At 70.8% G+C, this 56,107-nt stretch carries 52 protein-coding genes and 1 pseudogene (2 of these 53 cut by a window edge); 29 read left to right on the top strand and 24 right to left on the bottom strand.

From position 1 onward, the window contains the following. Nucleotides 1-1,012, bottom strand: the 5' portion of a protein-coding gene (gene ychF, locus ACIBCU_RS09555; protein WP_362943301.1) for a redox-regulated ATPase YchF. 77 nt of this gene lie to the left of the window's left edge; only the first 1,012 of its 1,089 coding nucleotides appear in the window; the start codon lies at nucleotides 1,010-1,012; its stop codon lies beyond the left edge, outside the window. Nucleotides 1,013-1,241: 229 nt separating this feature from the next. Here ychF and ACIBCU_RS09550 point away from each other — a divergent pair, with 229 nt between their 5' ends. Continuing rightward, nucleotides 1,242-1,850, top strand: a complete 609-nt coding sequence (locus ACIBCU_RS09550) for a DUF6542 domain-containing protein (protein ID WP_399230393.1) — start codon at nucleotides 1,242-1,244, stop codon at nucleotides 1,848-1,850. 3 nt (nucleotides 1,851-1,853) lie between these two features. Here ACIBCU_RS09550 and ppgK read toward each other — a convergent pair whose 3' ends face one another. Then, nucleotides 1,854-2,591, bottom strand: a complete 738-nt coding sequence (gene ppgK / locus ACIBCU_RS09545) for a polyphosphate--glucose phosphotransferase (RefSeq protein ID WP_362943295.1) — start codon at nucleotides 2,589-2,591, stop codon at nucleotides 1,854-1,856. An 80-nt stretch (nucleotides 2,592-2,671) separates the two neighbouring features. Beyond that, the gene (locus ACIBCU_RS09540) at nucleotides 2,672-3,661 is read right to left on the bottom strand and encodes a 4-hydroxy-3-methylbut-2-enyl diphosphate reductase (protein WP_362943293.1); all 990 of its coding nucleotides are present in this window, start codon (nucleotides 3,659-3,661) and stop codon (nucleotides 2,672-2,674) included. Between the two features lie 77 nt (nucleotides 3,662-3,738). On the opposite strand from ACIBCU_RS09540, the gene ACIBCU_RS09535 reads away from it, so the two are divergent. The 4 genes from ACIBCU_RS09535 to ACIBCU_RS09520 all read left to right on the top strand — a co-directional run bounded on the left by ACIBCU_RS09535 (nucleotide 3,739) and on the right by ACIBCU_RS09520 (nucleotide 7,410). After that, nucleotides 3,739-5,082, top strand: a complete 1,344-nt coding sequence (locus ACIBCU_RS09535) for an APC family permease (protein ID WP_399230390.1) — start codon at nucleotides 3,739-3,741, stop codon at nucleotides 5,080-5,082. Nucleotides 5,083-5,112: 30 nt separating this feature from the next. Beyond that, nucleotides 5,113-6,324 (top strand): exodeoxyribonuclease VII large subunit, encoded by a 1,212-nt coding sequence (gene xseA / locus ACIBCU_RS09530; protein WP_399230387.1) that lies wholly within the window; start codon nucleotides 5,113-5,115, stop codon nucleotides 6,322-6,324. 95 nt (nucleotides 6,325-6,419) lie between these two features. Continuing rightward, nucleotides 6,420-6,674 carry an exodeoxyribonuclease VII small subunit gene (locus ACIBCU_RS09525; protein ID WP_399230385.1) on the top strand — a complete coding sequence of 85 codons (255 nt, stop codon included), beginning with the start codon at nucleotides 6,420-6,422 and terminating at the stop codon, nucleotides 6,672-6,674. Nucleotides 6,675-6,819: 145 nt separating this feature from the next. Next, a complete protein-coding gene (locus ACIBCU_RS09520) occupies nucleotides 6,820-7,410 on the top strand; it encodes a malonic semialdehyde reductase (protein WP_362943282.1) in 591 nt (196 codons plus the stop codon). A gap of 91 nt (nucleotides 7,411-7,501) precedes the next feature. On the opposite strand, the gene ACIBCU_RS09515 is transcribed toward ACIBCU_RS09520, so the two are convergent. Then, nucleotides 7,502-8,047, bottom strand: coding sequence for a DUF4245 domain-containing protein (locus ACIBCU_RS09515; RefSeq protein WP_362943704.1), 546 nt, complete (start codon nucleotides 8,045-8,047; stop codon nucleotides 7,502-7,504). 144 nt (nucleotides 8,048-8,191) lie between these two features. Here ACIBCU_RS09515 and glpX point away from each other — a divergent pair, with 144 nt between their 5' ends. Further along, nucleotides 8,192-9,223, top strand: a complete 1,032-nt coding sequence (glpX, locus tag ACIBCU_RS09510) for a class II fructose-bisphosphatase (protein WP_362943707.1) — start codon at nucleotides 8,192-8,194, stop codon at nucleotides 9,221-9,223. A gap of 62 nt (nucleotides 9,224-9,285) precedes the next feature. On the opposite strand, the gene ACIBCU_RS09505 is transcribed toward glpX, so the two are convergent. Further along, a complete protein-coding gene (locus tag ACIBCU_RS09505) occupies nucleotides 9,286-9,651 on the bottom strand; it encodes a WhiB family transcriptional regulator (protein ID WP_362938007.1) in 366 nt (121 codons plus the stop codon). A 168-nt stretch (nucleotides 9,652-9,819) separates the two neighbouring features. After that, entirely contained in the window at nucleotides 9,820-10,491 is a 672-nt protein-coding gene (locus ACIBCU_RS09500) for a DUF1707 domain-containing protein (protein ID WP_362938010.1), read from the bottom strand. Between the two features lie 205 nt (nucleotides 10,492-10,696). Here ACIBCU_RS09500 and ACIBCU_RS09495 point away from each other — a divergent pair, with 205 nt between their 5' ends. The 4 genes from ACIBCU_RS09495 to ACIBCU_RS09480 all read left to right on the top strand — a co-directional run bounded on the left by ACIBCU_RS09495 (nucleotide 10,697) and on the right by ACIBCU_RS09480 (nucleotide 17,045). Beyond that, nucleotides 10,697-12,361: a fumarate hydratase gene (locus ACIBCU_RS09495; RefSeq protein ID WP_362938013.1), complete on the top strand. Its 1,665-nt coding sequence runs from the start codon at nucleotides 10,697-10,699 to the stop codon at nucleotides 12,359-12,361. A 190-nt stretch (nucleotides 12,362-12,551) separates the two neighbouring features. Further along, entirely contained in the window at nucleotides 12,552-13,955 is a 1,404-nt protein-coding gene (locus ACIBCU_RS09490) for a class II fumarate hydratase (RefSeq protein WP_362938016.1), read from the top strand. 46 nt (nucleotides 13,956-14,001) lie between these two features. Then, entirely contained in the window at nucleotides 14,002-14,721 is a 720-nt protein-coding gene (locus ACIBCU_RS09485) for a DUF402 domain-containing protein (RefSeq protein WP_362938019.1), read from the top strand. Nucleotides 14,722-15,101: 380 nt separating this feature from the next. Further along, nucleotides 15,102-17,045, top strand: a complete 1,944-nt coding sequence (locus tag ACIBCU_RS09480) for a SpoIIE family protein phosphatase (RefSeq protein WP_399230379.1) — start codon at nucleotides 15,102-15,104, stop codon at nucleotides 17,043-17,045. Nucleotides 17,046-17,162: 117 nt separating this feature from the next. Here ACIBCU_RS09480 and ACIBCU_RS09475 read toward each other — a convergent pair whose 3' ends face one another. Next, a complete protein-coding gene (locus tag ACIBCU_RS09475; protein WP_399230377.1) occupies nucleotides 17,163-19,394 on the bottom strand; it encodes a transglycosylase domain-containing protein in 2,232 nt (743 codons plus the stop codon). A 222-nt stretch (nucleotides 19,395-19,616) separates the two neighbouring features. Here ACIBCU_RS09475 and ACIBCU_RS09470 point away from each other — a divergent pair, with 222 nt between their 5' ends. From ACIBCU_RS09470 to ACIBCU_RS09450, 5 genes are all read left to right on the top strand, one after another. Then, complete coding sequence (locus ACIBCU_RS09470; protein WP_362938028.1) at nucleotides 19,617-20,588, top strand: SPFH domain-containing protein; 972 nt, start codon at nucleotides 19,617-19,619, stop codon at nucleotides 20,586-20,588. Continuing rightward, nucleotides 20,585-20,854 carry a hypothetical protein gene (locus ACIBCU_RS09465; RefSeq protein ID WP_399230375.1) on the top strand — a complete coding sequence of 90 codons (270 nt, stop codon included), beginning with the start codon at nucleotides 20,585-20,587 and terminating at the stop codon, nucleotides 20,852-20,854. Before ACIBCU_RS09470 ends, ACIBCU_RS09465 begins: the two co-directional genes overlap by 4 nt. 163 nt (nucleotides 20,855-21,017) lie before the next feature. After that, on the top strand, nucleotides 21,018-21,542 hold the full coding sequence (locus ACIBCU_RS09460) for a PadR family transcriptional regulator (RefSeq protein WP_362938034.1): 525 nt from the start codon (nucleotides 21,018-21,020) through the stop codon (nucleotides 21,540-21,542). After that, the gene (locus ACIBCU_RS09455) at nucleotides 21,539-22,225 is read left to right on the top strand and encodes an ABC transporter ATP-binding protein (RefSeq protein ID WP_362938037.1); all 687 of its coding nucleotides are present in this window, start codon (nucleotides 21,539-21,541) and stop codon (nucleotides 22,223-22,225) included. Before ACIBCU_RS09460 ends, ACIBCU_RS09455 begins: the two co-directional genes overlap by 4 nt. Beyond that, a complete protein-coding gene (locus ACIBCU_RS09450) occupies nucleotides 22,222-24,558 on the top strand; it encodes an ABC transporter permease (protein WP_399230372.1) in 2,337 nt (778 codons plus the stop codon). Before ACIBCU_RS09455 ends, ACIBCU_RS09450 begins: the two co-directional genes overlap by 4 nt. Nucleotides 24,559-24,589: 31 nt before the next feature. On the opposite strand, the gene ACIBCU_RS09445 is transcribed toward ACIBCU_RS09450, so the two are convergent. After that, nucleotides 24,590-25,549, bottom strand: coding sequence for a LysR substrate-binding domain-containing protein (locus tag ACIBCU_RS09445; RefSeq protein WP_362938043.1), 960 nt, complete (start codon nucleotides 25,547-25,549; stop codon nucleotides 24,590-24,592). A gap of 216 nt (nucleotides 25,550-25,765) precedes the next feature. On the opposite strand from ACIBCU_RS09445, the gene ACIBCU_RS09440 reads away from it, so the two are divergent. The 3 genes from ACIBCU_RS09440 (at nucleotide 25,766) to ACIBCU_RS09430 (ending at nucleotide 28,576) form a co-directional block, all read left to right on the top strand. Continuing rightward, nucleotides 25,766-27,286: a recombinase family protein gene (locus tag ACIBCU_RS09440; RefSeq protein WP_399230370.1), complete on the top strand. Its 1,521-nt coding sequence runs from the start codon at nucleotides 25,766-25,768 to the stop codon at nucleotides 27,284-27,286. A 192-nt stretch (nucleotides 27,287-27,478) separates the two neighbouring features. Then, the gene (locus ACIBCU_RS09435; RefSeq protein ID WP_362938049.1) at nucleotides 27,479-28,030 is read left to right on the top strand and encodes a peroxiredoxin; all 552 of its coding nucleotides are present in this window, start codon (nucleotides 27,479-27,481) and stop codon (nucleotides 28,028-28,030) included. Between the two features lie 12 nt (nucleotides 28,031-28,042). After that, complete coding sequence (locus ACIBCU_RS09430) at nucleotides 28,043-28,576, top strand: alkyl hydroperoxide reductase (RefSeq protein WP_362938052.1); 534 nt, start codon at nucleotides 28,043-28,045, stop codon at nucleotides 28,574-28,576. Between the two features lie 58 nt (nucleotides 28,577-28,634). Here the strand turns inward: ACIBCU_RS09430 and ACIBCU_RS09425 are convergent, their stop codons facing one another. The 4 genes from ACIBCU_RS09425 to ACIBCU_RS09410 form a co-directional block, all read right to left on the bottom strand. Beyond that, a complete protein-coding gene (locus ACIBCU_RS09425; protein WP_399230367.1) occupies nucleotides 28,635-30,026 on the bottom strand; it encodes an AI-2E family transporter in 1,392 nt (463 codons plus the stop codon). A gap of 133 nt (nucleotides 30,027-30,159) precedes the next feature. Continuing rightward, on the bottom strand, nucleotides 30,160-30,861 hold the full coding sequence (locus tag ACIBCU_RS09420) for a lytic transglycosylase domain-containing protein (protein ID WP_362938057.1): 702 nt from the start codon (nucleotides 30,859-30,861) through the stop codon (nucleotides 30,160-30,162). A 389-nt stretch (nucleotides 30,862-31,250) separates the two neighbouring features. Then, a complete protein-coding gene (locus ACIBCU_RS09415) occupies nucleotides 31,251-32,573 on the bottom strand; it encodes a PhoH family protein (RefSeq protein ID WP_362938060.1) in 1,323 nt (440 codons plus the stop codon). A 332-nt stretch (nucleotides 32,574-32,905) separates the two neighbouring features. Further along, entirely contained in the window at nucleotides 32,906-33,667 is a 762-nt protein-coding gene (locus ACIBCU_RS09410; RefSeq protein ID WP_250288137.1) for an isoprenyl transferase, read from the bottom strand. 207 nt (nucleotides 33,668-33,874) lie between these two features. On the opposite strand from ACIBCU_RS09410, the gene mgrA reads away from it, so the two are divergent. Both mgrA and ACIBCU_RS09400 read left to right on the top strand, forming a co-directional pair. Next, on the top strand, nucleotides 33,875-34,912 hold the full coding sequence (mgrA, locus tag ACIBCU_RS09405) for an L-glyceraldehyde 3-phosphate reductase (RefSeq protein WP_399230363.1): 1,038 nt from the start codon (nucleotides 33,875-33,877) through the stop codon (nucleotides 34,910-34,912). A 320-nt stretch (nucleotides 34,913-35,232) separates the two neighbouring features. Further along, nucleotides 35,233-36,411: a winged helix DNA-binding domain-containing protein gene (locus ACIBCU_RS09400; protein ID WP_399230360.1), complete on the top strand. Its 1,179-nt coding sequence runs from the start codon at nucleotides 35,233-35,235 to the stop codon at nucleotides 36,409-36,411. Nucleotides 36,412-36,423: 12 nt separating this feature from the next. On the opposite strand, the gene ACIBCU_RS09395 is transcribed toward ACIBCU_RS09400, so the two are convergent. From ACIBCU_RS09395 to ACIBCU_RS09385, 3 genes are all read right to left on the bottom strand, one after another. Then, nucleotides 36,424-36,879, bottom strand: coding sequence for a hypothetical protein (locus ACIBCU_RS09395; protein WP_399230358.1), 456 nt, complete (start codon nucleotides 36,877-36,879; stop codon nucleotides 36,424-36,426). Nucleotides 36,880-36,982: 103 nt separating this feature from the next. Next, the gene (locus tag ACIBCU_RS09390) at nucleotides 36,983-37,801 is read right to left on the bottom strand and encodes a methyltransferase domain-containing protein (RefSeq protein ID WP_399230356.1); all 819 of its coding nucleotides are present in this window, start codon (nucleotides 37,799-37,801) and stop codon (nucleotides 36,983-36,985) included. A gap of 90 nt (nucleotides 37,802-37,891) precedes the next feature. After that, nucleotides 37,892-38,683: a prepilin peptidase gene (locus ACIBCU_RS09385; protein WP_399230354.1), complete on the bottom strand. Its 792-nt coding sequence runs from the start codon at nucleotides 38,681-38,683 to the stop codon at nucleotides 37,892-37,894. A gap of 104 nt (nucleotides 38,684-38,787) precedes the next feature. Between ACIBCU_RS09385 and ACIBCU_RS09380 the strand changes: the two genes are divergently transcribed. Further along, nucleotides 38,788-39,177: a DUF192 domain-containing protein gene (locus tag ACIBCU_RS09380; RefSeq protein WP_362938076.1), complete on the top strand. Its 390-nt coding sequence runs from the start codon at nucleotides 38,788-38,790 to the stop codon at nucleotides 39,175-39,177. Here the strand turns inward: ACIBCU_RS09380 and ACIBCU_RS09375 are convergent. The 5 genes from ACIBCU_RS09375 to ACIBCU_RS09355 all read right to left on the bottom strand — a co-directional run bounded on the left by ACIBCU_RS09375 (nucleotide 39,149) and on the right by ACIBCU_RS09355 (nucleotide 44,045). Beyond that, nucleotides 39,149-39,916 carry a hypothetical protein gene (locus tag ACIBCU_RS09375; RefSeq protein ID WP_399230352.1) on the bottom strand — a complete coding sequence of 256 codons (768 nt, stop codon included), beginning with the start codon at nucleotides 39,914-39,916 and terminating at the stop codon, nucleotides 39,149-39,151. The two genes, ACIBCU_RS09380 and ACIBCU_RS09375, sit on opposite strands and share 29 nt — an antisense overlap. 83 nt (nucleotides 39,917-39,999) lie before the next feature. After that, entirely contained in the window at nucleotides 40,000-41,187 is a 1,188-nt protein-coding gene (locus tag ACIBCU_RS09370) for a hypothetical protein (RefSeq protein ID WP_399230350.1), read from the bottom strand. 343 nt (nucleotides 41,188-41,530) lie between these two features. Continuing rightward, on the bottom strand, nucleotides 41,531-41,920 hold the full coding sequence (locus ACIBCU_RS09365; RefSeq protein WP_399230349.1) for a hypothetical protein: 390 nt from the start codon (nucleotides 41,918-41,920) through the stop codon (nucleotides 41,531-41,533). A gap of 120 nt (nucleotides 41,921-42,040) precedes the next feature. Next, a complete protein-coding gene (locus ACIBCU_RS09360) occupies nucleotides 42,041-42,562 on the bottom strand; it encodes a hypothetical protein (RefSeq protein WP_399230347.1) in 522 nt (173 codons plus the stop codon). Beyond that, nucleotides 42,552-44,045 (bottom strand): Hint domain-containing protein, encoded by a 1,494-nt coding sequence (locus ACIBCU_RS09355; protein WP_399230345.1) that lies wholly within the window; start codon nucleotides 44,043-44,045, stop codon nucleotides 42,552-42,554. The genes ACIBCU_RS09360 and ACIBCU_RS09355 overlap by 11 nt, the downstream gene beginning before the upstream one ends. Before the next feature lie 223 nt (nucleotides 44,046-44,268). Here ACIBCU_RS09355 and ACIBCU_RS09350 point away from each other — a divergent pair, with 223 nt between their 5' ends. The 3 genes from ACIBCU_RS09350 (at nucleotide 44,269) to ACIBCU_RS09340 (ending at nucleotide 48,237) form a co-directional block, all read left to right on the top strand. After that, nucleotides 44,269-45,525, top strand: a complete 1,257-nt coding sequence (locus ACIBCU_RS09350) for a benzoate/H(+) symporter BenE family transporter (protein ID WP_399230343.1) — start codon at nucleotides 44,269-44,271, stop codon at nucleotides 45,523-45,525. Nucleotides 45,526-45,742: 217 nt separating this feature from the next. Then, entirely contained in the window at nucleotides 45,743-47,638 is a 1,896-nt protein-coding gene (locus ACIBCU_RS09345) for a hypothetical protein (RefSeq protein WP_399230341.1), read from the top strand. Nucleotides 47,639-47,655: 17 nt separating this feature from the next. Beyond that, entirely contained in the window at nucleotides 47,656-48,237 is a 582-nt protein-coding gene (locus ACIBCU_RS09340; protein ID WP_362938099.1) for a hypothetical protein, read from the top strand. Nucleotides 48,238-48,273: 36 nt separating this feature from the next. Here the strand turns inward: ACIBCU_RS09340 and ACIBCU_RS09335 are convergent, their stop codons facing one another. The 3 genes and pseudogenes from ACIBCU_RS09335 to ACIBCU_RS09325 form a co-directional block, all read right to left on the bottom strand. Continuing rightward, nucleotides 48,274-48,708: a VOC family protein gene (locus ACIBCU_RS09335; protein WP_362938102.1), complete on the bottom strand. Its 435-nt coding sequence runs from the start codon at nucleotides 48,706-48,708 to the stop codon at nucleotides 48,274-48,276. 85 nt (nucleotides 48,709-48,793) lie between these two features. Next, nucleotides 48,794-49,495 (bottom strand): annotated as a pseudogene (locus ACIBCU_RS09330) (2-phosphosulfolactate phosphatase). Nucleotides 49,496-49,642: 147 nt separating this feature from the next. Continuing rightward, entirely contained in the window at nucleotides 49,643-50,596 is a 954-nt protein-coding gene (locus ACIBCU_RS09325; RefSeq protein WP_362938108.1) for a LysR family transcriptional regulator, read from the bottom strand. A gap of 167 nt (nucleotides 50,597-50,763) precedes the next feature. Between ACIBCU_RS09325 and ACIBCU_RS09320 the strand changes: the two genes are divergently transcribed. From ACIBCU_RS09320 to ACIBCU_RS09305, 4 genes are all read left to right on the top strand, one after another. Further along, entirely contained in the window at nucleotides 50,764-51,888 is a 1,125-nt protein-coding gene (locus ACIBCU_RS09320) for a PrpF domain-containing protein (RefSeq protein ID WP_362938111.1), read from the top strand. 100 nt (nucleotides 51,889-51,988) lie between these two features. Continuing rightward, the gene (locus tag ACIBCU_RS09315; protein WP_399230337.1) at nucleotides 51,989-53,245 is read left to right on the top strand and encodes an SLC13 family permease; all 1,257 of its coding nucleotides are present in this window, start codon (nucleotides 51,989-51,991) and stop codon (nucleotides 53,243-53,245) included. A gap of 307 nt (nucleotides 53,246-53,552) precedes the next feature. Then, on the top strand, nucleotides 53,553-54,473 hold the full coding sequence (locus ACIBCU_RS09310) for an endonuclease domain-containing protein (protein ID WP_399230335.1): 921 nt from the start codon (nucleotides 53,553-53,555) through the stop codon (nucleotides 54,471-54,473). A 157-nt stretch (nucleotides 54,474-54,630) separates the two neighbouring features. Next, nucleotides 54,631-54,801 (top strand): S1 RNA-binding domain-containing protein, encoded by a 171-nt coding sequence (locus tag ACIBCU_RS09305; RefSeq protein ID WP_399230333.1) that lies wholly within the window; start codon nucleotides 54,631-54,633, stop codon nucleotides 54,799-54,801. Nucleotides 54,802-54,833: 32 nt separating this feature from the next. On the opposite strand, the gene ACIBCU_RS09300 is transcribed toward ACIBCU_RS09305, so the two are convergent. After that, a complete protein-coding gene (locus ACIBCU_RS09300; RefSeq protein ID WP_399230331.1) occupies nucleotides 54,834-55,295 on the bottom strand; it encodes an ATP-binding protein in 462 nt (153 codons plus the stop codon). Between the two features lie 310 nt (nucleotides 55,296-55,605). On the opposite strand from ACIBCU_RS09300, the gene ACIBCU_RS09295 reads away from it, so the two are divergent. Further along, nucleotides 55,606-56,107: the 5' portion of a helix-turn-helix domain-containing protein gene (locus tag ACIBCU_RS09295; protein ID WP_399230329.1), read on the top strand. Its footprint extends 350 nt past the window's final position; only the first 502 of its 852 coding nucleotides appear in the window; its start codon is at nucleotides 55,606-55,608; its stop codon lies off the right edge, out of view.

The raw sequence follows: 56,107 nt of genomic DNA, 5'->3' as shown, positions 1-56,107 counted from the left end.
TGGCACGGGCCTCCGCGACCGAGCCCGTCTCGACGAGGTCCTCGAAGGAGACGATCTCCGCCTTGATGAAGCCCTTCTGGAAGTCGGTGTGGATCACACCGGCCGCCTCCGGAGCCGTCGCGCCCTTCTTGATCGTCCAGGCGCGGGCTTCCTTCGGGCCTGCCGTGAGGTAGGTCTGGAGGCCCAGGGTGTCGAAGCCGACGCGGCCGAGGGTGGCCAGGCCGGGCTCCTCCTGGCCCATGGACTGGAGGAGTTCGAGGGCCTCGTCGTCGTCGAGCTCGATCAGCTCGGACTCGATCTTGGCGTTGAGGAAGATGGCCTCCGCCGGGGCGACCAGGGCGCGCTGCTCGTTCTTGAAGTCCTCGTCGACGAGCTCGTCCTCGTCGACGTTGAACACGTACAGGAAGGGCTTCGTCGTGAGCAGGTGCAGCTCGTGGAGCAGGCGGCCCTTCTCGGTGCCGGCCGTGATGCCCTGGGAGAAGAGCGTGTCGCCCGCCTCGAGGATCTTCTGGGCCTCCTCGACGGCGGCGAGGACCGCGACCTTGTCCTTCTGGAGGCGGGCCTCCTTAGTCAGGCGCGGGACAGCCTTCTCGACGGACTGGAGGTCGGCGAGGATCAGCTCGGTGTTGATCGTCTCGATGTCGTCCTTGGGCGAGACCTTGCCGTCGACGTGGACGACGTTCTCGTCCTTGAAGGCGCGGATGACCTGGCAGATCGCATCGGACTCGCGGATGTTCGCGAGGAACTTGTTGCCCAGGCCCTCGCCCTCGCTCGCACCCCGCACGATGCCCGCGATGTCGACGAAGTCGACCGTGGCGGGGAGCAGCTTCTGCGAGCTGAAGATCTCGGCGAGCTTGTTCAGGCGCGGGTCGGGGACGCCCACGACGCCGACGTTCGGCTCGATGGTGGCGAACGGGTAGTTGGCCGCCAGCACGTCGTTCTTGGTCAGGGCGTTGAAAAGGGTCGACTTGCCGACATTCGGCAGGCCGACGATTCCGATCGTGAGCGACACTTTGGCGACTTCCTGAAGTGAGGAGAGGGGCTGTGCGGGCGGGCCGGGGGTGGACCGATTCTCCAGTTTACGGGCGGGGCCGGTCGGCCCGTCACGGGTGCGGGGACGGAGGCCGGCCGGGGGCCGAACGGGCCTGTTTCGGCCGTGCGGTATCGAACGCAACGCCAAGGTCACCCAAAGCGCGTGTCCAACGCCCGAAAGAGTGCACCCGGCGTCCTAGGTTGTCGGGGTGGAGCAGCACAGGACACGCACCCAGCGCACCCAGCCCCCGCAGGGCAGGCCCGCACCGCCCGGCGGCCTCGGCGAGGCCACGGGTGCGGCCGGCTATCCGGTGGCGGTGGCGGTCGCCCCGGCGCCGTCGGCCGGCCCGGGTCCCGGGCCCCGGCGCGGGGCCCCGCCCGTGGTCCTGGCGCTGCGCAGATTCCCCAACCCCCGGCTGACCGGTATCGGCGCCGGCCTCTTCGCGGCCCTGGCGATGTTCCTGCTGGCCTGCGTGGACCGACTGCTCTTCGGCGGTTCGGAGCTCGTGTACGGGCTGCTCTTCCTGCCCGTCAGCGCCCTGACCGCCCTCTGGGTGCGGCCCGCCGACCTGGTGACCGCCCCGATCATCGTGCCCATCGCCTTCGCGGTCGGCGTGATCCCCGTCGCCGGGGGCACGGGCGGCTTCGGCGGGCAGGCGATGGCCGTCGTGACCGCGCTCGCCGTCCAGGCGGGCTGGCTGTACGGGGGCACGCTCATCGCGGGTCTCATCGCCTCCGTACGGAAGATCCGGCAGATGCGGGAGCGGCAGCGGCACCTGGTCAGGGCCGACCGGGCCGCCCGCCGCCCCCGCGCATAGAAGCTACTTGCCCGCGGCCGCCATGGCCGCACCGACGATGCCCGCGTTGTTCTGCAGCTGGGCCGGGACCATCTCGGCCCGTACGTGTTCGATGAGCGGCAGGAATTTCTCCGCCTTGCGGCTGACGCCCCCGCCGATGATGAAGAGCTCGGGCGAGAACAGCATCTCCACGTGGGCCAGGTACTTCTGCACCCGGTGCGCCCAGTGCTGCCAGCTGAGGTCCTCGTCCTCCTTGGCCTTCGTGGAGGCGCGCTTCTCCGCGTCGTGGCCGTGCAGCTCCAGGTGGCCGAGCTCCGTGTTGGGGACGAGCTGCCCGTCGGTGAAGACCGCGCTGCCGATGCCCGTGCCGAGGGTCAGCATGATGACCGTGCCCTTGCGGTCGCGGCCCGCCCCGAAGGTCATCTCGGCGACACCGGCCGCGTCGGCGTCGTTGAGGATCGTGACGGACTGCCCGATACGGTCACTGAGCAGCGCCCGGGCGTCCATGTCGATCCAGCCCTTGTCGACGTTGGCCGCGGTCCTGGTGATGCCGCCGGTGACGACTCCGGGGAACGTGATGCCGACCGGCCCCTGCCAGTCGAAATGGCCGACGACCTCGGCCACCCCGTCGGCCACGCTCTCGGGCGTGGCCGGGTGAGGTGTCAGTACCTTGTGGCGCTCCTGCGCCAGCTCTCCGCGGTCCAGGTCCACGGGCGCACCCTTGATCCCCGAACCGCCGATATCCACACCGAAGATCTCCATGTGATCCACGGTACGGGCAGGTGGCGAGGATCACTCCCCGGAGGGGCGATCCGGCGGGTGCACCCGGGGCGCCCGGCCGGTCACTCCGCGGAGAGCGCGGCGGCCTCGGCCCGCAGGTCGCGCCGGAGCTCCTTGGGCAGCGAGAAGGTGATCGACTCGTCGGCCGTCTTCACCGTCTCGACGTCCGCGTAACCCCGCTCGCCCAGCCACTCCAGCACGCCGTCGACGAGGACGTCGGGCACCGAGGCGCCGGAGGTGAGCCCGACGGTGGTGACACCCTCCAGCCACGCCTCGTCGATCTCGGCGGCGAAGTCCACGAGGTGGGCGGCGGGCGCGCCGGCGTCCAGGGCGACCTCGACCATGCGGATCGAGTTGGAGGAGTTCTTCGAGCCGACGACGATGACCAGCTCGGCGTCCTCGGCCAGCTTCTTCACCGCGATCTGACGGTTCTGCGTGGCGTAGCAGATGTCGTCGCTCGGCGGGGAGAGGAGGTTCGGGAACTTCTGCTTGAGCGCGCCGACGGTCTCCATCGTCTCGTCGACGGAGAGCGTGGTCTGGGAGAGCCAGACGACCTTCGACTCGTCGCGGACCTCGACGTTCGCCACGTCGTCGGGGCCGTCGACCAGCGTGATGTGGTCGGGGGCCTCGCCGCTCGTTCCGATGACTTCCTCGTGGCCCTCGTGGCCGATCAGGAGGATGTCGTAGTCCTCCTGGGCGTAGCGGACGGCTTCCTTGTGGACCTTGGTGACCAGCGGGCAGGTCGCGTCGATCGTGGCGAGCTTGCGCTCGGCGGCCTCGGCGTGGACGGTCGGGGCGACCCCGTGCGCGGAGAACATCACGATGGAGCCCTCGGGCACCTCCGCGGTCACGTCGACGAAGATCGCGCCCTTCTTCTCGAGGGTCTGCACGACGTACTTGTTGTGCACGATCTCGTGACGGACGTAGACCGGGGCACCGTACTGCTCCAGTGCTTTCTCGACGGCGATCACGGCGCGGTCCACGCCCGCGCAGTAGCCACGGGGCGCTGCGAGCAGGACACGGCGGGCAGGAGAAGCAGTCATGCGTCCCATCGTAAGGCCGTACCGAACAGGCGCCGGGCCGGTGGGGTCGCGAGACTGATGCGTACGCAACCAGCGACGGAGGGTTCATGGCGGGGAGCAGCACGGAAGAGGGAAAGCTGCGGCGGACACTCGGGTTCCGGGACCTGGTGGTCTACGGGCTGCTGTTCATCGCGCCCATGGCCCCGGTCGGAGTCTTCGGCACGCTGGACGCCAAGTCCGACGGGGCCGTGGCGCTGGTGTATCTCGTGGCGACCGTGGTGATGGCCTTCACCGCGTTCAGCTACGCCCAGATGGTCCGTGTGGCCCCGCTCGCCGGGTCCGTCTTCGCGTACGCCCGAAAGGGCCTCGGGGAGGGGCCGGGGTTCATCGCCGGCTGGATGGCGATGCTCGACTACCTGCTCATCCCGGCCGTCGCCTATCTCTTCTCCGGGATCGCGATGAACGCGCTGGTTCCCGAGGTGTCGCGGTGGGTGTGGACGGCGATCGCGGTCGTGGTGACGACGCTGCTCAACCTCTGGGGCGTACGGGCGGCGGCCCGGGTGGGCTTCGCGGTGCTCGCCATGGAGATCGTGGTGCTGCTGGTGTTCGTGGTGTCGGCGGTGGTGGTGCTGGCCAGGGACGGGGCGCAGCGGGGCTGGCTGTCACCGCTCACCGGGGACACCGGTTTCTCGATGACGGCGGTACTGGGGGCGGTCTCCGTCGCGGTGCTGTCCTACCTGGGGTTCGACGCGATCGCCTCGTTCGCGGAGGAGGTGACGGGGGGTTCGGCGAAGGTGGCGCGGGCGGTGCTGTTCTGCCTGGTGCTCGCCGGGGCGCTGTTCGTGGTCCAGTCGTATCTGGCGGCGCTGCTGGAACCGGTGAGCTCGGCGGAGCTGGCGGCGGATCCGGTGAGGCGGGGGTCCGCGTTCTACGACGCGGTGGACGCCTCGGTCGGCTCCTGGCTGCACGATCTGGTGGCCGTCAGCAAGGCGATCGGCGCGGCTTTCGCGGCGCTGGCGGGGCAGGCGGCGGCCGGCCGGCTGGTGTTCGCGATGGGGCGGGAGGACCGGCTGCCGTCGTTCCTGTCCCGGGTCGACAGCCGGTCCGGGGTGCCGCGTGTCGCGATCGCGTGCGCAGCGGTCGTGACGCTGGTGGCGGCGGTGTGGGCGGCCCGGCGCGACGACGGCCTCGATCACCTGGTGTCGGTCGTGAACGTGGGCGCGCTCACCGCGTTCGTGCTGCTGCACGCGTCGGTGGTCGGCTGGTTCGCCGTACGCCGAATGGAGGGGCCGCCGAGCTGGTGGCGCCACATCGTGGTGCCGGTGGTGGGCGCGGGGGTTCTGGTCGCGGTGATCCTGGAGGCGACGACGAGCGCCCAGCTGGTGGGGCTGTGCTGGCTGGGGATCGGACTGGTGGTGCTCGCGGTGCAGTGGGGGCGGCGGGCTGCCTGATTGTCCGTACCGGCCGATACGCTCGCCCGTATGGCTCTCACTACGTCCCCGGAAGCCCCGCTGCCCGTCGGCGACGTGTCCCGGCTGATCGGCGGCTGGATCGACCGGCTCGGTGCGGTCTGGGTCGAGGGGCAGATCACCCAGCTGTCACGCCGGCCCGGTGCCGGGGTGGTGTTCCTGACGCTGCGTGACCCCTCCCACGACATCTCGGTGAGCGTGACCTGCTTCCGGCAGGTCTTCGACCGGATCGCCGATGTGGTGACGGAGGGCGCGCGGGTGGTCGTCCTCGCCAAGCCCGAGTGGTACGCCCCGCGCGGGCAGCTGTCCCTGCGGGCCACGGAGATACGGCCGGTGGGCATCGGCGAGCTGCTGGTGCGGCTGGAGCAGCTGAAGAAGTCGCTGGCCGCCGAGGGGCTCTTCGCCCTGGACCGGAAGAAGCCGCTGCCCTTCCTGCCGCAGCTGATCGGCCTGGTCTCGGGACGGGCGTCGGCGGCTGAACGCGATGTGCTGGAGAACGCCAGGCGGCGCTGGCCGGCGGTGCGCTTCGAGGTGCGCAACACCGCTGTACAGGGTGTGCACGCCGTGAATCAGGTGGTCCAGGCGGTCCAGGAGCTGGACGGGCTGCCCGAGGTCGACGTGATCGTGGTCGCCCGTGGCGGCGGCAGCGTCGAGGACCTGCTGCCGTTCTCCGACGAGGCGCTGATCCGCGCGGTGGCCGCGTGCCGCACCCCGGTGGTCTCCGCCATCGGGCACGAACCGGACTCGCCCCTGCTCGACCTGGTGGCCGATCTGCGGGCGTCGACGCCGACGGACGCGGCGAAGAAGGTCGTGCCGGACGTGGGTGAGGAGCTCGACCGCGTCCAGCAGCTCCGGGACCGGGCGCTGCGGACCGTCCGGGGGCTGATCGACCGGGAGGAGCGGGGGCTGGCGCATGCGCTGGGCAGGCCCTCCATGGAGCGGCCGCAGCGGATGGTGGACGAGCGGGAAGCGGAGGTCGACGCCTTGGTGGGGCGGAGCCGCAGAGTCCTCGGGCACCTGCTGGACCGCGCCGACTCGGAGCTCGCGCACACCCGGGCCCGGGTCGTGGCGCTCTCGCCGGCGGCGACGCTGGAGCGGGGATACGCGGTGCTGCAGCGGCCGGACGGCCATGTGGTGCGCTCCCCCGCGGACGCCGGGGCGCCGGGCGAGGAGCTGCGGGCGCGGGTCTCCGAGGGCGAGTTCACCGTACGGGTCGCGGAGTGACGACCTGACCCGCGATCGGCCGCGACGCCGCTGACCATCACCGGTGAGGTCGTAAGCGGCCGGGTTTGTCCGACCCCGCGCATAGGGTGGTCGGCATGACGGACGACGGGACGACGACGGCTGCCGCGACGGGCACGCTCGGGTACGAGCAGGCGCGGGACGAGATGATCGAGGTCGTACGCCGCCTGGAGGCGGGCGGCACGACGCTGGAGGAGTCGCTGGCGCTGTGGGAGCGCGGTGAGGAGCTGGCGAAGGTGTGCCGGCACTGGCTGGAGGGTGCGCGGGCCCGGCTGGACGCGGCGCTGGCACGCCCCGAGGAACCCTCGGAGGCCGGCGGCGACGCGGAGTAGGGAGTTCCGGAGGCGCTTCCGGGCGGCTTCGGGGGCCGGTTGTGCGGTGGATCACTCCGGGACAGATTTAGTTGAAGTTTAATCTATCCCTCGGTTACGGTGCTTGTACCGCTTGATCCGTACCGCCCGGAAGGTAACGCTTCAGATGTCCCTCGTTCTTGACCCCGCCGCCCAGGACCTCCTCTTCCGCGAGGCCCGCACTGCCAACACGTTCACCGACGAGCCGGTGACCGACGAGCAGGTCCAGGCGATCTACGACCTGGTCAAGTACGGCCCCACGGCCTTCAACCAGTCGCCGCTGCGCGTCGTCCTGGTCCGCACGCCGGAGGGCCGCGAGCGCCTCGTGAAGCACATGGCCGAGGGCAACCAGCCGAAGACCTCCGCCGCCCCGCTGGTCGCGCTGCTCGTCGCGGACCACGAGTTCCACGAGGAACTCCCGGCGCTCCTGCCGCACTTCCCGCAGGCCAAGGACGCGTTCTTCTCCGAGCGCCCGGTCCGCGAGCAGTCGGCCGCGCTCAACGCCACGCTGCAGGCCGCCTACTTCATCATCGGCGTCCGCGCCGCCGGCCTGGCCGCCGGCCCGATGACCGGCTTCGACGCCGCGGGCATCGAGAAGGAGTTCCTGGACGGTGACCACAAGCTGATCATGGCCGTCAACATCGGCAAGCCGGGCGAGGACGCCTGGTTCCCGCGTCTGCCGCGCCTGTCCTACGACGAGGTCATCACGACCGTCTGATCCCCTTCCCGGGAGGCGGCCGCCTCCCGGGACCAGCGGAAGAGCCCCACGACGCCGAGCGTCGTGGGGCTCTTCCGGTGGTACGGGGCCGTCAGGAAGCGGAGGGAGCGGCCGAGGGGGCAGCCGTCTTCAGCGCGGCGGCCATCTCCGCCAGCCGGTCCGCGGGGGCCGAGCCGGTGACCACCGTCGTCACGCCCTCGGCGTGCAGCACCAGCGCGTCGTACTTCGGCCCGTTCCAGATCTCCCAGTCCCGGCCCGAGACCTCGCGCGTGCGGCCGGTGTTCCTGGCGTCCCGGCTGACCTCGGGGACGTACTTCTTCGCCGGGGTCGTCGACTGCTCGACGGCCACGTACCTCTCGTCCGGGTCGAGGAAGCCGAGGTGCCATCCCGAGCCGTTCTGCCCCTCGTACGAGACGGAGGTCGGCTTCCAGCCTTCGGGCAGCCCCGCCGGGGCGGCCACGGGGTACGGCGCGGCGCGACGGGCCGTCGCGAGCTCGACCCGGTAGTCGACCGCCTTGATGGGGTCGGCCTTGTCGTCGTGCGGGATGAAGATGTAGACGACGCCCGCCACTGCGGTGATCACGAGCATCGACAGGATCATGTCCCGGACGGTCTGCTTGCCTCGCTTGCTTGCCACGTAGTCAATGGTGGCATGGGCCACCGGACGTCCGGCCAGCGGGCACCCGCTCATACGTGACCCGCTCTGCTCATTTTATCGACCTACCGATAGAGTCACAGCACCCTCTTTTCCGGTCGTCGTCGTACAGAAAGGTGCGCTCCGATGTCCGAGCATCATCTGCCGTCCCAGCTCGAGGTCTCCCCCGAGGCCCCCGACCGCAACCTGGCCCTGGAGTTGGTGCGGGTCACCGAGGCCGCCGCCATGGCCGCCGGGCGCTGGGTCGGCCGCGGCGACAAGATCGGCGCCGACGGCGCCGCAGTCAAAGCCATGCGCACGCTCGTCTCCACGGTGTCGATGAACGGCATCGTCGTCATCGGTGAGGGCGAGAAGGACGAAGCGCCCATGCTGTTCAACGGCGAGCGCGTCGGCGACGGCACCGGAGCCGAGGTCGACATCGCCGTCGACCCGATCGACGGCACCACGCTCAACGCGAAGGGCATGCCCAACGCGATCGCCGTCCTGGCCGCCGCGGACCACGGCGCGATGTTCGACCCGTCCGCCGTCTTCTACATGGACAAGCTGGTCACCGGTCCCGAGGCCGCCGACTTCGTCGACATCAACGCCCCCGTGTCCGTGAACATCCGGCGCGTCGCGAAGGCCAAGAGCTCCTCCCCGGAGGACGTCACCGTCGTCATCCTGGACCGGCCCCGGCACGAGAACGTCGTCAGGGAGATCCGGGAGACCGGCGCCCGGATCAAGTTCATCTCCGACGGCGACGTCGCCGGGTCGATCATGGCGGCCCGCGAGGGGACCGGTGTCGACCTGCTCATGGGCATCGGCGGCACGCCTGAGGGCATCATCTCGGCCTGCGCCATAAAGTGCCTCGGCGGTGTCATCCAGGGCAAGCTCTGGCCCAAGGACGAGGCCGAGCGGCAGCGGGCGCTGGACGCCGGCCACGACCTGGACCGCGTCCTGTCGACGGACGACCTCGTCAGCGGGGACAACGTCTTCTTCGTCGCCACCGGGATCACCGACGGCGAACTCCTGCGCGGTGTGCGGTACCGCGCGGAGACGGCGAGCACGGAGTCCCTGGTGATGCGGTCCAAGTCGGGCACGATCCGCAGGATCGACTCGACGCACCGGCTGTCGAAGCTGCGCGCCTACAGCGCGATCGACTTCGACCGCGCCAAGTAGTCCCGGCGCGCACGGATGTGGGGCCGCCCGGCCGGGCGGCCCCACATCCGTGCGCGCGGAAGTCAGCCGGCTATGCGTCCCGTCGGGGCCGCGGCCTTGAGCTCCATGTCGCGCCTGCGGCGCCGGGCGAGCGCCACGCGGCGTTCGGCGGCGGTGAGGCCGCCCCACACCCCGTAGGGCTCGGGCTGTATGAGCGCGTGCTCCCGGCACTCCACCATCACCGGGCACCTCGCACAGACCTGTTTCGCGGCCTCCTCACGGGCGAGCCGCGCAGCGGTCGGCTCCTTCGACGGGGCGAAGAACAGCCCGGCTTCGTCCCGGCGGCACACAGCCTCCGAGTGCCAGGGCCCCGCCTGGTCCTCCCGCGCGGGTGTGCGCTGGGACGGCATGGCGGCGACCTGCAGGGGCTGATGCGGCATGTGCAGCACGGTCCACTCCTGACGACGGCTTCGGCTTCGGCTCGTGAGCGAGAGGCGATGCAGCACTCCCTACCCGCTGTACGCACGCCTATGCACTGAGTGGCGCCGCCTTCCGGCCCCCGCGGCGCCGTCACGGCGCCCGCTGGCCGGAATGCGCGGTGGACCGGCCGTGCGCCCTCAGTGGCCGAGGTGTTTGCGCAACTGGCTGTGGAGGTTGGCGATGAGCTTGCCACGCTTGGGCTTCGCCTCGACGTTTCCGAATACGGAATAGCCGTTCACGACGACCACCGGTGCCTCGGGGTCGGCGGATTCCAGTGTGTCGACCTCGAAATTGCCGAAAATGCCCGTTCCGCTGCCGCGCAGCGAGATGTTCTCGGGGACCTTGATCTCGACACTGCCGAAGACGGACGTCGCGTTGATGACCGTCAGACGCTGGCCGAACAGCGCCTCCGTCAGGTCGATCTCCACGCTGCCGAAGAGCGAGAAGGCGTTCGTGCGCCCGCCGACGCGCCAACGGCCCCTGCGGGTGGAGCTGCTGAAGACCGCCACCAGGTTCTCGGCGGGCCCGGTCGCCGCCTCGGGGCCGTAACCGTAGGGCGAGGCGGCCGGGCGGGCGGCGCCGCCCGCTGCCGGGAGGTCCTGGACCAGCGGATCGAGCTCGCCGACGGTCTTGGCCCGGTAGACCAGGTCGACCCGCTCGGCGTGCTCCTCGGCCGTCAGCCGGCCCTCGGCCATGGCGTCCCGCAGGATGTCCGCGATCCGGTCGCGGTCCGCGTCGGACGCGCGGATTCCGGCGGGCGCGGGACCGGCCGGAGCGACGGGCTGCTGAGGCTGCTTCTCGAGGTCCACCGGGACAGCGTACCGAAACGCGATAGATCGCGACAGCACCTCTCCGGCCCCGCACTGAATCCGCCGTGTGGGAATCCGCCGTGCGGGAGCAAGCGTTCCGGGGTGAGCCTTACCTCACAGGCTCGGCGCGTCGGAGGCGTTCTACCCTGGTGGATGCGCTGCCCAAGGGTGGTCAGCCGCTGTCGCCGAGTGAGGAATGGCCGTAATGCCAGAGTTTGCGTACTCCGATCTGCTCCCCCTGGGAGAGGACACCACGCCGTACCGGCTGGTGACCGCCGACGGCGTCTCGACCTTCGAGGCCGACGGCCGTACGTTCCTCAAGGTGGCTCCGGAGGCCCTGCGCACCCTCGCGGCCGAGGCCATGCACGACATCTCGCACTATCTGCGCCCCGCCCACCTGGCGCAGCTGCGCCGCATCGTGGACGACCCCGAGGCGTCGTCCAACGACAAGTTCGTCGCGCTGGACCTCCTGAAGAACGCGAACATCGCCGCCGCGGGCGTCCTGCCGATGTGCCAGGACACCGGTACGGCGATCGTCATGGGCAAGCGCGGGCAGAACGTCCTGACCGAGGGCGGTGACGAGGAAGCCCTGTCGCACGGCATCTTCGACGCGTACACCGAGCTCAACCTGCGCTACTCGCAGATGGCCCCGCTGACCATGTGGGACGAGAAGAACACCGGCTCGAACCTCCCGGCCCAGATCGAGCTGTACGCGACGGACGGCGGCGCGTACAAGTTCCTCTTCATGGCGAAGGGCGGCGGCTCGGCCAACAAGTCGTTCCTCTTCCAGGAGACCAAGGCGGTCCTCAACGAGGCCTCCATGATGAAGTTCCTGGAGGAGAAGATCCGCTCCCTGGGGACGGCGGCCTGCCCGCCGTACCACCTGGCGATCGTCGTCGGCGGCACGTCGGCGGAGTTCGCGCTGAAGACCGCGAAGTACGCCTCCGCGCACTACCTCGACGAGCTGCCCGCCGAGGGCTCCCCGACCGGCCACGGCTTCCGGGACAAGGAGCTGGAGGAGAAGGTCTTCGAGCTGACGCAGAAGATCGGCATCGGCGCGCAGTTCGGCGGGAAGTACTTCTGCCACGACGTGCGCGTGGTCCGCCTCCCCCGTCACGGCGCCTCGCTGCCCGTCGCCATCGCCGTGTCGTGCTCGGCCGACCGCCAGGCCACCGCGAAGATCACCGCCGAGGGCGTCTTCCTGGAGCAGCTGGAGAAGGACCCGGCGCGCTTCCTCCCGGACACCACGGACGAGCACCTGGACGAGTCCGACGTGGTGCAGATCGACCTGAACCAGCCGATGGACGACATCCTCGCCGAGCTGACCAAGTACCCGGTCAAGACCAGGCTCTCGCTGACGGGCCCGCTGGTCGTGGCGCGCGACATCGCGCACGCCAAGATCAAGGAGCGGCTCGACGCCGGCGAGGAGATGCCGCAGTACCTCAAGGACCACCCGGTCTACTACGCGGGCCCCGCGAAGACCCCCGAGGGCTACGCCTCCGGCTCCTTCGGCCCGACGACGGCCGGCCGCATGGACAGCTACGTCGCGCAGTTCCAGGCGGCGGGCGGCTCCAAGGTGATGCTCGCCAAGGGCAACCGCTCCAAGCAGGTCACGGACGCCTGTGACGCGCACGGCGGCTTCTACCTCGGCTCGATCGGCGGCCCCGCCGCGCGCCTCGCGCAGGACTGCATCAAGAAGGTCGAGGTCGTCGAGTACGAGGAGCTCGGCATGGAGGCGGTGTGGCGCATCGAGGTCGAGGACTTCCCCGCGTTCATCGTGGTCGACGACAAGGGCAACGACTTCTTCACCGAGCCCGCCCCGGCCCCGACCTTCACCAGCATCCCGGTCCGCGGCCCCGGCCTCGGCTGACCGCACACCCCGCCGAAGGGGCGCCCCCGCCACCGGGTGCGCCCCTTCGGCATGTGCGGGTGCTCCGCCGGCGGGCCCGGTGGACGCGTGAACGTCGCGGCGGGGCGTGATCCGTCCGGCGGTCCGGGGCAGGAGTAGCGGAATACGGCGGGCGCCGACCGCGCTCGTTCCTGCAGGAGGTAACAACACCATGGGCGAACCGGCCGAGGACACGCAGTACCGCGTCGAGCACGACTCGATGGGCGAGGTGAAGGTGCCCGCCCACGCGAAGTGGCGGGCACAGACACAGCGCGCGGTGGAGAACTTCCCCATCTCCGGGCAGCGGCTGGAGCGGGCCCACATCGAGGCCCTGGCCAGGATCAAGGCCGCGGCGGCCAAGGTCAACGCCGAGCTGAAGGTGCTGGATCCTGACATCGCGGACGCGATCCAGGAGGCCGCCGAGGAGGTGGTGGCGGGACGCTGGGACGAGCACTTCCCCATCGACGTGTTCCAGACGGGTTCCGGCACGTCGTCCAACATGAACACCAACGAGGTCGTGGCCACGCTCGCCACGGAGCGGCTCGGGCGTGAGGTCCACCCCAACGACCACGTCAACGCGTCCCAGTCGTCGAACGACGTGTTCCCGTCGTCGATCCACATCGCCGCGACCGCCGCCGTCACCGCCGACCTGATCCCGGCGCTCGAACACCTGGCCACCGCCCTGGAGCGGAAATCGGCCGAATTCTCGGAGGTCGTGAAGTCGGGCCGTACGCATCTGATGGACGCCACCCCCGTCACCCTGGGGCAGGAGTTCGGCGGCTACGCGGCGCAGATCCGTTACGGCGTCGAGCGCCTGCGGGCCTCGCTGCCCCGCCTCGCCGAACTCCCCCTGGGCGGCACGGCGGTGGGCACGGGGATCAACACCCCGCCCGGCTTCTCCGCCGCGGTGATCGCGGAGGTCGCCCGCACGACGGGGCTGCCGCTCACCGAGGCCCGCAACCACTTCGAGGCGCAGGGCGCCAGGGACGGGCTCGTCGAGACGTCGGGCCAGCTCCGCACGATCGGCGTGTCGCTCACCAAGATCTCCAACGACCTCCGCTGGATGGCCTCCGGGCCCCGGACCGGGCTGGCCGAGATCAACCTGCCCGACCTGCAGCCGGGCTCGTCGATCATGCCGGGGAAGGTCAATCCGGTCATCCCGGAGGCCGTGCTGATGGTCGCGGCCCAGGTGACGGGCAACGACGCCACGGTCGCCGCGGCGGGAGCGGCCGGCAACTTCGAGCTCAACGTCATGCTGCCGGTCATCGCGAAGAACCTCCTGGAGTCCGTACGGCTCCTCGCCAACGCCTCCCGGCTGCTCGCCGACCGCACGGTCGACGGCATCACGGCGAACGTGGAGCGGGCCCGGCAGTACGCGGAGTCCTCGCCCTCGGTCGTGACCCCGCTGAACAAGTACATCGGCTACGAGCAGGCGGCGAAGGTCGCCAAGAAGTCCCTGGCCGACGGCACGACGATCCGGGAGACGGTGCTGGCCGGGGGGTACATCGAGCGCGGTGACCTGACGCCGGAACAGCTCGACGAGGCCCTGGACGTGCTGCGTATGACCCGGCCCTGACGCGTAACGCACCGTGCGGCCGGGGAGCCGTCCCTAAGATCTCTTCATGACAGCGACGGAAGCGGGTACGGGAGCGGGCACCGGGGCGGGTGCGGGAGACGGCGGGCGCTGGTCGCCGGGGGACCGGATCCTCTGGCGGTACCGGGACAACGGAAGACCGGGCGACGGTGAAGGCCACGCGGTCCACATCTGCCGGCCGGTCACCGTCGTCCAGGACACCGACGAACTGCTGGCCGTGTGGATGGCGTCCGGCACCGAGTGTGTGAGGCCGGTCCTCGCCGACGGCACCCAGGTGCACGCCGAACCGCTCGCCACCCGCTACACACGCCCGCGCACGACGGTGCGGTCCCGGTGGTTCGGCTCGGGTGTCCTGAAGCTCGCCAGACCGGGCGATCCCTGGTCGGTCTGGCTGTTCTGGGACCGCGGCTGGCTGTTCCGCAACTGGTACGTCAACCTCGAGGAGCCGCGCTCACGCTGGTCGGGCGGGGTGGATTCGCAGGACCACTTCCTCGACATCTCGGTGCGTCCCGACCACAGCTGGGAGTGGCTCGACGAGGACGAGTTCGCGCAGGCGCAGCGGGTCGGACTGATGGACGAGGCCACCGCGCGGCGGGTGCGCGAGGCGGGGCTGGCGGCCGTCGAGGTGATCCAGCGCTGGGGCACACCGTTCAGCGACGGATGGGAACACTGGCGGCCCGACCCCGGGTGGCAGGTCCCCCCGCTGCCTGATGACTGGGACCGCACCCCCGCCCCCACGCCGTCGTGAGACCCTTGATGCACCCCAGGGGGGCAAACGTAGGATCACCCTCCATGAACCGCTCCGCCGGACCGACGCGCCACAACCGGCGTGGCCGGTCAGGGGCCTGACCGCCAGTCACCGAACGCACCGCATGAGTCACACGGCCCACGAAGCCGGGTGGACCGTGCGGACGCACGAACCACTACGAGGGGTGGAGACGTGTTCGCTGTCCGCTGCCCGGCCACCGGAAGACCCCTTACCGGTCGCCCTGGTGGCCGTACGGTTTCGGCCCCTTTTCCAGGGGCATCCGGTGACAGCCGTTGTTCTCACCGCTCTTGCCGGGGCACAGTGGCGCCTCACAAGGTGATTGCCTCATACAACCGGCCCGGACGGACGGAATCCCACGCGTGACGGAGCATCCCACCTCCCACGAAGGCCGGCAGCCCCTCGCCGCCCGGCCGCAGGAACGCGCTCGGCCCCGGCAGGAGGAGGCCCCGCCGGGCACCGCTGCCACCGCCGCGATCTCCGGCCCCTCCCCGGTGCCGCACCCGGCGAAGGGCCCGGTGGCGAACGCCGTACCGAGTCCCGCGCCCGGCACGGACGCGGCCGCTCCCGTCGCCGACACCCAGACGGTCACCCGGCGCGAAGGGGACCGGCTGCGATTCGTCGGCGCGGCGACCCGCCGGATCGCGCGGGGCATAGACCTGGACGAGATCGTGCTGGGCCTCTGCCGGGCGAGCGTGCCCACGTTCTCCGACGCCATACTCGTCTACCTCCGTGACCCGCTCCCGGTGGGTGACGAGCGGCCCGCCAGCCCCTTCGTGCTGCGGCTGCGGCGTACCGACCGGCTGCGGCTGGCCGACGAGGAGAGCGAGAGCGGGCAGGAGGGCGAGCGGCTGCGGCTGTCCGTCACCGACCCCCAGGCCGGGCTGCTGCCTGCCGCCGACCTGTGCGAGATCCGGGCGGGCGGCGCGCTCGCCGAGGTGCTCCGCGGGGTGCGGCCGGTCTTCGGGGACTCCGCGGCGGCGCGCGTCGCCCTGCCCGAGCTGCTGGGGGCCGGCCGCGCCGTGCCGACCGGGCACCGCGCGATCCTGGCTCCGCTGCGGGGCCGGCGCCGGGTGATCGGCGCCGCCGTCTTCCTGCGCGGCACGGACCGTCCGCCGTTCGAGGCGAACGACCTGCTGGTCGCGGCCCAGCTGGCGACGCACACCGCGCTCGGCATCGACAAGGCCGTGCTGTACGGCCGCGAGGCGTACATCGCCGACGAGCTCCAGCGCACGATGCTGCCCGACTCGCTGCCGCAGCCCACGGGCGTACGCCTGGCCTCGCGCTACCTCCCGGCCGCCGAGACGGCCCGGGTCGGCGGCGACTGGTACGACGCGATCCCGCTGCCCGGCAGCAGGGTCGCCCTGGTCGTCGGTGACGTGATGGGGCACTCCATGACGTCCGCGGCGATCATGGGCCAGTTGCGCACCACCGCGCAGACCCTGGCCGGCCTCGACCTGCCCCCGCAGGAGGTCCTGCACCATCTGGACGAGCAGGCCCAGCGGCTCGGCAGCGACCGCATGGCGACCTGCCTGTACGCGGTGTACGACCCCGTCGCGCACCGCATCACCATCGCCAACGCCGGACACCCGCCGCCCGTCCTGCTCCACCTGGGCGGCCGGGCCGAGGTGCTGCGGGTGCCGCCGGGCGCGCCCATCGGGGTCGGCGGGGTCGACTTCGAGGCCGTCGAGCTGGACGCCCCGGCCGGCGCCACGCTGCTGCTCTACACGGACGGCTTGGTGGAGTCCCGGATACGGGACGTCTGGACGGGCATCGAGATCCTGCGGGAGCGGCTCGCCGCCACCGCCCAGCTGACGGGCCCGGACCATTCGCCGCCGCTGGAAGCGCTCTGCGACGACGTGCTGGACATGCTCGGCCCCGGTGACCGGGACGACGACATCGCCCTGCTGGCCGCCCGGTTCGACGGGATCGCGCCGAGCGATGTCGCGTACTGGTTCCTGGAGCCGGAGGACGCGGCGCCCGGCCGGGCCCGCAGGCTGGCCCGCAGGGCGCTGAGCCGGTGGGGTCTGGACGACCTGTCGGACGAGGTGGAGCTGCTGGTCAGCGAGGTGGTGACCAATGCCGTGCGCTACGCGGAGCGGCCGGTGACGCTACGGCTGCTGCGCACGGACATCCTGCGCTGCGAGGTCGGCGACGACTCCCCGCAGCTGCCCCGGCAGCGGCGCGCCCGGGAGACGGACGAGGGCGGACGCGGGCTGTTCCTGGTCAACAGGCTGGCCAGGCGGTGGGGGGCGACCCGGCTGTCGACGGGCAAGGTGGTCTGGTTCGAGATGGCCACCCCCTAGGGACCGGCCAGGGGCCACCCGGGCCGCCCCGGCTGCCCGGTACGGAGGTCGACGGCGGCTGACGCCGGACACGCGTGAGGGGCGGGTACCGGTTCGGCACCCGCCCCTCTCCCGTCGCTACTGCCCCAGCACGCCCTCGCTGCCGGGCCGCTCGCCCGGCGGCCAGTCACCGTCGTCGGGGTCCTTCGTCGTGCTGGGTGACCCGCTCGGCGTCCCGGAGGGGGTCTCGCTCGGCGTCTCGGCCGGGGGCGACTCCTCGCTGGGGGTCTCGCTCGGCGTCTCGCTGGGCGTCTCGGGCTCCTCGGACGGGGTCTCCGACGGCTCCTCGGTCTCCGACGGGGGGGCCGAGGGGGTCTCGGTCACCGGCGTCTCGCCCTCTTCGACTCCTTGCAGGTCGAATGTGGCGTCGGAGCCGCCCCCGAGCGCTCCCAGGGTGTAGTCGGCCCAGATCTTGGCGGGGAACCCGCCACCGTTGGCCCGGCCGGAGTTGGCCGTGCCGGTGAGGCTGACCTGGCCGCCGCCCTCGCCGGTGGACTCACCGAAGAGAGCCACAGCCGTGGTGAGCTCCGGGGTGTAGGCCGTGAACCAGGCCGCCTTGTTGTCCTCGGAGGTGCCGGTCTTGCCGGCCGCGTCGTAGGCGGAGGTGTTGGCCTCCCGGCCCGAACCGATGTCGACGACCTCGGTCAGCGCCTTCGTCACGGTGTCGGCGGACGCCCGGCTGATCGCCTGGCCGCCCACGCCGTCGACGGGCTCCATGGTGCGGTCGCGGTGCTCGGCGGACTTCACGATGGTCGGGGTGACCTTCTTGCCGTGGTTGTCGAGCGTGGCGTAGACCCCGGCCATGTCCCACGTCGAGGCGTTCATCGTGCCGAGCGTGATCGCGGGACGCTCCGGGAAGTTCTTGTCCGGTACGCCCATGTCCAGCGCGGTCTTCTTCACGGCGCTCGGGGTGACGTCGACGACCATCTGCGCGAAGACGGAGTTGATCGACTTGTCCATCGCCTTCTGGACGGTCGGACTGTCGTAGCTGATGTCGTCCTCGTTCTGCGGGGCGAACGGGGTGTCGCTGCCGACGACCGGGCGCTTGCTGGTGCCGTCGTAGACCGTGTTCAGGCCGATCAGGTCGCCGTCCTGGGTGGTCGACTCGTTCTCCAGGGCGGAGGCGAGCACCAGCGGCTTGAAGGTGGAGGCCGGCTGGTAGTCCTGGCGGGTGGCGTTGGAGATGTAGTGCTCGGTCGCGCCGACACCGCCGTACAGCGCGACCACCTTGCCCGTCTTCGGGTCCACGGAGGTGGCACCGGCCTGGACGGTCGCGTCGACCTTGCTGTTCTTGCGGTCGAGCTGGTTCTCCAGCTGGTCGGCGACCGACTTCTCGAGCTGCTTCTGCCGCTTCTTGTCGATGTTGAGGGTGACCGTCCAGCCGCCGGCGTCCAGCTCCTCCTCGGTGACGCCCTGCCGCTTCATCTCGTCGTTCGCGGCCTCGACGAGGTAGCCGGTCTGGCCCTCCATGCCGGGGGCCGCCTTGGGCGCGTCCGGGACGGGGAAGGTCATCTTGTCCCGCTCGGCCTTGTCCAGCCAGCCCTCGTCCACCATGTTGTTCAGCGTGTAGGCCCAGCGTTCCTTGACGAGCTTCTTGCCGCCGGGGGTGGCGTTCGCCCAGTCGTACTGGCTGGGGGCCTGGAGCAGGGCGGCGAGATAGGCGCCCTGGGAGGTGTCGAGATCCTTGGCGTCGACGCCGTAGTAGGCCTGTGCCGCCGCCTGGATGCCGCTCGCTCCGCGTCCGTAGTAGACCGTGTTGAGGTACCCGGCGAGGATGTCGTCCTTCTTCATGCGCTGGTCGACCTTGAGGGAGATCACCAGCTCCTTCAGCTTGCGGCTGACCGTCTGGTCCTGCGTGAGGTAGTAGTTCTTCACGTACTGCTGGGTGATCGTGGAGCCACCCTGCTTGCCCTTGCCGGAGAGCGTGTTGAGCAGGCCGCGCGTGGTGCCCTTGAGGTCGACGCCCTGGTCCCGGTAGAAGGACTTGTTCTCGGCGGCGACGAAGGCGTGCTGGACCGCCTTCGGCACGACGTCCAGGTCGACTATCTCGCGGTTGACCTCGGAGTTGCTCCGGGCGAGGAGCGTGCCGTCGCTGTACTTGTAGACGTTGCTCTGCTTCTGGGCCTGGGCGTTGGCCTCAGGCACGTCGACGTACACGTAGAGGGCCGCGAAGGCGCCCATCACGAGCAGGCAGAGACCGAAGAAGGTGCCCAGGATCTTCCGCCAGGTGAAGAGCCGGCGTATGCCGCCGCTCCGGGCGGCCCGGCGCGCTCCCCGCCCCTGGGCTCGTCGCGCATCCGCTCGACCCATCGCTGTGGTGCTCCTGTTCTTCTGCTCGTACCGATCCGGTCAGACCTGCCAGCTAACACTGAAAGCCTGGACAAATGACAAGCGATCCGGTCTTTTCCGGACGTGAGAATCAGCACCCACTCCTGCAGGAACCGACTCCTGAGGGGTGCACAAGGTTGCGAGGAGCGTTAATGTGTAATCACATTGCTAGCGCGGCGCTATGCCGCCCGAAACGGGGGACCCATGTCCGCACCAGACGACCTGCCCGGCACCACCGGCCCCGGCGCCGATCTGACGCCCGACGCTCCTGAGATGCCCGCGCCCCAGGTCAGGGAGGTGACCGCCCACTCCATCCCCGGCGGTCTCGGCCTGCTCCTGACCGTCCTCGGGGTGTTCCTCGGCGTGGCCCTGACCATCATCGGCGGCGTCCTCGGCTCCGACGGCCACAACGGCGTCGGCATCCCGCTCGTCGTCCTCGGTCTGCTCCTGGCCGTCGCCTCCTTCTTCTGCATGAGCGGTGTGAAGATGGTCGCTCCGGGCGAGGCCCGGGTCATCCAGCTCTTCGGCCGTTACGTCGGCACGATCCGCGCGGACGGCCTGCGCTGGATCAACCCGCTGACGTCCAGCCGCAAGATCTCCACCCGGGTCCGCAACCACGAGACGGCGGTCCTGAAGGTCAACGACGCCTACGGCAACCCGATCGAACTCGCGGCGATCGTCGTCTGGAAGGTCGAGGACACCGCGCAGGCGCTCTTCGAGGTCGACGACTTCCTGGAGTTCGTCGCCACCCAGACCGAGGCGGCGGTCCGGCACATCGCGATCGAGTACCCGTACGACGCCCACGAGGAGGGCGGGCTCTCCCTGCGGGGCAACGCCGAGGAGATCACCGAGAAGCTCGCGGTCGAGCTCACGGCACGGGTGCAGGCGGCGGGCGTCCGCATCATCGAGTCCCGTTTCAGCCACCTCGCGTACGCCCCCGAGATCGCCTCGGCGATGCTCCAGCGGCAGCAGGCGGGGGCGGTCGTCGCGGCACGCCAGCAGATCGTCGAGGGCGCGGTGGGCATGGTCGAGATGGCGCTGACCCGGATCGCGGAGCAGGACATCGTCGAGCTCGACTCCGAACGGAAGGCGGCGATGGTCAGCAACCTGATGGTGGTGCTGTGCGGTGACCGTGCGGCGCAGCCGGTCCTGAACACGGGCACGCTCTACCAGTGACCGACGACGCGGCTCCTCCCCCCGGCCGGGCGGACCGGCGCGGCCCCGCCCGCAAGCAGATGCTGCTGCGGCTCGATCCGGCGGTGCACGACGCGCTGGCCCGCTGGGCGTCGGACGAGCTCCGCAGCGCGAACGCACAGATCGAGTTCCTGCTGCGGCGGGCGCTGGCGGAGGCGGGCCGACTCCCGGGGGGCGCGGCACCGATCCCCCGCCGGGGCCGCCCCCCGAAGAGCCCGCCCCCGGAACGGCCCGAACAACCGGAGTGACCCCGGCCCGGCTTCGCGCTCAATCGCCGGACGGGCTTGATTTCGCCCCTGCATCCACACGGACCCTCGCGCCTCAAGCCCCTCCGGCGCTTGAGGCGCGAGGGTCCGGGGGCCGCCGGAGCCGTATGCACGCCAGGTATACATGCCATGTATAGTGCGTCGCATGTCAATCGGTCACACCCTCCTCGGGCTCCTCGAGTCCGGCCCCCGCCACGGCTACGACCTCAAGCGCGCCTTCGACGAGAAGTTCGGGCACGATCGTCCCCTGCACTACGGCCAGGTCTACGCGACCATGTCCCGCCTGCTCAAGAACGGGCTCGTCGAGGTCGACGGCGTCGAGACGGACGGCGGGCCCGAGCGCAAGCGGTACGCCATCACCGACGCGGGCATCACCGACGTCAGCTCCTGGCTCGCGCAGCCCGAGAAGCCCGAGCCGTATCTCCAGTCGACCCTCTACACGAAGGTCGTCCTCGCGCTGCTCACCGGCCGCGAGGCCGCCGACATCCTGGACGCCCAGCGCTCCGAGCACCTGCGCCTGATGCGCATACTCACCGACCGCAAGCGCCAGGGCGACCTCGCCGACCAGCTGATCTGCGACCACGCCCTGTTCCACCTCGAAGCCGATCTGCGCTGGCTGGAACTGACCGCCGCCCGGCTCGGCAAGCTCGCCGAGGTGGTCGCCCCGTGACCCCCGCCGGCTCTCTGCTCGCCGCTCACGACCTCCACAAGGTCTACGGCTCGACCCCCGCGCTCGACGGCGCCTCCTTCTCCGTCCACCCCGGCGAGGTCGTCGCCGTCATGGGCCCCTCCGGCTCCGGCAAGTCGACGCTGCTGCACTGCCTCGCCGGGATCGTCACCCCCGACTCGGGCACCATCAGCTACGGCGGCCGTGAGCTGTCCGCGATGTCCGACGCCGAGCGCAGCGCCCTGCGCCGCAGCGACTTCGGCTTCGTCTTCCAGTTCGGCCAGCTCGTCCCCGAGCTGACCTGCCTGGAGAACGTCGCCCTGCCGCTCCGCCTCGACGGCGTCAAGCGCAAGGATGCCGAACGCACCGCCAGGGAATGGCTGGAGCGCCTGGAGGTCGAAGACCTCGCCGCGCAGCGCCCCGGCCAGGTGTCCGGCGGTCAGGGCCAGCGCGTCGCCGTGGCCCGCGCCCTGGTCGCCTCCCCCAAGGTGATCTTCGCCGACGAGCCCACCGGTGCACTGGACTCCCTCAACGGCGAGCGGGTGATGGAGCTGCTCACCGAGTCCGCGCGCCTGGCGAACACAGCCGTCGTACTCGTCACGCACGAGGCGCGGGTCGCCGCGTACTCGGACCGCGACGTCGTCGTGCGCGACGGCCGGTGCCGCGATCTGGAGTACGCCGTATGACCTGGCTGCGTGACCTCGGCCTCGGCATACGCTTCGCCGCCGCGGGCGGACGCGAGGGCTGGGCGCGGACCGCGCTCACCGCCGTCGGGGTCGGCCTCGGTGTGGCGCTGCTGCTGGTCGCCTCGTCGGTCCCTCATCTGCTGGACGAGCGTTCCGGGCGCGACCGCGCCCGGGCGGAAGGTGCGGCCTCCTGGAACGGGAAAGTCGAGGAGTCCGACACCACCGTGCTGCGGATCGGCGCGGATACCGAGTTCAGGGGACAGGTCGTCACCGGTTTCCTGATGCGGCCGGACGGCGCGCACCCGGTCACCCCTCCCGGCGTCGAGTCCCTCCCCGCCCCGGGCGAGATGGTCGCCTCACCCGCCCTGAAGGAGCTGCTGGCCTCGCGGGAGGGCAGCCTCCTCAAGGAGCGCCTCCCGTACCGGATCTCCGCGACGATCGGTGACGCGGGCCTGCTCTCCCCGGGAGAGCTGTACTACTACGCGGGCAGCGACACCCTGACCCCGGCCACCGGCGGTCACCGGGTGGGCGGTTACGGGGACAGGGACTGGAGCAACGAGCTGCCGCCCGTCCTGGTCGTCCTGGTCATCATCATCTGCGTCGTGCTCCTGGTTCCCGTGGCGATCTTCATCGCCACCGCCGTACGGTTCGGCGGCGAACGCCGGGACCGCCGGCTGGCCGCCCTGCGCCTGGTCGGTACGGACATCCGGGCGACCCGCAGGATCGCGGCGGGTGAGGCCCTGTTCGGCTCGCTGCTCGGCCTGCTGGCGGGGGCGGTGTTCTTCCTGGCCGGCCGCAGGTTCGTGGGCGAGGTGGAACTGTGGGGCCACAGCGCCTTCCCGTCCGACCTGGTCCCCGCCGGGTGGCTGGCCGCGCTGATCGCGGTGGCGGTGCCCCTCGCCGCGGTGCTCGTCACCCTCGCCGCCCTGCGCTCCGTGGTCATCGAACCGCTCGGCGTCGTACGCAACGCCGCCGCCCGGCGGCGCCGCCTCTGGTGGCGGCTGCTGGTGCCGGCCGCGGGAATCGCCGTGCTGGCACTGACCGGGCGGGTGGACGAGTTCGCCCCCGTCAACCCGTACCCGATCGCGGCCGGCGCCGTGCTGGTCCTCGTCGGGCTCGCGCTGCTGCTCCCCTGGCTGGTCGAGGCGGTCGTGCAACGGCTGCGCGGCGGCCCCCTGCCCTGGCAGCTCGCCGTCCGCAGGCTCCAGCTGACCAGCGGGGCCGCTTCCCGCGCGGTCAGCGGCATCACGGTCGCGGTGGCGGGCGCGGTCGCCCTGCAGATGCTGTTCGCCGCCGTGGGGGACGATTTCGAGCGGGTGACGGGTCAGGACCCGTCACGGGCGCAGTTCACCACGTACTCCGAGGACGTCAGCGGGGAGGCCGCCGCCAGGACCATCGAGGACTTCCGGGCCACCGAGGGGGTCGAGGCCGTCATCGGCACGGTCGAGACGTACGTGACCAAGCCGGGGACGTACAGGCAGGACGAGATCCAGCCCACCACCATCCTGACCGTCGGCGACTGCGCCACCCTGAAGGAGCTGGCGGCGGTCGGCTCCTGCAAGGAGGGGGACGTCTTCGTCGTTCACCCGGAGGGCGACAAGAAGCAGGCCGACTGGATCGACGAGACGGCGCGCAAGGGCGAGGAGATCGAGCTCAACTCCTCCCACGGCTTGGAGCCGGGCGCGAAGTCGATGCTCTGGACCCTGCCGGCCGGGGCCCGGACCGTGAAGGCCGGGCTCGACCCGCTCGGCAAGGAGCACTGGGGCATCATGGCGACACCCGGCGCGATCGACCCGGGCACCCTGCCCAACGCCCAGATCACGGCCCAGCTCCGGGTCGACCGGAGCGTGGAGGACGTCGCCGAGCACGTGCGGAACACGGCGGCCAGGATCGACCCCGCGATGCGGGTCACCACCCTGACCTCCGTGGCGCGCGACCGCCAGTACGCCAGCGTCCAGACGGCGTTGCGACTGGGAGCGGTGGCCACTCTGATGCTGATCGCCGTGTCCATGCTGGTCTCGCAGCTGGAACAGCTCCGGGAACGCAAGCGGCTGCTGTCGGTGCTGGTCGCCTTCGGCACCAGGCGGGTCACCCTCGGCTGGTCGGTGCTCTGGCAGACCGCCCTCCCCGTGGTCGTCGGCCTGCTGGTCGCGACGGCGGGCGGCCTGGGGCTGGGTGTCGTGCTGACGTGGATGCTGGCCAAGTCGGTCACCCAGTGGTGGCTGTTCCTGCCGATGGCGGGCGCGGGCGGCGCCCTCATCGTGGCCGTGACCGTGCTCTCCCTGCCCTTGCTGTGGCGACTGATGCGCCCGGACGGGCTGCGCACGGAGTGATGGGCGGGGGTGAGTGCGCCGGGAGGCGCGCTCACCCCTCCTCGGGCACCCGGACCGGCAGCGCCCCCATCGCCCCGCGCAGAGCGGCCGCGAGCTCCTCGAACTCCTCGTGCCTCGCCGAGCCCGTCCGCACCGCCAGCGCCACCCGCCGGGAGGGCGCGGGATCCTCGAAGTACCCGGTGGCCAGCGCCTCGTTACGCCCGGTCTCCACCGTCACGGCCGTACGCGGAAGCAGCGTCACCCCGAGCCCGCCCGCGACGAGCTGGACCAGCGTGGAGAGCCCGGCCGCGGTTGTCGTCACCGGCGCCCCCTGGGTGCGCCCCGCCTCCCGGCAGATGTCCAGCGCCTGGTCGCGCAGGCAGTGCCCCTCGTCGAGCAGCAGCAGCGGCAGATCGCGCAGCGTCCCGCGCGGCAGGCCGGTACGCCCGGCGAGCTGGTGCTGCTTCTCCATGACGAGCACGAAGTCCTCGTCGAACAGAGGCAGTTCCGTGACGCCGGGCACCCCGAGCGGCACCGCGAGCAGCAGCAGGTCCAGCCGGCCGGCCCCCAGCCCCTCCAGCAGTGAGGAGGTCTGCTCCTCATGGACCTGGAGGTCCAGGTCCGGGTAGCGCTCATGGACCAGCCTGAGCACGGCCGGCAGCAGATACGGGGCGACCGTCGGGATCACGCCGAGCCTGAGCACCCCGGTGAAGGGCGCGCGCACCGCCTCGGCCTCCTCCATCAGCTCGCCGAGCGCCTCCAGCACCGCCCGGCTCCGCACCGCGAGGCGCTCTCCCTCGGGCGAGAGCAGCACCTTGCGCGTCGTACGCTCGATGAGCTGGACACCCAGTGCCACCTCCAGCGCGGACACCGCCCCGGAGAGCGCGGGCTGACTCATCCCGATTGCTGCCGCCGCGTCCCGGAAGTGCAGATGCTCCGCCACGGCCGCGAAGGCGCGCAGCTGCGAGAGGCTGGGCTGCTTGACCCTAATAGCCTGATTTACATACGCCACTGATAGGCACCTCCGATCGTACGGACCGAGTGTATCCAGATCTACAATCAATGCACTCAGTGCCAGAGCGGGTAAGTTCACCCCCGACGGAAGATCGTCTTCGTGCACACCAGTATCACTGGACAACACTTTCGAGTGTGATATCCCAATATAAGGGCTGGTCACGCCCTACCAGCCTTAACGTCCCCTTGAGTCAACTTCCGGGGAGGACATGACGTGATTCCTGTGGGCGCCTATGCGCGCGTATCGGAGGACAAGGCGCTCAGGGCGAACGCTGCCGACTGGCGCGAGATCGGCGAACAGGTTGCCGAGCAGTTCAAAGACATGGACGCGTTGGCAGCCGAGCTGGGCGTCACCATCACTCGCCGTTACAACGACAACAACCGCCCGGCCGGCGACCCGCATATCGTCCGCAACGACTTCGAAGCGCTGCTGGTCGACCTGGAGAACGGCACCGTCCGGGGCATCCTCTTCTACCACTCCGACCGTCTGGTCCGGCAGGAATACGATGCGGCCCGGATCAACCGGCTCTTCCAGCTCAATCCCACGTACGTGGGGCGGGCAGTCGCGGGTGGTACCGATCTGTCCACTCAAGAGGGCCGGTCGATGCTCACCATCCAGGCCACCATGGGCGGCATGGAGGTGTACAGCACCCGGCGACGCGTCGCCCGAAAGAACAAGGGCCTGGCCGAGCGCGGACACATACACGGAGGTCCGCGGCCTTTCGGATGGGCCGAAGATCGCCGGACGCTGCATGACACCGAGGCCGAAGAGCTTCGCAAAGCAGTCCTCGCGATTCCTGGCGGCCTCACGGTCGGCGAAATCCGCAAGCAGTGGATCGATCTCGGATACGAGCCCACGCGCAACAAGAAGAAGCCCGGGACACAGACCCTGCAGCACAGCACCGTCGAGACTCGCCTCATCAACCCCCGCATCTGCGGCTACAGGACCTACCTGCCTCAGGCCGAGCGGCGTGACGCCAAAAGGCCGTGGATGCCCGACTTCGTCGTACGCAAGGACGGCAAGCCCGTCATGGGTAACTGGGAAGCCATCGTCTCCCCCGAAGAGTGGCAAGCGTGCGTAGCCACCATCGAGGAGCGGAAGAGGGCCAGGGTCGAGGGTCGGGCAGCACACACCACCTCGGCCAAGTACCTCCTTTCCGGAATCGCTCGTTGCGGAAAGTGCAGCTTCCCCTTGATGTCGAACCAGTATTCGAAGGGGACCGCATCCCACGAGCGGTACGGCTATCGGTACGCCTGTCTCACCACGCTCGGCGGGTGCGGCGGCGTCACCAGAGTCGGCCCCCCGATGGAGCACATGGTCGAGGAAGCCTTCCTCCTGGAGGTCCGCCGGAGCCTCGGGACGGTTGCCGGGCAAGTGGAGATCAACGAGACGAAGCACGACGTCCGGCTCGCCAGGATCGACCAAGAGATCGCAGAGGTCAGCGAACGCCGCAGGGCGAAACGCATCAGCATGAGCACGGCACTCGACCTGATCGAGGAGCTCGAGGGCGAGCGGGACGAGCTGAACCGACAGCGCCGGCAGCTGGTCGCCGCGAAGGTTCGCAGGCAGAACATCTCCCCGTCTCTTCCGGAGGAGTGGAAGGGATACTCGGTCTCGCAGAGGAAAATCCGGCTCCGCGAGTCGATCCGGGCCGTAATGGTCCACCCCGCGGGACGTGGTCGTAGGTTCGACCCCTCGCTGATCGAGGTCGTCTGGATTGAGGGCGGGAAGTGAGTAGCAGCCCCCGTCCGTCTGCGGTCGCGCCGACCTCTCCCATGAGTCTCAGCCGCTGGGACGGATCGCCGACGTCTACCACTGATCGCCCACTTCTATCAATCCCTTCGACGTGTCCGATTTCCGTGATCAATGGGGCATGTGGGACTGTGCTCAGGTCCAACCCCAAGCAACACAGGAGTGCCCCGAATCATGCTCACCGTTGGTGACAAGTTCCCCGAGTTCGAACTGACTGCTTGCGTCTCCCTGGAGAAGGGTGAGGAGTTCGAGACCATCACCCACAAGACGTATGAGGGTTGGAAAGTGATCTTCGCGTGGCCGAAGGACTTCACCTTCGTGTGCCCCACCGAGATCGCCGCCTTCGGCAAGCTGAACGACGAGTTCGCCGACCGTGACGCGCAGATCCTCGGCTTCTCCGGTGACTCCGAGTTCGTGCACCACGCCTGGCGCAAGGACCACCCGGACCTGACCGACCTGCCCTTCCCGATGCTCGCCGACTCGAAGCACGAGCTCATGCGTGACCTCGGCATCGAGGGCGAGGACGGCTTCGCGCAGCGCGCCGTCTTCATCGTCGACCAGAACAACGAGATCCAGTTCACGATGGTGACCGCCGGTTCCGTGGGCCGTAACCCCAAGGAGGTCCTGCGGGTCCTCGACGCCCTGCAGACCGACGAGCTGTGCCCCTGCAACTGGACCAAGGGCGAGAACACCCTCGACCCGGTCGCCCTCCTCTCCGGCGAGTGAGCTGATACCGACATGGCACTCGATGAACTGAAGTCCGCCATACCGGACTTCGCCAAGGACCTGAAGCTGAACCTCGGCTCGGTCATCGGCAACAGCGAGCTCCCGCAGCAGCAGCTGTGGGGCACCGTCCTGGCCTGCGCGATCGCCTCGCGCTCGCCGAAGGTGCTGCGCGAGCTGGAGCCGGAGGCCAAGGCCAACCTCTCCGCCGAGGCGTACACCGCGGCGAAGTCGGCCGCCGCCGTCATGGCGATGAACAACGTCTTCTACCGCACCCGGCACCTGCTGTCGGACCCCGAGTACGGAAACCTCCGTGCGGGCCTGCGGATGAACGTCATCGGCAAGCCCGGCGTGGAGAAGGTCGACTTCGAGCTGTGGTCGCTCGCCGTCTCCGCGATCAACGGCTGCGGCCAGTGCCTGGACTCCCACGAGCAGGTGCTGCGCAAGGCGGGCGTCGACCGTGAGACCATTCAGGAAGCCGTCAAGATTGCTTCGGTGATCCAGGCGGTCGGCGTGACCCTCGAATCCGAGGCCGTGCTCGCCGAGTAGTACCCATGAACGAGAAGGGCCCCGAGGACGACCGACCGTCCCTGGGGCCCTTCTTCTGTCACTCCTCCGGCTCGTCCACCGGGCCCGGCCGCTCGCCGGCGGCGCCGGCCCGCTCGGGGGGCCGGGCGGGCGGCGGTTCCGTCGGCGGGAGGGCGGAGAGCGCCGTGGCGCCGTGTGGCCCTGGCCCGTGGAGCACCGCGGGGTCCTGCCCGTACGAGCGCAGATAGCCGACCACCGTGTTGGTCACGGCGACCAGGGGTACGGCGACGACCGCACCGCCGATACCCGCGACCATGCCGCCCGCCGCGACCGACAGCACGACGGCCAGCGGGTGGACGCGTACGGCGCGGCCGAGGATGAAGGGCTGCAGGATGTGGCCCTCGATCTGCTGCACGGCGAGCACCACGATCAGCACCATCAGCGCGGTGAACACGCCCTGGGTGACGAGCGCGACGACCACGGCGAGGGCGCCGGAGACCACGGCGCCGACCAGGGGGATGAAGGCGAAGAGGAAGATGAAGACGGCGAGCGGAACCGCCATCGGCACATCGAGGAAGTAGATCCCGAGCCCGATGAAGATCGCGTCGATCAGGGCGACGATCACCGTGCCCCGCACATAGGCGGTCAGCGTCCGCCAGGCGCGCGGTCCGGCGCCGGCGACGCCCGGCCGTGCCTGGGAGGGCACCAGCTTGAGCACCCACTGCCAGATGCGCTTCCCGTCGTAGAGCAGGAAGAGCGTCGAGAACATCGCCAGCAGCAGCCCGGTGAGGACCTCCACCATCACGGTGACGCCCTGGAGCCCGGCGGAGGTGATCTCCTCCGTGTTGGTGCCGATGGTGTCGCTGAGGTTCTTCGCGATGTCGTTGATCTGCGACTCGGTGACATGGAACGGGCTGTCCAGGAGCCAGCGCTTCAGCTCGTCGATGCCGTCACGGACCCGGTCGGACAGATCGTCCAGATTGTCCATCACCTGCCAGACGACGAACCAGCCGACCAGCCCCATGATGACGAAGCCGAGCACCGCCGTGACCGCGGTGGCCAGACCGCGCGGCAGCCCGAGCCGCCTCAGCCGTACGACCGTGGGCTGGAGCATCGCGGTCACCAGCAGGGCGGCGACGAACGCGAGGACGACCAGCTGGACGGCGCTGATGATCCGCATGAGCACCCAGAGGGTGCCGGCCAGGACCAGCAGCCGCCAGCCCGCCTCGGCCGCCACACGCATCCCCCAGGGGATCGCGGCCACCGGGTCGGGCCTGGCGGCGACGGAGGGGGCGTAGGAGGGCGGGGCGGGCACCTGTTCGGCGACGACCGTGGAGAGCGTCGACGACGAGGTGCTCACGGCGTCCGCCTCGGCGCGGCGCTCGTCCTCGGCGCGGCGTTCTTCCAGGCGCGCCCCGATCTCGGTGAGTTCGGCACCCACCCGGCCGAGCCACCCCGGAAGTTTCGACATGGAATTTCCCTTTCCCCCGCCCGCTCCCCGCACGCCCCCCGGAGCTGTCCGGATCGACCGTACACGCGAGAAGCCCCGCACCGTAGGACGGTGCGGGGCGTCTGGCGGTTGAGCTCGGAACCTTGCGGGGCTCCTAGTACCAGTTGTTGGCCTGCCAGAAGGACCAGGCGCCGCACGGGCTGCCGTAGCGGCCGTCCATGTAGCTGAGGCCCCACTTGATCTGGGTGGCCGGGTTGGTCTGCCAGTCGGCGCCGGCGGACGACATCTTGGAGCCGGGCAGCGCCTGCACGAGCCCGTACGCGCCCGAGGAGGGGTTGCTCGCCTGATAGTTCCAGGTCGACTCGTGGTTCACGATGTTGCTGAAGCACTGGAACTGGTCCGCGGGGACCATCTGGCGTGCCATCGCCTGCACTTCGGCCACGCTGTAGGAGCTCTGCGCGGAGAAGGAAGTGGCGTCGCGCACGGAGGAACGGCTCGCGCGGTCGGCCTCCTTCTTGGCCTCGCGCTCCGCCTCCAGCCTGTCCTCGGCCGCCTGCTTCTTCGACTTGGCGTCCTTGGCGGCCTGGATGCGGGCCGTCTCCTCGGCCGACTTCTTGGCCGCCGCGTCGGCCGCGGAGGCCTGTGCGTCGGCCTGCTGCGTCAGCGAAGCGGTCTGAACCTGGGCCTGCTGGCCCGCGGGGATGTCTGCGAGCAGCGTGGTGTCGGCTGCGGCCGCCTCGAAGTTGTTGTCGTCGACAGCGGGAGTGCTGCCCGACGCAACGCCTACGACGGCGCCTACGGTGGTTACGGCGGTGGCGGATGCCACGGCGAACCCCCGGACCGAGATCCGGCTCACACGGTGTCCTTCCAGCATCGCCCGCTTAGGTGACCTCGCGGGCGCAATCGTGCCCCTGACACTGGCCTCCCTACTGCTTGGGTCACGGGAGGCACGGGCCCGGTGGGCGACTCCCTTGCGGAAGCGCCGCGTGGTGCTCGCGGGCGGCATACGGGCGGCAAGTGTTGAGTTGTGTGGTGCGTGGCGCCTCTGGAGGTGCCCAAGTGCCGTATGCGGGGCCTGACGGAAGCAAGACTCTGCCGGAAGGACACGGCGCGTTGCAATTCTGTGCTGCGTGTTAAAGCTCACACCCCGTTTGGCGCACCGCTTTTTCGGAAATGACGGCGCAGCACAATGCCGCCCGGCTAAGCTCCTTGGCTCGCCGGGCGGCATCTATGGGGTGTTACGGGTCAGATGTGTCCGTCCTCCAGCATTTCGGTCACCAGCGCGGCGATCGGCGAGCGCTCGGAACGGGTGAGCGTGACGTGCGCGAAGAGCGGATGCCCCTTCAGCTTCTCGACCACGGCGACGACTCCGTCGTACCGGCCGACCCTGAGGTTGTCCCGCTGCGCCACGTCGTGCGTGAGCACCACCCGCGAATTGGCCCCGATACGGGACAACACGGTCAGCAGGACGTTCCGCTCGAGTGACTGCGCCTCGTCCACGATCACGAACGCGTCGTGGAGCGAACGCCCCCGGATATGCGTGAGCGGGAGGATCTCCAGCATCCCGCGCCCCAGCACCTCTTCGATGACCTCGCGCCCGGCGACCGCCGACAGCGTGTCGAAGACGGCCTGCGCCCAGGGGCTCATCTTCTCGGCCTCGCTGCCGGGGAGATAGCCGAGCTCCTGCCCGCCGACCGCGTACAACGGCCGGAAGACCATCACCTTCTGGTGCTGACGGCGCTCCAGCACGGCCTCCAGGCCCGCGCAGAGAGCCAGGGCCGACTTGCCCGTGCCCGCCCGGCCGCCCATGGACACGATGCCGACGTCCTGGTCGAGGAGCAGATCGAGCGCGATGCGCTGCTCGGCGCTGCGTCCGTGGATCCCGAAGGCCTCCCGGTCGCCGCGCACGAGACGGACATTGCCCTCGGCCGTGACCCTGCCGAGCGCCTTGCCGCGCTCGGACTGGAGGACCAGCCCCGTGTGCACGGGGTATTCGGCCGCTTCGGGGATGTACAGGCTCTCCTCGCCGAAGAGCAGGTCGACCTGCTCCGCCGCGAGGGTGAGCTCCGCCATCCCGGTCCAGCCGGAGTCGGTGACGGCGAGTTCGGCGCGGTACTCCTCGGCGAGGAGACCGACCGAGGACGCCTTGATCCGAAGCGGCAGGTCCTTGGAGACGACCGTGACGTCGTACCCCTCGGCCTGCAGATTGCGTGCGACCGCGAGGATCCGTGAGTCGTTGTCCCCCAACCGGTAGCCGGCCGGAAGGACGCCGGGGTCGGAATGGTTGAGTTCGACACGGAGCGACCCGCCCAGATCCCCGAGCGGGATCGGGGCGTCCAGCCGGCCGTACCGGACGCGGAAGTCGTCCAGCAGGCGCAGGGCCTGCCTGGCGAAGTATCCGAGCTCGGGGTGGTGCCTTTTGGCCTCCAGCTCCGTGACCACGACGATCGGCAGCACGACTTCGTGCTCGTCGAACCGGGTCACGGCTTTGGGGTCGGCCAGCAGGACGCTGGTGTCGAGAACGTATGTGCGCCTGTCGGGCATGCGGCGCTTGCTGCTGGTCACCACGGAAGGACGTACCCCCTCGGACGAGGTCGGGGAGTGCGACGGAGGTCGCGGAACTTCCCGAAGGGAGAGGACGGACCGGGTTCGGACCCCGTGCGCGGGCCGAACACCGGCCCTCCGCGTCGGCCGCACGGTGTGCGGTCCTTCGTGTGCAAAGGGCCTCCCGGGCGAGCGGGCCTGCCGCTCACTTGGCTGCGATGTCCGCCTGGTTACCGACCGGACATCGACCTGAGAGCTCTATTCCCTCGAACACGCGAAGCCATGCCCCTGCCTGCGACAAGGTCTCCCCGGGGTGCCTGTTCCGCCCCTCGGCCGTCCGGCGGGGCGCGGCGCCCTCAGGCCCCGTAGCGCCGGTGCCGCGCCGCGTAGTCACGCAGGGCGCGCAGGAAGTCGACCTTGCGGAAGGCCGGCCAGAAGACCTCGCAGAAGTAGTACTCCGAATGGGCGCTCTGCCAGAGCATGAAGCCCGACAGCCGCTGCTCCCCGCTCGTACGGATCACGAGGTCCGGGTCGGGCTGTCCGCGGGTGTAGAGGTGCTCGGAGATCAGGTCCGTGGAGACGACCTCGGCGAGTTCCTCGAAGGTCGTGCCCCGGGAGGAGTGCTCCAGGAGCAGGGAGCGGACCGCGTCCGCGATCTCCTGGCGCCCGCCGTAGCCGACGGCGACGTTCACGATTATCCCGTCGATGCCCGCCGTGGCCTCCTCCGCCTCCTTGAGGACGGTCTGGGTCCTGGCGGGCAGCAGGTCGAGCGTGCCGACGTGGTGGACGCGCCACCGGCCGTCGGAGGCCAGCTGGCGCACGGTGTTCTCGATGATGCCGAGCAGCGGGATGAGCTCCGCCTCCGGCCGGTCGAAATTGTCCGTGGACAGCAGCCAGAGGGTGACGACCTCGACATCCGTCTCGCTGCACCATCCGAGCAGCTCCGAGATCTTGTCCGCCCCGGCCTGGTGTCCCTGCACGGCCGAGCCGCCGGACGCCTTCGCCCACCGCCGGTTGCCGTCGAGAATGACTCCGATGTGCTTGGGCACCTGGTCGTGATCCAGGCGGCCTTCCACCCGGCGTGCGTAGAGCCCGTACACCAGGTCGCGCAAGTTCACTGAGTTCACCCTCTCGGTTCCGTACGGGCCCCAGGCCCGTCCTCCCCCTCGCGGGGGGTCCGGGGCCGCCCCCCGGGGGATCGCCGTGCGGTCCGCACACCGCGCTTTCGCGCCGCGGATCGGCATGTCCCGAAGCCGCCACATTACTGCGGCGGGGGCACAGGGGCCCAACCCGGCCTGTCACAACTCCGTGATAAGGAGTGAAACGTGACTGATTCCCTTACCTACCTCGCCGACGCGTCGCGCTACGACTCCATGGAGTACCGCCGCACCGGCCGCAGCGGGCTCAAGCTGCCGGCCGTCTCGCTCGGCCTCTGGCACAACTTCGGCGACGACCGGGCCCTCGGATCCCAGCGGGCGATCCTGCGCCGCGCCTTCGACCTCGGTGTGACCCACTTCGACCTGGCCAACAACTACGGCCCGCCGCCCGGCTCCGCCGAGCTGAACTTCGGCAAGCTCTTCCGCCAGGACTTCGCCCCGTACAGGGATGAGCTCGTCATCTCCACCAAGGCCGGCTACCGGATGCACCCGGGCCCGTACGGGGAGTGGGGATCCCGTAAGTACCTGCTGTCCTCGCTCGACGCCTCGCTGAAGCGGATGGGCCTGGAGTACGTCGACATCTTCTACTCCCACCGCTTCGACCCGCACACGCCGCTGGAGGAGACGATGGGGGCGCTCGCCTCCGCCGTGGCCCAGGGCAAGGCCCTGTACGTGGGTGTGTCCTCCTACAACGCGGCCCAGACCGCCGAGGCAGCGCGGATCCTCGAGGAGATGGGCGTGCCCGCCCTGATCCACCAGCCCTCGTACTCCATGGTCAACCGCTGGATCGAGTCGGACGGGCTGCTCGACACGCTGGAGACGGCCGGTATGGGCTGCATCTCCTTCGCACCGCTCGCGCAGGGGCTTCTCACCGGGAAGTACCTGACCGGCATCCCCGAGGGTTCGCGCGCGAGCCAGGGCAAGTCCCTGGACCCGGGGCTGCTCGACGAGGAGATGGTGCGGCGGCTGAACGGGCTGAACGACCTCGCGCGCGGTCGCGGGCAGTCCCTCGCCCAGGTGGCGCTGAACTGGGTCCTGCGCGACAGCCGTATGACGTCGGCCCTGATCGGCGCGTCGAGCGTGAAGCAGCTGGAGGAGAACGTGGCCGCGCTGTCCGCCCCGGAGCTGACCGCCGCCGAGCTGAAGGAGATCGACACCTTCGCGGTGGACACCGCGAGCACCAACATCTGGGCCGACCGGGGCTGAGACGCGGGCTCCCCGCCGCCGTATTCCGGTAGCTGACCGGGGCCCGGCCCGGAGCCGCCACCGGCCCCGCACACGGGCCGCACATCCGGCACACCGTCCGGGCACAAAAAACGGGCCGGTCCGTGGGGGGGGTTACGGACCGGCCCGAGGGGGGGGTTTCCACCATAACCCTTCGTAAGTGCTGCTGCGTGCCACGCCACCAAATAATCACTCTCCGAATTCGTCGGACTGCGCTACGGGCACGGATCCAGGGGGTCTCCGGGGCGCGGATCACGCCCTACAGGACAGTTCCTGTCCTGCAGGGGTCCTACATTCGGCCCATGACGACACGAGCCCGCACGACGACCGTGAGCTGGTCCCAGGCGAATGCCCGGCGCCTGGACCGGCAGTTCCTCTCCGCGAGCCCGCCGCCGGCCGGTCGTCCCGCCGATGACGTCACCGGTGCCGTCGCCGCCATGCTCGGGGCGCACGCGCAGGTGCTGTCGGCCGCCGAACACTCGGTCGGCCTCCGCGCCCCGGGGACGACGCGCACAGATGTGCGTACGGCGCTGTGGGCCGACCGGAGCCTGGTCAAGACGTTCGGCCCGCGCGGCACCGTGCACCTCCTGCCCGCCGAGGAGCTGCCGATGTGGACGGGGGCCCTGTCGGCCGTGCCGGCGGGCGGCAGCCCCTTCCCGAAGGACGCCCGGATGACTCCCGATCAGGTCGAGGCGGTCGTGGCCGCGGTGGCCGGCGCCCTGACGGGTGCCGAGCTCACGATCGACGAGCTCTCCGACGAGGTCGTCGCCCGCACCGGCCCCTGGGCGGGCGACCTGGTGATGCCCGCGTTCCAGGGCATGTGGCCGCGCTGGCGCCAGGTGCTGCATCTGGCGGGCCACCGGGGCGCCCTGTCCTATGCGCCGAACCGGGGCCGGAAGGCGACGTACACCAACCCCGGGACCGCCCCGATGCCCGCCCAGGAGGCGACGGCCGCCCTCGTGCGGCGCTATCTGCGGGCCTACGGGCCCGCCACGCCGGTCCACTTCGCCCAGTGGCTCGCGGCGCCGCGCGGCTGGGCCGGGCGGCTCTTCGAGGACCTGGCCGGGGCCGGTGCGATCGAGGAGGTGGCGTTCGAGGGCTCCGGGGCGGCCTGGGTGGCGGCGGGCGACACCAGGTTCCCTTCGGCGGCGCCGCGCGGTGTGCGGCTGCTGCCCTACTTCGACGCGTTCGCCATCGCCTCCCGGCCCCGTGAGCGGCTCTTCCCCGGCGCGGCGTACGAACGCGCGCTGGCCGGCGGCCAGGCGGGCAACTTCCCGGTGCTGCTGGTGGACGGCACGGTCGCCGGGGTATGGCACCAGCGCCGCTCGGGGAAGCGGATCGCGGTCACCGTGGAGCCCTTGAGCCCGCTGGACGCCGGGCGGACGCGGGAACTGGAGGAGCAGGTGGAACGGCTGGGCGAGGTCCTGGAGGGGAGCCCGGAGCTGACGGTGGGAAAGGTGACCGTGGGCGGCCACGCGTAGGGCCTGCCGGGCTCAGCCGGCTACGAAGCGGATCGCCACGGTGTCGCCGCCGACGATCACGAAGTCGCCGTTCTCGCACCGGAGTACGGCCTCGCGTACCTCTCCGTACTCGTCGCGCCGCTCCTGCGTGCCGACGACCGTCCAGGCCCCCCCGTACGGAGGGGGAGGCAGCCGGCTCAGCTGTTCGAACTGCCACTGACCCGCGGGCACACACCAGTCGGGGAGGCCGGGCCAGGACCCGGAGGTGATGCTCAGCGTGTGGTCGGAGGCGCAGGTCAGCAGGACCGACTGCCCGCCCTCCAGGACGAATTCGACGGCTTCGGGCTCCCCCGCGCGGCCCTCGGGCCGGTAGAACAGGCCGTGGACGGCGATGATCCGCGCGCCCGTGAGCCAGTCGGCCTTACCGTGGCGCGGCCGGCCGGCCGGCAGGCTGATCTCTCCGCCCGGCATTTCCCTTCCCACCGACATGACCCGCTCCTTCGTTGTGCGTTCAACCACCAGGGTCGCACTACTCATGGGTAGGACGGAGGGGCAGGTGATGCCGTTGCATCGGCGGCCTGTGAAGCCGCTTTCAGCGTAGGGCCGTTGGGGAGTCCTCCGGCTTCCGGGCCTCGATCAGGAAACGGGCGCTGTGCGCGACGAACGGCCCTTCCTCCTCGATCTGCCGGTGGAGGGAGCGCAGTTGCGGCAGATAGGCGCCGACGGTGAACCCCGGAACCATCCAGATGACCTTGCGCAGGAAGTAGACGACGGCGCCGATGTCGAGGAATTCGACACGCAGCCGCTCGGAGCGCAGATCCGTCACCTCCAGCCCGGCGGCCTCCGCGTCATCCCGCGCGCGCCGCGGGTCCCGGGCGCCGCGCTGCTCGGGCGAGAGCGGGCCGAGGAAGTGCTCGACGAGCTCGAACACGCTCTCCTGGCCGACCTGCTGGGAGAAGTACGTGCCTCCGGGTGCCAGGACCCGGGCGATCTCGTCCCACCAGGTCTTCACCGGATGCCGGCTGACGACGAGGTCGAAGGCCCGGTCGGCGAAGGGCAGCGGCGGCTCGTCGGAGTCCGCGACAACCGCGGCGCCGCGCGGATGGAGCAGGGCCGTGGCGCGGGCGACGTTCGGCGGCCAGGACTCGGTGGCCACGGTGAGCGGTGCCAGCACGGGCGCGGAGGCGAGGACCTCCCCTCCCCCGGTCTGGATGTCGAGCGCGGCCCGGGCCCGCGCCAGCCGGTCCGCCAGGGCGCGCGCGTACCCCCAGGAGGGACGCTGCTCCGTGGCCCGCCCGTCGAGCCATGAGAAGTCCCAGCCGTCGACCGAGACGGCATCGGCCTCCGCGACGAGAGTGTCGAAGCGCTCGTCGGAGGCGGAAGCGACGAAGGGTGCGGATGATCCGGTCATACGGGAAGGGTGTCAGCCCGCCACGACCAGGCGCGACCCGATATTCCGTACGTCCGTGCAGGGGGTGAAGCTCGTACGGACGGGCCGGCGCTAGGCAGCGAGTCCCCCGAACAGCAGGCCGGTCAGCGCCCCGGCGATCATGAACGGGCCGAACGGGATGCCTGTCTTGCGCCCGGCGCGTCGCACCAGCATCAGCCCCGCCCCGTACAGCGCGCCGAACAGGAACCCGGCGAAGCCGCCGACGCAGAGCACCGCCCAGCCGTACCAGCCGAGCGCCACGCCCAGCGCGAGAGCGAGCTTCACGTCACCGAAGCCCATACCGTCCGGGTTGATCCTGTGGAGCAGGTGGTAGAAGCCGCCGAGCGCCACTCCGCCGAGCAGGGCCGAGGTCCAGGTTCCGCCGTGCTCGGGCAGTAGGGCCGCACCGCCCAGGAGCACGGCGGCGGCACCGGCCAACGGCAGCGTCAGTGTGTCGGGGAGCCGGTGGACGCGGCGGTCGATGACGGCGAGGAGTACGGCGACGGGCGCCAGCAGCACCCAGACTGCGGCCTCCGGGCGGGTCCCGGTGGCCGCGGCGAGCGCCACGCAGGCGAGCACGGTGACCACGGGCGCGAGCACGCCGGGGGCGTAGCGGCCCCGCGCGGCCAGGACAGGGGTCCGCGGGGCGCCGCCTCCCGGGAGCGCGGGGACGGCCACGGCGCACGCCGCGCATCTCGTCGAGCCGACCCATCCCCGGGCGGGCCCCGTGAGCGTGTGCCCGGCGGGGCAGGCGTCCCTCCAGGGCTCCTCGGGCTCGACGGAGAATCGGTACGCGGCGCGCGGGAGCAGCAGCCCGGCGGCGGCTCCCCAGAGCGCGGCGACCGCAATCAGAGTGGCGTCCACGAATCCGACCCTAATCCGGCCGCGTGGCGGGGTCTTGGGCCCGGGGGCCCACTGCGGGCCGTTCCGGACCCACGCGCCGGTCGCTGCGGCTACCGTCGGATGCCATGGGGAAATGGCGTGACGGCAGCGGGACTCTGACGGTCGGGACGGACCCCGGGGCGCGGGAGGTGCCGCTGCGCGTCGCCGCCTCGTACCGTGCGCGGACGCGTGGGCTGCTCGGCGTCGACGGCGTCGACGGCGCGCTGCTGATCACCCCGTGCGGGGGCGTGCACACCTTCCGGATGCGGTTCACCATCGATGTGGCCTACCTGGACCGGAAGTTCGGCGTGCTGGCGGTCCGCACGATGAAGCCCGGCCGGCTCGGCCTGCCCAGGCTCCGCGCCCGCCATGTGGTGGAGGCGGAGGCCGGGGCGATGGAGCGGTGGGGCCTGCGGCCGGGGGCGCGGGTGCGGGTCTCCGTACCCGTCACGGAAGCTTCGCCGCCTGCGCGGTGACGAGTGCGGCCGGAATCTCCGGTGCCGTCGTCGTGAGGAAGTTGGCCGCGTAGAAGGTGACGACCGTCGACCCGGTCCGTACGAGGTGGAAGACGAGCGGGACCTCGACCCCCTCCAGGCTGCCCGTCACCTGGTAGGCGAAGGATTCCTGGCCGGCCTCGGTCGCGGGCAGCGTCTTGACCCCGGTGTAGGTGGACGGCCCGTCCTCGCTCGTCGTGCGGAACCCGTCGGCGCACGCCCCGACGGCCTCGCGGACCGAGCGCAGCAGCTCCTCCGCACCGCCCTTCGGGTGCGAGGTGAGGATCTCGGTGACGACGGTCTGGTCGTCCTTCCCCTCCTCGGCGGTGTCCATCGCCGTACGGAAGACGGTGGCGGCCGGGGCGGGTTCGGGCGAGCCGTTGATGATCGCGGCGATCGGCCGGCAGGCCTCGGTCCCGGCCTTCTCCGTGCCACGCTCGTCGGTGCCCTCCAGGGGCGCGACCTCGTAGCCCTTCACCTCGCCCGTGGTGAGAGCCACCTTCGCGAGCTCGGCCTCGGTGAGGGTCCTGCCGTCACTGCTGGGCGTGGCGGCGGAACCGGCTCCGGGCGTGGCGGTCGCGGTGGAGCCGGAGGCCGGTGTCCGCGAGACGGTGGCCTTCCCGCCGGCGCTCCTGTCCTCGCCGTCGTCCGGCCCGCAGCCGGCGGCTGCCAGGCAGAGGACCAGCGTGCTCGCCGCCACGACCGTGGTACGTACCCTCATCGCTCACCACTCCTGGCCGCCGGACACCGGATCAGCACGCTAACAACCGGGGTGCCCCCGGCGCGTGGGCCCGTGGGCCCAACTCACGGCGGTCCCGGCCCCAGCAGCGTCCACGCCCCGTACGCGGCGGAGCCGACGGCGAGCGCCGCCACTACGGTGCCCGTGCGCGCCGTCGTACGCAGTCCTGCCAGCGCGACGGCCGGTGGCAGGAGCAGGGGGAAGGCGGGCATCATCAGGCGCGGCCGGGAGCCGAAGTAGCCGGAGCCGATGAGCGAGATGACGACGGTCGCGATGCCGTACACCAGCACGGGAAGCGGCTGCCGCTGCCGTACGCACAGGAACACCAGCCACCCGAGCAGTCCCAGGGCGGCGCAGAGCCCGAGCGCGGCGGGCAGGGGCAGTCCGGCGATGAACGCGGCCAGCGCCCGGCCGCCGTCGATGCTGTTGCCCCACTGCGCCTGGACGTCGAAGTACGCGAACGGGCTGCCCTCCCGCACGGCGACGAACACCACATGGGCCAGCCACCCCAGCGGCGCCAGGCAGACCCCCAGCAGCATGTGCGCGTTCCGGCGCGCCAGGCCCCGCCGCTCCCCGGCCCGCCACTCCCGTACGAGGACGACGGCGGCGCTGATCGCGAGGGCCGCGATGAGCGCGGCGGCCGAGGGCCTGGTCAGCCCGGCGAGCACGCACAGCGCGCCCGCCGCGATCCAGCGGCCTCTGAGCGCGGCGTACAGGGACCAGGCGGCGAGCGCGGTGAACAGGGTCTCGGTGTACGCCATGGACTGGACGAACGCCGTCGGGTACGCGCCCCAGAGCGCGGCCAGCACCACTCCGGCCCGGCGCCCGTACAGCCGTGCTCCGACGGCGAAGATCCCCCAGGCGGCGAGGAGCCCCGCCACCCAGGCGACGGCGATCCCGGCACCCTGCACGGTGAACGGGGTGACCGCGGCGAGGGCCCGCTCCAGGGCCGGCAGGAGCGGGAAGAAGGCCAGGTCGGGGTGGACGCCGCCGTCGGGGAGAGTGACGGTGTAGCCGTAACCGTCCTCGGCGATCCGTTGGTACCAGACGGAGTCCCAGCGCCCGCCCAGCAGGTGCAGGGCGTCCTTCCCGGCGGCCGACGCCGACACCCACAGGACGAGGAGCCCGACGGCCCTGACCGCCGCGTAGGCGCCCAGAGCGGGTGCGGCGGCGGTGAGCAGGGCCAGGGCACGGTGCCGGGTGCTGCGGGGTCCGGGCGCGACCGGGCGGGCGCGCGTCTGCTGATCGGGCATGCGGCCGATTATGAGCCCGCCGCCCCGGGGGTCCCCAAGCCGGGCCCGGCGGCGGCCCTCCTCCGGCCCGCAGGACCTCCGCGTGCGGGGCCTGCCGGGTGCCGAGCCCCCGGCCGACCAGCGGGGCGACCGTGCGGATCAAAGGTGCTCAGCCGTGGGCACGCGCCGTCACCTTCTGATTGCGGCCCGGCCCGGCGCCGTGGGGGTGCGCCGGGACGGGCGTCGATCACCTGCAGCGCAGACGCTAGGGGTTCGACGGGCCGCCGTCTTGGGCCCAGGGGCCCAACTCGGTCTTTCGTTCGGATCGGGCAAGGGCGTGATCCGGACGTGAGGCCTCGGGTCCTCAGCCGTCCTGGCCGGCTTCGAGGATGCGCTCCACGCGGGCACGGGGCAGCTGGCCGACCGGCTCCTCGACGGCGTCCACGGTGAGGGACGGCGGGCCGTCCCCCCTCGTGTCGTCCTCGTCCAGGACCCGGGCCCGTGTCCTGATGCCGTCCGGGGTGGCCGCCCAGTAGGCCGAGGGACGCACCCCTTCGGCCGGGTGGAGCACGGTCGTACCGAGCCGGGCCGCGAGCAGCAGGGCCGCTTCGGCCTCGGCGGGCGGCGCGGGCGCGACGCGGGGTGCCACACGGACGTCCCAGCAGAGCGCCAGGTCACCGGTCAGGCTCATGCGGTCGCACAGCACCGCGGCCGTCCAGTCGCGGTGCCCGTCGGACTCGTCGGCGACGTCCACCTCGGCGGCGTCACCCCCACCACCTCGGCCAGAGCGATCGCCATGGCGGCCGGTGTGGGCCGGTGCACGGTCAGGAAGGTGTAGTCCGCCATCGGTGGTCCCGCACCTCGCAGCGCTTCGTCAGGCCTTGCGGAGGCCGGCCGCGGACTCGGCCGCGGTGCGGCGGATCCTCTTCGTCCTGCCGTGCTCGGCCAGCAGGTCCAGGAGGGGCAGGCGGCTCTCCGCACGGCTCTGCGCCACCCGGAGCTGCAGCCAGTCCGACCAGGCCCCGACACCCTCGGCGTCGTGGACGGGGACGCTCCGGTCCAGGGATTCGAGCACCGCCAGTTCCCCGGAGCGCCGTTCGGCGAAGTCCCGGACTTCGGGGTCCAGGGCGGCGGTCCAGCTGCCGTGGGCCGCGACGGGCGTCTTCTCCAGCATCAGAACCACGACGGCCGAGGCGAGCGGCCCGTCGGTCTCCGCACGCACGGCGTCCAGCAGGAGCGCGTGGGCCGCGGGCTGCTCCGCGGCCCGGCGGTAGAGCTCCCACCGGGCGTGGCCGTCCTCCCAGGAGGCCTCGCCCGGAGGCGTCGTACCGCCGTTCACCGCCGCGTCCAGCGCGGACAGACGTGCCGGCAGACCGTTCTCGGACTCAGCAGCCATTGTTCCTGTGCCGTTCCATCGATACCTGGATGTTCTTCCGGATCTTGGTGATGTTCCGGTTGACGATATCCCGCTGCTTGGGCGGCAGCTCCGGGTCGCCCTTCAGGGGCTTGCCGTTCTGTCCGATGCGGGTCTCGAACTTCCCGGGCCCCTTCACGTGCGCATGGGCCGGCGCGTGATCGTTGGAGTAGATCTGGATCGTCACCCCGTTCTCGCTGACGATGGTGCCCACACCCGGGTAGTCCACGTTGTGCACGAGGACCGGCGAGTCACCTGCGACGACGTAGTACGTGTGCGGGCCGGCGACCGTCAGGTCGTGGGTGGTCCGCATCCTGACGAAGCGTGTGACGGACAGGACCGGGACGTCCCTCCCCTGGTCGGTCCGCAGCGTGCCGCCGGCGCTGATGTCACCCGCTTCCGCCCATCGCTTCTCGTCCGTGAGCCAGAAGGGGTGCGCGTCGGTCGCCGTGATCAGGGACGAGCTGCCGTCGGCGGTCCTGATCCGGAGCGTGGTGAAGTGCCTGTCGTCATGGGTGGTGATCGTGCCGGTCACCCTCCGGGCGCCGCTGACCCCGCTCCGCGGATCGGTCGCCCGCACCAGGTCCCCGACCCTGACCGATTCGATCGGGGTCTCGCTGCCGTCGGCCAGCAGCACCGGCGTACCCGGCAGGAAGCTGTGGGTGGGGCAGCTCTCCTTGGGTTTCGGCTCGTCCTCCTTCGGGTCCTTCCCGGGCGGGTCCTTCTTCTCGGCGTCGAGCTTCTTCTGCGCGTCGGCGACCTTCTTCTCCGCGTCCTTGACCTTCTTGCGGTTCTTGACCAGGCCCTTCAGCCCGTCGTACAGGTCCCCGCCGTGCTTCTTGAGGGCCTGGATGAGCTTCGCGGCCTTCTTCCACTTCCACGGCGCCCCGTACTTCGCCGCGAGCTTCCCGACCGCGCCCCCGATCAGGCTCAGCAGCACGTTGATCAGCGTCTCGGTGCAGGCGCCCATGTCGCCCTTGGTGATGCAGTCCAGGGCGTCGGTGATCCCCAGCTCCTCGGCGAGGATCTTCGCCAGCTCCTTCGCCGCTTCCAGCGCCTTGTCGGAGCTGGTCTTCTCCGCCTTCTGCGCGTCCTGGAGCTCCTTCAGCGCGGCGTCGTAGTCGATCTGCGCCTGTGACGTGGGCGTGCCGTCGTCGGACACGGGCTCGCCGTCCCCGGGGGAATCCTGTGCCTCGGGGTTCCCGCCACCACCGCAGTCACCGACCCCGGTGACCCGGCACACCTGCGCGCTGATCTTCTCCGACAGCTCGGCGCCGATCCCCGTCGCCACCAGCGCACCGATGATCGCCGCGACGACCATGACCAGGCCGACGTACTCGATCGCACCCTGCCCACGCTGGCCCCGGCGCGAACGCCGCAGTCCCAGCAGACGCACCCCGGTACGCGGGGTCTTCCCCCGCGCCCAGCGGCGCAACCGACGACGCACTTCCCCCGGACCCGTCATACCTGTGACGCTAACCACCGGACGGCCGGGCGGTCTTGGGCCCGCGGACCCAAACCGGCGCCATCCGCACCCAAAGGCGCCCGGGTGCCTCCCGTCTCGCGTACCGGACCCGGTGCAGCGGGCACGGCGGGTCGTGCTTGGGTTTCGAGCGTCCGTACGACCCGTACGGGCCCGGCCCGTGCACAGCGGGGCAGGGGACAGCGCGGAAGAGGGGCGACAGCGGATGACGGCCGGTTCATCGGTACCGACGGCGGAGGAACGTACGGAGCGGCCTCCGTCCGGGACGCCCTCCGACCGGCCACGGCTGGTCCGCGACCTCTCCCTGTCCGCCGTGCTCGCCGGCGTCGTCGCGGTCGTCGTCTCCTACTCCGGCCCGCTGGTCATCGTGCTCTCGGCAGCCCGCGCCGGACATCTGGACGCCGGGCAGACCGGTTCGTGGATCTGGGCGATCTCGATCGGCAGCGGGCTGACCTGTATCGCCCTCAGCCTGCGCACCCGTATGCCGGTGATCACGGCGTGGTCCACCCCGGGCGCCGCGCTCCTGGTCACCAGCATCGGCTCGTACGCGTACGACGAGGTGATCGGCGCCTTCGTGGTGTCCGGTGCCGTGATCGCGCTGATCGGGGTGACCGGTGTCTTCGGGCGGCTGATGCGGCTCGTGCCCGGCGCGGTCGTCTCCGCCATGCTCGCGGGCATCCTCTTCTCCTTCGGCGCGGATGTGTTCACATCGCTGGAGCACACCCCGCTCATCGCCGGATCCGTCCTCCTCGCCTATCTGCTGGGCAAGCGGTGGCTCCCCCGGTACGCCGTCCTCCTGGCACTGGTCGCCGGGGTGGCGTGCAGCGCGGCGAGCGCGAAGCTGCACGTCCGGCTGGACCATGTCGGGCTCGTGCAGCCGGTGTTCACCACCCCCGCGTTCTCCATGGCCTCGCTGGTCGGCATCGCGGTCCCGCTGACCCTGGCGACGCTGGCCTCCCAGAACGCGCCGGGGGTCGGCGTGCTCTCCGCCTCCGGGTACCGCCCCGACGACCGCCTCCTGGTCGGCTCCACCGGCCTGGTCTCGGCCGTACTCGCCCCCTTCGGCTCCCACGCGGTGAACCTCGCGGCCATCACCGCCGCGATCTGCACGGGACCCGAGGCCCACCGCGATCCCCGGCGCCGCTACGTCGCGGGAGTGGCCTGCGGCGCGGTGTACCTGGTGGTCGGCGCGTTCGGCTCGACCCTCGTCGCGTTCTTCGCGGGGCTGCCGAAGGAGCTGGTCGCCGCTCTCGCCGGCGTCGCGCTCCTCGGCGCGCTGTCCGGCGGGCTGACGGGCGCCGTACGCGAGGAGAAGGACCGGGAGGCCGCGCTGATCACCTTCCTGGCCACGGCCTCGGGAGTCACCCTGTTCGGCATCGGCTCGGCCTTCTGGGGGCTGGTGTTCGGCGTCGCCGCGCACCTCGCGCTCAACGGCCGCCTCCGCCGCGCCGGTTCCCCTTGACCGAAGAGACGGGGTCCCGGGCCGGCCATGACCGGGATTGGGCCCGTCTTTGGGGCCTGGGGCCCAGGTCAGGCACGATTCCCCGCCGTACATTCGCCCCTCAGGGACAACAGGGCAGGTGCCGGCGAGAGGGTGGACCGTGAGCGGCTGGGGAGACAGGAGCGCGGGCCACATACCGCCGGGCGTGACCGGACAACGGGGCGGCAGATTCCTCTCCTTGAGCCGTAGCTGGGCGGCCGGCGCCCTCGTCTACGTATGCGCCGGGTTCCTGATGACGCGGGCGCTCGTCGAGACCCTCGCGACCGAGGAACGGCTCGAACTGTTCGGCTGGCGCCTCGCGTTGCTGCATCTGCCCGGCGTCCTCGTGACCGTCCTTACGGTCCTGGCAGCCGCCCGCGCCCTTCCCGCGCCCCACCGGGACTCGCGCCCCCTCCACCTCCTCGGCTCGCTCGCCGTCCCCGTCGCCGGGCTCGCGTACGGCTACGCGGTGACGTGGGACGTCGTGGGGACCGAGGGCCTCCTGATGCCGGCCGTGGCCATGGTCACCGGCGCCGCCGTCGGACTGGCCCTTGACCGGCTTCTCGACGACCGGGCCGCACCCCCGCCGTCGTACGGGCGCTCGTACGACTGGCGCGACAGCGGCGCCACGGCCACCGAATACCTCGGCGTCATCGTCCTCGTCGTCGCACTGGTCGCCGCGCTCGCCCTGGCCGGGCTCGGAGGCCGGATCGGGGCGGGCATCCGCTGCGCGATCAGCACGCTCACCGGGGACGGCCAGGGCTGCACGCCGGGTGGGGACGGCACGGCGAAGCCGAAGACCGACGCGGACTACGAGCCCAAGCTCTGCCAGATCTCCAACATCTCCGACACCGCCGGCGGCAAGGTGAAGATCGGCTGGTTCGAGTGGGGCGAGGAGTACGGCTTCCAGCAGAAGGTCTCCCAGGCCGGCACCGACGTGAACGAGGACGGAAAGGTCGACGAGAACGACAAGCTCGTCCACATGACCTTCACCGACGCCGCGTCGGCGGGTCTCAGCGGCAGCACACCGGGCGTGAAGCTCGGCAGCCTGGGCAAGGCGGACATCGACATCGGCGGCGGCATCAAGATCACCAATGGTGACACCTGGGTGTTCAGGAGCGAGGCGGACGCCCAGAAGATGCGGGACGACATCGAGGAAATGAAGATGTGGGAGACCTCGATGAAGCACAGCGGCGGTTACGGCGGCGGCTGGTACTCCGGCATGAAGTGGGCCGACAAGATGGAGGACATCGAGAAGAAGATCGGCGACAAGAAGATCTCCTACTCGACCCTCGGCATCAACCTGTACGCGGACGGCGGCCTCTCCATCAAGGCGGGCGACGACACGAAGCTCGGCGCCAAGCTGGGCGGCAAGGCCAAGTTCTCGCCGGACGTGACGATCACCAAGGACGACGTCAACGGCAACGAGTCGTACACCTACACCGCCAAGCTGGAGATCGAGGGAAAGGTGGGCGGCACCGCCGGCCCGCTGGGCACCACCGCCGGGGCCAAGGACACCCGGACCGGGGCTCTCACCGTCACCCGCGACCAGGAATCCGGGAAGATCGTACGGATCGACATGACGCAGACCGTGGAGAAGACCTCGACGTCCGACAAGGGCGAGGTGGGCGGCGACAACGGCCGGAAGGGCAAGGACAAGCGGGGCGGCAAGGGCAGCGTCACCGACTCCTCCGGGGAGACGGGCGTCGAGGTGCGGACGAACTCGATCGTCTTCGGCAAGGAGACCGACAAGATCACCGAGGCCAAGCGCTCCATCGCCGAGGAGTGGCTCGACGGATCCGGCAACAACACCGCCCCGTTCGAGTACATGTTCGGCGACCATTCCCTGCAGGAGAAGCCCGCCGGGACCGACCCCTTCGAGCAGCTGATGTACCAGGACGGGCTGTCCAGCACGATGCGGTACAACGGCGAGTCGGACGCCCAGGAGTTCGGCTTCGAGGTGTCGCTGGGCATGAGCCTCGGCTTCTCGATCTCCGACGAGCACAAGAAGGAGACACTGACGGACGCGCGGTTCCTCGGCGCTCCGCGAGGCGACAGGCGGACGTATCTCCCGTACAGCTACTGCGCGCAGTGAACACACACGAAGAGGCGATGACCTTGACGAAGTCCAGGACGCTCGGTGCGGCCGTCACCGCCGCCCTCGCACTGACGCTGCTCGGCGGCTGCGGCGGCACGGACGCCGCCACGGTCCCGGACGGCTGGGCCACGCTCGACACGAAGAGCGTGTCCGTCGGCTACCCGGAGGACCAGGGGTACGCCCCCCAGCCTGCGGCCGAGCGCAGCAAGGCCAACGCCGCGGTCGCGCTCAAGAAGGAGAAGGGGCTGCGCACCGGCATGGTCTCGGTCCAGCTGGACTTCGCCACCGGTGTCGGCGACGCGGGTGAGGCCGCCGCAGCGGCGGGCGCCGGCATCGGGCTCGGGGCGACCCGCAAGGACACCCGGGACGTACGCCTCGCGGGCGAGGAGAGCGCCAGGGACGCCCGCAGGATCGACTACGAGTTCACGTCGACGGGCGAGGAGTCGACCCCGGCGAAGGGGACGCGGATGACGGGGGTCGTGGTGGCGGGCGTCGACTCGAAAGACGTACCGTTCGCCATCCGGATCAACGCGGTGAAGGGCTCACTGACCCCGGCGGACCTCGACACGTTCACCAGGTCGATCACGGTGAAGTGACCCACGGAGCCGGGGTCCGCCCCCGTTCACGCTCGCTCAGTCGAGGCAGAACTCGTTGCCCTCGATGTCCTCCATCCAGAGGCACGACTCGTTGAACTCGTCGGCAACCAGCAGACGCACACGCGTCGCGCCGAGCGGGATCAGCCGTGCGCACTCGGCCTCGAGGGCGGCCACGCGCTCTTCGCCCACGAGCCCGGTGCCGACCCGGACATCGAGGTGCACCCGGTTCTTGACGACCTTGCCTTCGGGAACGCGCTGGAAGTACATGCGCGGGCCCACACCCGTGGGATCCATGCAGACGAACCCTGCCCCCTGGCGCTCGGGCGGCAGCGTGCGGTCGTACGCGTCCCACGTCGCGAACCCCTCCGGGGGCGGCGGTACGACGTACCCCAACACCTCGCACCAGAAGCGGGCGACGCGCTCGGGTTCCGCGCAGTCGAAGGTGATCTGGACCTGCTTGATCGACGGCATCGGACCACCATAGGGGCGAGGCCCTGCGCAGTCACGGCCTTTTCCTGGCCCACGGCCCGCCCCTGTCCGGGTTGCGGCGCAGCGGTCAGGCCGGGTCCTCGCCGGTCTGCGAAGGCGCCGCGTGCGGGCGCAGGACCATGAGGGGGCCTTCCGAGGTCGCCACCATGGCGAAGGGGAACCGGTCGACCTCGAGGCAGAGCGCGACGTCGTCAGGGTGGACTCCTTGGCGCACCCCGTCGGCCAGTTCGGCGGCGGCGCGCGACTCGGCGGCGCGGCGGACCTACTCGGCGGCGTCCGCCCCGGCTTCGGTGGTCCTCCGGGCGATGTACCGGGCACAAGCCAGGTCTTCATCGGCCTGCCCGTCCTCGCCGGTGACCACGAACGTGACGCTGTCGCTCTTCCGTGTCCGCAGGAGCTGAGCCGTCGCCTCCGCCACCACGAAGCCGGCGCACAGCACCAGCGGCGCCTCCTGGACGGCAAGGGCGCCGACCGTCCCTGCCGTGGTCTTCTGCACGACGGTCCGTCCGCCGAGGTCGATGGACCGCAGCAGGCCGGGCGAGTTGACGGCGTCGAAACCGGGCGCGGGCGGACCGTCCTTGATCGCCACCCAGTCCGGGTGGCGCGCCTTGAGCGCCAGGGCCTCGTCCAGCGACCCGGCGAGAACGATCTTCTCCGCCCCCTGGCCGAAGGCCCAGGCGGCCACGGTGTAAGCGCGCATGACGTCGACCACGACCGCCACGGACGGGACTTCGGCCAGATCAGCGATTCCGAGGAAGCGGGCGTCCATGCCGGTCATGATCGCGCAGGCCCGGGCCGTAGTGCCCGGGGAGCGATGCGCATCACGTCGGCGGTCTCGCCACCACCCTCCGCGTCGAGGCCGAGAGCCGCGACCCCCGTGGCAGCGGACCCTGCCGCCGGGCCGGTCGGTGTTCCTTCAGCCCCGTCGGACCGCGCCGAGCTGCGCCCGGTCCAGGCCCGGGGTCGCGAACCGCTGAGCCACCGCCCGCAGGACAAGGGCCATCGCCTGTGCGGGCGGTGTCGCGGGCCGTGCCCGGGCGCGAGCGAGCAGAACGCGGCGCGTCGGGGCGGGCACATCGGAGGCGAAGGGGAGCAGGCGGACATCGCTGCGGCGGCTGGTGAGGGCGAGCCGGGGCGCGAGCGCGATGCCCAGCCCCGCGGCCACCATCGCCTGCGCCTCCTGGTAGTCGTGCGATGCATAGGCGATGCGCGGCTCGAACCCGGCCTGACGGCAGCTGCGGCGCAGCACATCGGCGACGGGGTGGTTGTCGGCGCGGATGATCCATTCCTGGTCGGCGAGGTCGCCCAGTCGCACGGAGGGGTGTGCCCGCAGGGGTGAGTCCGCGGGGACCACCAGCACCGTGGGGTCGTCGAGCAGATGGGTGAGGGCGAGCGCGGGGTCGTCCATACGGTTCCAGCCGTAGTCCCACAGCAGCGCCTGCTCCACCTCGCCGGTGTGGAGCATCTCGCACAGCTCGGCGAGAACCCCCGCGCGTACTTCGATGCGGACCCCGGCATGACCGCGGCGGAAACGGGTGAGCGCGAGCGGCAGGAGCGAGGCGCTGGCGGTGGGGAAGGAACCGAGCCTCAGCGTCCCCTGGTCGAGGTCGGCGAAGGACTCCAGGTCGCCCTGGGCGGCGCGCAGTTCGCGGCGGATCGCCAGGCCGCGTTCGGCCAGCGCGGCGCCGGCAGGGGTGGGGCGGACACCGCGGGGCAGCCGCTCGATCAGTGGCTGTCCGGCCTCTCGCTCCAGCAGAGACATCTGCTGGGAGGCCGCCGAGGTGGACATGCCCATCGCCTCCGCGGCGGCGGTGAGCGAGCCGCGTTCGGAGGCCTCGGCGAGCAGCAGCAGACGGCGCACGTTCAGCATGGGGCGAGTTTAGCTCAGCTAAACCCTGGTGAAGCAGACCGTCATTGTGCGCAAGTCACGCCTCTGCAAAGGTCGTCGCAATCGCCGGGGCGGTTCACCGGTCGGCCATACGGCCGTAACCGTTCTCCGGCTCCTTTCTCCGTGTTGATCAAGGAAGAGCCTCAGACGTGCACACTCCTGCGACCCTGGTCCGCGGCGGCACCAGCAAGTGCTGGCTGTTCAACCAGGTCCATGTCCCCGCCGAACGCGACGAACTGGAAAGGCTGCTGGTCGCCGCCTACGGTGCGACCGACCCGGTGGAACTCGACGGGGTCGGTGGTGCCACCCCCACCACCTCGAAGGCCGCCGTGGTGAGCGCCTCACCCGAGCCCGGTGTGGACATCGACTACCTGTTCGCCCAGGTCGGTATCGGCACCGGCTCGGTGGAGTGGACGAGCAACTGCGGAAACTGTGCCACCGGTGTCGCCCTGTACGCGGTCGCAAAGGGCATGGTGCCACTCACCGGAGACCGGACGCGTGTGGTGATGCGCAACACCAACACCGGCACGGTACTCGAAGGACTCGTGGACACCACCGGCGGCGCGGTGCACCACTTCGGCACGCAGACCGTGCCGGGCACCCTGGCCGGCGGTGTCGCGGTCGGCCTCACCTTCCGCGACCCGGCCGGCCGTACCACGGGCTCACTCCTGCCCACCGGGCTGGCCGTCCAGGAGCTGCGGGTCGGCTCCGCCGGTCCGGTACGGGTGAGCATGGTCGACGCCGGCGCCCCGGTCGTCCTCGTCGACGCGGGCAGCGCGGCGCGCACCGGCTCGGAGACGGTGGAGCAGCTCCGGACGGACGTCCCCTGGCTGCGAGCCGTCCGCCATGCCGCCGCGCCGCTCATGGGCCTGGTCGAGCCGGGTGAGGAAGCCGGCGACGCGGTCCCCAAGGTGGGTCTGGTAGGCCGGCCCGTCCCGTACACCACGACACTCGGCGAGACCGTCGCGGCCGAGGACTACGACGTCTCGGTGCGCATGCTCACCATGAACGCCCCGCACCCCGCGGTCGGACTGACCTCTGCTGTCGCGGTCGCCGTCGCGAGCCTGCTGGAGGACTCCGTGATCTGCACGAGCGCGGGCAGCGGCCGTACCCATGAGTGGCTTCGCGTGGGCACCCCCGCCGGCGTCGTCGCCGTCCACTGCTCGGACCTGCGCAACGGCCTGCCGGGCCGGGTCACCGTGCAGCGGGCGGCGCGACTGCTGGCCGATGCCCGTATCTACGTACCGCAACCAGGCCGGCGCCGAGCAGCCTGACCGCTACGACCGTCATGCCCAGGGGCCTGTCCGCAGCCGTCTCCCCGGGATACCCTCGCGCCTTCGGGGCGCGCCCCCCGTACCCACCGCACCAAGGACAATGATGTCTGCTGAAGTGATCTCCATAGGCGCGCTGCTGGTGATGTTCGTGGTCGGCACCGTCCTGCCGATCAACCTGGGCATTCTCGCCTTCGTCGCCACCTTCGCCGTCGGCACCGCGTCTCTCGGCCTCACCGAGGACGAGATCTTCGAGGGCTTCCCGGTGGAGCTCTTCGTGACCATCGTCGGGGTCACCTACCTGTTCTCCGTCGCCCGCCGCAACGGCACCATCGACTGGCTCGTCGCCGCCGGTGTGCGGCTGGTACGCGGCAAGGTGGCGCTCATCCCCTGGGTTCTGTTCCTGATCGCCGCGACGCTCACAGCGTTCGGCACGTTCACCCCGGCCGCCGTGGCGCTGCTCGCACCGATCGCCATGAGCTTCGCCTACCGCTACAAAATCAACCCGCTCGTGGCCGGCATGATGGTGATCAGCGGTGCGCACGCGGGCGCGTTCTCCCCCCTCGCTGTCTCCGGTGCCCTGGTGCTGGGTCTGGTGGACGAGACCTCGCTGCACATCTCGCCCCTGGTGCTCTTCTCCGCCAGCTTCGTCATCAACCTGCTGCTGTCCGCCCTCACGTACGCGCTTCTCGCCAAGCGTCCCGCCCCGCTGGCCGAGCAGACGGAGGAGACGACCGGCGAGGAGAGCCTGGCCGCGTCCGGCAGGCCCGACTGGCGTCAGTGGCTCACCCTCGCCTGCCTGGTCGCGCTGGTGATCGGCGCGCTCGGCTTCCGGCTGGAGATCGGCTTCCTGGCACTCGTGGCCGGCGCGCTGCTGGCACTGGTGGACATGAAGCGGCAGGAGAAGGCCGTGGACGGCATCAGCTGGTCCACCCTGCTGCTGGTGGCGGGCATGATGACGTACATCGCGATGCTGGAGAAGGCCGGAATCATCGCGACCATCTCGGACCACGCCGCCGGTCTCGGCGCCCCGCTCCTCGTGGCCCTGATGCTGTGCTTCACGGTGGCCATCACCTCGGCCTTCGCCTCCTCCACCGCGATCCTCACGGCGATCATTCCCCTCGCCGTGCCACTGCTCCTCTCCAGCCATCTCAGCGCCGTCGGACTGATCGCGGCCCTGGCGGTGTCGACCACGATCGTCGACACCTCCCCGTTCTCGACCAACGGCGCCCTCGTCCTCAGCAACGCCCGGGGGGTCGACAACCGCCGCTTCTACCGCCAGGTCATCGGCTACACCGGCGGCATCGTCGCAGCCGGCCCCCTCGTCGCCTGGGGAACTCTCGTCCTCCCCTGGTCGTAACCACGAAGGGCCCCTTCGCGTCCGGTGCTCCGCGGCTTCCACGTGCTGCCCTTCTCGTTCCCGGTACGACGCGCCTGCCGGGCGGCTGTGGTGCACGTCGGCCGGTCCGGCGGGCCACGGCCGCGGGGCCCGGTCGGCGGTGACGGCGGGTCGAGCCGATCGCCGCCGCCCCAGGCCGCGACCCGCTTCTCGTGAAATCGCGCAGGTGATCGACCAGCCGACGGTCCGGGGCGGCGTCCCGTGGCCCCATGGCCACGGTTGTCCACAGGGCCGCGCAGCGTCCAGGTCCGCGCGGCATCCTTTCTGCATGACGGGAAACCTTCAGCACTTCGCCCAGCGCGGCATTCTGCTCACCCGGGAGGTCGTCGCGGCCGGCGTGGGGCCGCGGCAGTTGAGCAGGTCGCTGAACGCGGAGAGCTGGCAGCGCGTCGTGCCCGGGGCCTGGGCGGCACCCGGCACCGAGCTGACGCCGTGGGTGAAGGCACGCGCTGTACAGATACTGCACCCGGGTCTCACACTCAGCCATCGAGCCGCAGCTTCGCTCCACCTGATCGAACTGCTGCGGGAGGCGATGGAGTTCACCGACCCGGACAGCCCTGTCGGCCGATGCCACGGCTTCATGGTGCACCGCACGCCCATCACCCCGGCCGAGATCTGCACCCGCCGCGGACTGGGGGCCACGACACCGCTCCGCACCGTGCGCGACCTGCTCCTGTGCGGCCCGAGGGAGGAGGCGGTGGTCGCTGTGGACTCCGCCCTGAGCACGCGCGTGGTGGGCGGTGTCCGCCGGACACGCCTGGTCACCACCGACGTGCTGACCGCCGCCTGCGCGACGCACCCCACACGCCGCCACCGCGCGCCGCGGGCTGCGGGATGGCTCGCCCTGGCCGATCCGCAGAGCGGATCGCCCGCCGAGACGGTGGCCCGGCTACGGATGCACGACGCCGGCCTGCACCCGCTCAGCCAGGCGGAGCTGCTGACCCCCGGCGGCCGCCGGATCCGGGCCGACTTTCTCTTCGTACGGGAGGGTGTGGTGGTGGAGATCGAGGGCTACGCCTACCACGGCAGCCGTGACGCCCACCGCCGCGACCTGGACCGCTTCAACGCGCTGAGCTCCTGTCCCGGTGTGCGGCTGATCCTCCGCTTCCCCGCCGTGACGGTGTTCCGGACGCCCGACCGCATGCTCACCGAGATCCGCGCAGCCCTGACAACCCCCAAACCCCAATAACCACCCCCCACCGCCCCTCACCCCCCGGTCGATGGGGAGTAACGGACACCCATCCCGGACATTCCGCACGCAAAATCTGTCCTCACTCCCCCATCGACCGCCCGCGCCGGGCCGATGGGCTGGGACCAGTACGTCTACATCGGCAGCCACCGGCCCTGTGAGCAGGCGCTGGCCCGGACCCGCGACCTCGGGCTGTTTCTCCTGGCGCCACATCAGCCACCCCTCCGAGGTGGTTTCCCCCGGTCAGGAGATCAGCGCCGAGATTCTGGGCATCGACCTGGCCCGCGAACGAGTGACGATGTCACGCAAAGCCCTGCGCCGGGACTGACGTCATGTCGGTCAGCGCGCGGCCCCAGGGCATCAACGGGGCAGCACCACCCAGGACTTGGTACCCCGTTGCGGTGGTGACACCTCGGCGACGCCCCACTTGCCGCCCCAGTCGTCGATGACAGCCGCCAGCAGCCAGAGGGCGCCCCGTCGTCGGGCCTCGCAGAGGGCGAGTGTGTCGGCGTCTGCGTGGTGGGGGTGCTGGTCCCACAGGACGAGGCGGAGGGCGTCGTCGCGGTGACGGAGGGAGAGGTAGAGCTCACGGCCGGGGGTCAGCGCCGCGTTCACGGCGATGAGTTCGGTGACCGCGAGCGTGACCGGCCAGGCGAACGCATGGAGCCCGTACGTCGGCAGCGAGGCGGCCACCGCGTGCCGCCCGACCGCCGCACTGCGCGGGTCGCCGGGCAGGGTGAGGCTGAGGATGAGCCCGGGGGCGGGCGACTGTGCCCTTACGGGACACAGGGCGGTGCGTTGGGGTGGCGCGTGCGGATGCATGGCTGACTTCCCTTATACGGCGATCTGTTGACCGGGCTCTCTTCATTCGCATCGGAGCGCACAAGGGCTCTCGTCTTATCCGATGGGCAGTGGCCTGTCTCCCTGACACGGACCAGCCCCTCCAGGGCAGGAGGGCGCGGGCGGGCACGTGCGATGCACTTCTTACCCATCGGAGCGTGAGCGGTGCAGAACTGAAAGTAGTATGCGAGGGGGCATATTGGCCACCACCTGGAGCTCATTTGAACCCGTACGTGTATCAAAGGGCCGTCCGCACGGCAGACTTCATGCGGGAAAGCCAGGAAGGATTGACATGGCAGAACGCACGTCCCCCACCGAGCGCCAGAGGCGGCTCGGGAGCGAAATCCGGAAGATGCGCACGGCAGCCGGTGTGTCGGCTGAGTCCGCCGCTCAGCTTCTCGGCCTGGACCGGTCCAGGCTTTCGAACATCGAGCAGGGTCAGCGGGCCATCAGCCCAGAGCGCGTGCGAGCCTTGGCGGAGGTGTGCCGATGCCTGGACGAGGCATACGTAGCCGCTCTTGTCGGCATGGCCGCTCCCGCTCGGCGCGGCTGGTGGAACCGCTATCGGGACACGCTCCCCGCAGGCCTTCTCGACATCGCGGAGGTCGAGGCCCATGCGCTGCGGATGCGTACGGCGCACTCGGTGCACATTCCCGGTGTTCTCCAGACGAGTGACCATGCCCTCGCTGTCTTCCGCGTTGTGGTCCCGGCCCTCCCGGAGCACGAGGTAGCCCTACGACTGGCACACCGCATGGAACGGCAGCAGATGCTTGAGGGCACAGCTCCGCAGGAGT

This window comes from Streptomyces sp. NPDC051064 (assembly GCF_044455985.1).
Taxonomy (GTDB): Bacteria; Actinomycetota; Actinomycetes; order Streptomycetales; family Streptomycetaceae; genus Streptomyces.
Note: the sequence above shows the minus strand (reverse complement) of the source record. Positions and strands in the feature narration are given on the sequence as shown.

Excerpts from the sequence above, each read along its gene's own strand:
- ppgK (WP_362943295.1), bottom strand. The coding sequence starts at position 2,591 with ATGGAGATCTTCGGTGTGGATATCGGCGGTTCGGGGATCAAGGGTGCG.
- ACIBCU_RS09540 (WP_362943293.1), bottom strand. The coding sequence starts at position 3,661 with ATGGGACGCATGACTGCTTCTCCTGCCCGCCGTGTCCTGCTCGCAGCG.
- ACIBCU_RS09535 (WP_399230390.1), top strand. The coding sequence starts at position 3,739 with ATGGCGGGGAGCAGCACGGAAGAGGGAAAGCTGCGGCGGACACTCGGG.
- xseA (WP_399230387.1), top strand. The coding sequence starts at position 5,113 with ATGGCTCTCACTACGTCCCCGGAAGCCCCGCTGCCCGTCGGCGACGTG.
- ACIBCU_RS09525 (WP_399230385.1), top strand. The coding sequence starts at position 6,420 with ATGACGGACGACGGGACGACGACGGCTGCCGCGACGGGCACGCTCGGG.
- ACIBCU_RS09520 (WP_362943282.1), top strand. The coding sequence starts at position 6,820 with ATGTCCCTCGTTCTTGACCCCGCCGCCCAGGACCTCCTCTTCCGCGAG.
- glpX (WP_362943707.1), top strand. The coding sequence starts at position 8,192 with ATGTCCGAGCATCATCTGCCGTCCCAGCTCGAGGTCTCCCCCGAGGCC.
- ACIBCU_RS09495 (WP_362938013.1), top strand. The coding sequence starts at position 10,697 with ATGCCAGAGTTTGCGTACTCCGATCTGCTCCCCCTGGGAGAGGACACC.
- ACIBCU_RS09490 (WP_362938016.1), top strand. The coding sequence starts at position 12,552 with ATGGGCGAACCGGCCGAGGACACGCAGTACCGCGTCGAGCACGACTCG.
- ACIBCU_RS09485 (WP_362938019.1), top strand. The coding sequence starts at position 14,002 with ATGACAGCGACGGAAGCGGGTACGGGAGCGGGCACCGGGGCGGGTGCG.
- ACIBCU_RS09475 (WP_399230377.1), bottom strand. The coding sequence starts at position 19,394 with ATGGGTCGAGCGGATGCGCGACGAGCCCAGGGGCGGGGAGCGCGCCGG.
- ACIBCU_RS09470 (WP_362938028.1), top strand. The coding sequence starts at position 19,617 with ATGTCCGCACCAGACGACCTGCCCGGCACCACCGGCCCCGGCGCCGAT.
- ACIBCU_RS09460 (WP_362938034.1), top strand. The coding sequence starts at position 21,018 with ATGTCAATCGGTCACACCCTCCTCGGGCTCCTCGAGTCCGGCCCCCGC.
- ACIBCU_RS09450 (WP_399230372.1), top strand. The coding sequence starts at position 22,222 with ATGACCTGGCTGCGTGACCTCGGCCTCGGCATACGCTTCGCCGCCGCG.
- ACIBCU_RS09435 (WP_362938049.1), top strand. The coding sequence starts at position 27,479 with ATGCTCACCGTTGGTGACAAGTTCCCCGAGTTCGAACTGACTGCTTGC.
- ACIBCU_RS09430 (WP_362938052.1), top strand. The coding sequence starts at position 28,043 with ATGGCACTCGATGAACTGAAGTCCGCCATACCGGACTTCGCCAAGGAC.
- ACIBCU_RS09425 (WP_399230367.1), bottom strand. The coding sequence starts at position 30,026 with ATGTCGAAACTTCCGGGGTGGCTCGGCCGGGTGGGTGCCGAACTCACC.
- ACIBCU_RS09400 (WP_399230360.1), top strand. The coding sequence starts at position 35,233 with ATGACGACACGAGCCCGCACGACGACCGTGAGCTGGTCCCAGGCGAAT.
- ACIBCU_RS09395 (WP_399230358.1), bottom strand. The coding sequence starts at position 36,879 with ATGTCGGTGGGAAGGGAAATGCCGGGCGGAGAGATCAGCCTGCCGGCC.
- ACIBCU_RS09390 (WP_399230356.1), bottom strand. The coding sequence starts at position 37,801 with ATGACCGGATCATCCGCACCCTTCGTCGCTTCCGCCTCCGACGAGCGC.
- ACIBCU_RS09380 (WP_362938076.1), top strand. The coding sequence starts at position 38,788 with ATGGGGAAATGGCGTGACGGCAGCGGGACTCTGACGGTCGGGACGGAC.
- ACIBCU_RS09375 (WP_399230352.1), bottom strand. The coding sequence starts at position 39,916 with ATGAGGGTACGTACCACGGTCGTGGCGGCGAGCACGCTGGTCCTCTGC.
- ACIBCU_RS09370 (WP_399230350.1), bottom strand. The coding sequence starts at position 41,187 with ATGCCCGATCAGCAGACGCGCGCCCGCCCGGTCGCGCCCGGACCCCGC.
- ACIBCU_RS09360 (WP_399230347.1), bottom strand. The coding sequence starts at position 42,562 with ATGGCTGCTGAGTCCGAGAACGGTCTGCCGGCACGTCTGTCCGCGCTG.
- ACIBCU_RS09355 (WP_399230345.1), bottom strand. The coding sequence starts at position 44,045 with ATGACGGGTCCGGGGGAAGTGCGTCGTCGGTTGCGCCGCTGGGCGCGG.
- ACIBCU_RS09350 (WP_399230343.1), top strand. The coding sequence starts at position 44,269 with ATGACGGCCGGTTCATCGGTACCGACGGCGGAGGAACGTACGGAGCGG.
- ACIBCU_RS09340 (WP_362938099.1), top strand. The coding sequence starts at position 47,656 with ATGACCTTGACGAAGTCCAGGACGCTCGGTGCGGCCGTCACCGCCGCC.
- ACIBCU_RS09335 (WP_362938102.1), bottom strand. The coding sequence starts at position 48,708 with ATGCCGTCGATCAAGCAGGTCCAGATCACCTTCGACTGCGCGGAACCC.
- ACIBCU_RS09325 (WP_362938108.1), bottom strand. The coding sequence starts at position 50,596 with ATGCTGAACGTGCGCCGTCTGCTGCTGCTCGCCGAGGCCTCCGAACGC.
- ACIBCU_RS09315 (WP_399230337.1), top strand. The coding sequence starts at position 51,989 with ATGATGTCTGCTGAAGTGATCTCCATAGGCGCGCTGCTGGTGATGTTC.
- ACIBCU_RS09310 (WP_399230335.1), top strand. The coding sequence starts at position 53,553 with ATGACGGGAAACCTTCAGCACTTCGCCCAGCGCGGCATTCTGCTCACC.
- ACIBCU_RS09300 (WP_399230331.1), bottom strand. The coding sequence starts at position 55,295 with ATGCATCCGCACGCGCCACCCCAACGCACCGCCCTGTGTCCCGTAAGG.